The 55,107-nt window shown below is 65.4% G+C and carries 56 protein-coding genes and 3 tRNA genes (1 of these 59 only partly in view); 34 read left to right on the top strand and 25 right to left on the bottom strand.

Going from position 1 to position 55,107, the window contains the following annotated elements:
• Window positions 1–38 precede the first annotated feature (38 nt).
• From CHB77_RS18325 to CHB77_RS10940, 13 genes are all read right to left on the bottom strand, one after another.
• Window positions 39–197, bottom strand: a complete 159-nt coding sequence (locus CHB77_RS18325; RefSeq protein ID WP_165456275.1) for a hypothetical protein — start codon at window positions 195–197, stop codon at window positions 39–41.
• Between the two features lie 9 nt (window positions 198–206).
• On the bottom strand, window positions 207–1,526 hold the full coding sequence (locus tag CHB77_RS10885; RefSeq protein WP_089388251.1) for an ATP-dependent DNA helicase: 1,320 nt from the start codon (window positions 1,524–1,526) through the stop codon (window positions 207–209).
• Window positions 1,519–2,271, bottom strand: a complete 753-nt coding sequence (locus tag CHB77_RS10890; RefSeq protein ID WP_131023356.1) for a hypothetical protein — start codon at window positions 2,269–2,271, stop codon at window positions 1,519–1,521. The genes CHB77_RS10885 and CHB77_RS10890 overlap by 8 nt, the downstream gene beginning before the upstream one ends.
• Window positions 2,268–3,065 (bottom strand): hypothetical protein, encoded by a 798-nt coding sequence (locus tag CHB77_RS18655; protein WP_089388253.1) that lies wholly within the window; start codon window positions 3,063–3,065, stop codon window positions 2,268–2,270. The genes CHB77_RS10890 and CHB77_RS18655 overlap by 4 nt, the downstream gene beginning before the upstream one ends.
• On the bottom strand, window positions 3,062–3,277 hold the full coding sequence (locus tag CHB77_RS10900; RefSeq protein WP_089388254.1) for a hypothetical protein: 216 nt from the start codon (window positions 3,275–3,277) through the stop codon (window positions 3,062–3,064). Before CHB77_RS10900 ends, CHB77_RS18655 begins: the two co-directional genes overlap by 4 nt.
• A gap of 11 nt (window positions 3,278–3,288) precedes the next feature.
• Window positions 3,289–3,516: a DUF6511 domain-containing protein gene (locus CHB77_RS18330; RefSeq protein ID WP_176430336.1), complete on the bottom strand. Its 228-nt coding sequence runs from the start codon at window positions 3,514–3,516 to the stop codon at window positions 3,289–3,291.
• Window positions 3,517–3,656: 140 nt separating this feature from the next.
• Window positions 3,657–3,887, bottom strand: coding sequence for a hypothetical protein (locus tag CHB77_RS10910; RefSeq protein WP_089388256.1), 231 nt, complete (start codon window positions 3,885–3,887; stop codon window positions 3,657–3,659).
• Window positions 3,888–3,966: 79 nt separating this feature from the next.
• On the bottom strand, window positions 3,967–4,740 hold the full coding sequence (locus CHB77_RS10915; RefSeq protein WP_089388257.1) for a hypothetical protein: 774 nt from the start codon (window positions 4,738–4,740) through the stop codon (window positions 3,967–3,969).
• A 22-nt stretch (window positions 4,741–4,762) separates the two neighbouring features.
• Window positions 4,763–5,620 carry an ATP-binding protein gene (locus CHB77_RS10920; protein ID WP_089388258.1) on the bottom strand — a complete coding sequence of 286 codons (858 nt, stop codon included), beginning with the start codon at window positions 5,618–5,620 and terminating at the stop codon, window positions 4,763–4,765.
• 103 nt (window positions 5,621–5,723) lie between these two features.
• Window positions 5,724–6,206 carry a hypothetical protein gene (locus tag CHB77_RS10925; protein WP_089388379.1) on the bottom strand — a complete coding sequence of 161 codons (483 nt, stop codon included), beginning with the start codon at window positions 6,204–6,206 and terminating at the stop codon, window positions 5,724–5,726.
• Window positions 6,207–6,241: 35 nt separating this feature from the next.
• Window positions 6,242–6,589, bottom strand: a complete 348-nt coding sequence (locus CHB77_RS10930) for a hypothetical protein (RefSeq protein WP_242626640.1) — start codon at window positions 6,587–6,589, stop codon at window positions 6,242–6,244.
• On the bottom strand, window positions 6,589–6,885 hold the full coding sequence (locus tag CHB77_RS10935; RefSeq protein ID WP_068767861.1) for a helix-turn-helix transcriptional regulator: 297 nt from the start codon (window positions 6,883–6,885) through the stop codon (window positions 6,589–6,591). The genes CHB77_RS10930 and CHB77_RS10935 overlap by 1 nt, the downstream gene beginning before the upstream one ends.
• Window positions 6,886–7,083: 198 nt before the next feature.
• Complete coding sequence (locus CHB77_RS10940) at window positions 7,084–7,767, bottom strand: hypothetical protein (protein WP_089388260.1); 684 nt, start codon at window positions 7,765–7,767, stop codon at window positions 7,084–7,086.
• A gap of 116 nt (window positions 7,768–7,883) precedes the next feature.
• On the opposite strand from CHB77_RS10940, the gene CHB77_RS10945 reads away from it, so the two are divergent.
• From CHB77_RS10945 to CHB77_RS10990, 9 genes are all read left to right on the top strand, one after another.
• On the top strand, window positions 7,884–8,561 hold the full coding sequence (locus CHB77_RS10945) for a LexA family transcriptional regulator (RefSeq protein WP_089388261.1): 678 nt from the start codon (window positions 7,884–7,886) through the stop codon (window positions 8,559–8,561).
• 65 nt (window positions 8,562–8,626) lie between these two features.
• Window positions 8,627–9,910 carry an AbiJ-related protein gene (locus CHB77_RS10950; RefSeq protein WP_131023355.1) on the top strand — a complete coding sequence of 428 codons (1,284 nt, stop codon included), beginning with the start codon at window positions 8,627–8,629 and terminating at the stop codon, window positions 9,908–9,910.
• A 314-nt stretch (window positions 9,911–10,224) separates the two neighbouring features.
• A complete protein-coding gene (locus CHB77_RS10960) occupies window positions 10,225–10,680 on the top strand; it encodes a DUF2924 domain-containing protein (protein ID WP_089388264.1) in 456 nt (151 codons plus the stop codon).
• A complete protein-coding gene (locus CHB77_RS10965; RefSeq protein WP_089388265.1) occupies window positions 10,677–11,999 on the top strand; it encodes a recombinase family protein in 1,323 nt (440 codons plus the stop codon). The genes CHB77_RS10960 and CHB77_RS10965 overlap by 4 nt, the downstream gene beginning before the upstream one ends.
• On the top strand, window positions 11,996–12,424 hold the full coding sequence (locus CHB77_RS10970; RefSeq protein WP_089388266.1) for a hypothetical protein: 429 nt from the start codon (window positions 11,996–11,998) through the stop codon (window positions 12,422–12,424). Before CHB77_RS10965 ends, CHB77_RS10970 begins: the two co-directional genes overlap by 4 nt.
• Window positions 12,425–12,454: 30 nt before the next feature.
• Window positions 12,455–15,421, top strand: a complete 2,967-nt coding sequence (locus CHB77_RS10975) for a type I restriction endonuclease subunit R (protein ID WP_089388267.1) — start codon at window positions 12,455–12,457, stop codon at window positions 15,419–15,421.
• Complete coding sequence (locus CHB77_RS10980; protein ID WP_089388268.1) at window positions 15,408–16,622, top strand: restriction endonuclease subunit S; 1,215 nt, start codon at window positions 15,408–15,410, stop codon at window positions 16,620–16,622. Before CHB77_RS10975 ends, CHB77_RS10980 begins: the two co-directional genes overlap by 14 nt.
• A 3-nt stretch (window positions 16,623–16,625) precedes the next feature.
• On the top strand, window positions 16,626–17,753 hold the full coding sequence (locus CHB77_RS10985; RefSeq protein WP_089388269.1) for an ATP-binding protein: 1,128 nt from the start codon (window positions 16,626–16,628) through the stop codon (window positions 17,751–17,753).
• Window positions 17,750–19,384 (top strand): type I restriction-modification system subunit M, encoded by a 1,635-nt coding sequence (locus CHB77_RS10990; RefSeq protein WP_089388270.1) that lies wholly within the window; start codon window positions 17,750–17,752, stop codon window positions 19,382–19,384. The genes CHB77_RS10985 and CHB77_RS10990 overlap by 4 nt, the downstream gene beginning before the upstream one ends.
• A gap of 357 nt (window positions 19,385–19,741) precedes the next feature.
• Here CHB77_RS10990 and CHB77_RS10995 read toward each other — a convergent pair.
• Window positions 19,742–19,831, bottom strand: a tRNA-Ser gene (locus CHB77_RS10995).
• 46 nt (window positions 19,832–19,877) lie between these two features.
• The gene (edd, locus tag CHB77_RS11000; protein WP_089388271.1) at window positions 19,878–21,680 is read right to left on the bottom strand and encodes a phosphogluconate dehydratase; all 1,803 of its coding nucleotides are present in this window, start codon (window positions 21,678–21,680) and stop codon (window positions 19,878–19,880) included.
• 146 nt (window positions 21,681–21,826) lie between these two features.
• On the opposite strand from edd, the gene CHB77_RS11005 reads away from it, so the two are divergent.
• The 5 genes from CHB77_RS11005 to pgi are packed head-to-tail and all read left to right on the top strand — an operon-like array spanning window position 21,827 to window position 27,378.
• Entirely contained in the window at window positions 21,827–23,020 is a 1,194-nt protein-coding gene (locus CHB77_RS11005; RefSeq protein ID WP_089388272.1) for an RSP_2647 family RNA methyltransferase, read from the top strand.
• Entirely contained in the window at window positions 23,020–23,559 is a 540-nt protein-coding gene (locus tag CHB77_RS11010; protein ID WP_089388273.1) for an RSP_2648 family PIN domain-containing protein, read from the top strand. Before CHB77_RS11005 ends, CHB77_RS11010 begins: the two co-directional genes overlap by 1 nt.
• 60 nt (window positions 23,560–23,619) lie before the next feature.
• A complete protein-coding gene (gene zwf / locus CHB77_RS11015; protein ID WP_089388380.1) occupies window positions 23,620–25,071 on the top strand; it encodes a glucose-6-phosphate dehydrogenase in 1,452 nt (483 codons plus the stop codon).
• Between the two features lie 2 nt (window positions 25,072–25,073).
• The gene (gene pgl, locus CHB77_RS11020) at window positions 25,074–25,745 is read left to right on the top strand and encodes a 6-phosphogluconolactonase (RefSeq protein ID WP_089388274.1); all 672 of its coding nucleotides are present in this window, start codon (window positions 25,074–25,076) and stop codon (window positions 25,743–25,745) included.
• A 22-nt stretch (window positions 25,746–25,767) separates the two neighbouring features.
• A complete protein-coding gene (pgi, locus tag CHB77_RS11025; protein ID WP_089388275.1) occupies window positions 25,768–27,378 on the top strand; it encodes a glucose-6-phosphate isomerase in 1,611 nt (536 codons plus the stop codon).
• Window positions 27,379–27,433: 55 nt separating this feature from the next.
• Here pgi and CHB77_RS11030 read toward each other — a convergent pair whose 3' ends face one another.
• Window positions 27,434–27,652, bottom strand: a complete 219-nt coding sequence (locus CHB77_RS11030; protein ID WP_089388276.1) for a SlyX family protein — start codon at window positions 27,650–27,652, stop codon at window positions 27,434–27,436.
• Between the two features lie 51 nt (window positions 27,653–27,703).
• Between CHB77_RS11030 and hisS the strand changes: the two genes are divergently transcribed.
• From hisS to hisG, 3 genes are read left to right on the top strand one after another with little or no spacing between them, the layout of a single operon-like run.
• Window positions 27,704–29,221 (top strand): histidine--tRNA ligase, encoded by a 1,518-nt coding sequence (hisS, locus tag CHB77_RS11035; RefSeq protein ID WP_089388277.1) that lies wholly within the window; start codon window positions 27,704–27,706, stop codon window positions 29,219–29,221.
• A complete protein-coding gene (locus CHB77_RS11040) occupies window positions 29,221–30,282 on the top strand; it encodes an ATP phosphoribosyltransferase regulatory subunit (RefSeq protein ID WP_089388381.1) in 1,062 nt (353 codons plus the stop codon). The genes hisS and CHB77_RS11040 overlap by 1 nt, the downstream gene beginning before the upstream one ends.
• The gene (hisG, locus tag CHB77_RS11045) at window positions 30,279–30,956 is read left to right on the top strand and encodes an ATP phosphoribosyltransferase (RefSeq protein WP_089388278.1); all 678 of its coding nucleotides are present in this window, start codon (window positions 30,279–30,281) and stop codon (window positions 30,954–30,956) included. Before CHB77_RS11040 ends, hisG begins: the two co-directional genes overlap by 4 nt.
• 67 nt (window positions 30,957–31,023) lie before the next feature.
• On the opposite strand, the gene ftsY is transcribed toward hisG, so the two are convergent.
• Window positions 31,024–32,031: a signal recognition particle-docking protein FtsY gene (gene ftsY / locus CHB77_RS11050; protein WP_089388279.1), complete on the bottom strand. Its 1,008-nt coding sequence runs from the start codon at window positions 32,029–32,031 to the stop codon at window positions 31,024–31,026.
• Between the two features lie 161 nt (window positions 32,032–32,192).
• On the opposite strand from ftsY, the gene CHB77_RS11055 reads away from it, so the two are divergent.
• The 4 genes from CHB77_RS11055 to ispG all read left to right on the top strand — a co-directional run bounded on the left by CHB77_RS11055 (window position 32,193) and on the right by ispG (window position 35,630).
• The gene (locus CHB77_RS11055) at window positions 32,193–33,485 is read left to right on the top strand and encodes an adenylosuccinate synthase (RefSeq protein WP_089388280.1); all 1,293 of its coding nucleotides are present in this window, start codon (window positions 32,193–32,195) and stop codon (window positions 33,483–33,485) included.
• 62 nt (window positions 33,486–33,547) lie between these two features.
• Window positions 33,548–33,760, top strand: coding sequence for a DUF2842 domain-containing protein (locus tag CHB77_RS11060; RefSeq protein WP_089388281.1), 213 nt, complete (start codon window positions 33,548–33,550; stop codon window positions 33,758–33,760).
• Window positions 33,757–34,419, top strand: coding sequence for a thiamine diphosphokinase (locus CHB77_RS11065; protein WP_089388282.1), 663 nt, complete (start codon window positions 33,757–33,759; stop codon window positions 34,417–34,419). Before CHB77_RS11060 ends, CHB77_RS11065 begins: the two co-directional genes overlap by 4 nt.
• 80 nt (window positions 34,420–34,499) lie before the next feature.
• Window positions 34,500–35,630 (top strand): flavodoxin-dependent (E)-4-hydroxy-3-methylbut-2-enyl-diphosphate synthase, encoded by a 1,131-nt coding sequence (gene ispG / locus CHB77_RS11070; RefSeq protein WP_089388283.1) that lies wholly within the window; start codon window positions 34,500–34,502, stop codon window positions 35,628–35,630.
• 71 nt (window positions 35,631–35,701) lie between these two features.
• Here the strand turns inward: ispG and moaA are convergent, their stop codons facing one another.
• Complete coding sequence (moaA, locus tag CHB77_RS11075; RefSeq protein WP_089388284.1) at window positions 35,702–36,709, bottom strand: GTP 3',8-cyclase MoaA; 1,008 nt, start codon at window positions 36,707–36,709, stop codon at window positions 35,702–35,704.
• Between the two features lie 110 nt (window positions 36,710–36,819).
• Here moaA and CHB77_RS11080 point away from each other — a divergent pair, with 110 nt between their 5' ends.
• Window positions 36,820–37,329 carry a hypothetical protein gene (locus CHB77_RS11080; RefSeq protein WP_089388285.1) on the top strand — a complete coding sequence of 170 codons (510 nt, stop codon included), beginning with the start codon at window positions 36,820–36,822 and terminating at the stop codon, window positions 37,327–37,329.
• Here CHB77_RS11080 and CHB77_RS11085 read toward each other — a convergent pair.
• Window positions 37,317–37,991 (bottom strand): DNA alkylation repair protein, encoded by a 675-nt coding sequence (locus tag CHB77_RS11085; protein ID WP_089388286.1) that lies wholly within the window; start codon window positions 37,989–37,991, stop codon window positions 37,317–37,319. The two genes, CHB77_RS11080 and CHB77_RS11085, sit on opposite strands and share 13 nt — an antisense overlap.
• A gap of 83 nt (window positions 37,992–38,074) precedes the next feature.
• Between CHB77_RS11085 and aroA the strand changes: the two genes are divergently transcribed.
• On the top strand, window positions 38,075–39,406 hold the full coding sequence (aroA, locus tag CHB77_RS11090; protein WP_089388287.1) for a 3-phosphoshikimate 1-carboxyvinyltransferase: 1,332 nt from the start codon (window positions 38,075–38,077) through the stop codon (window positions 39,404–39,406).
• Here the strand turns inward: aroA and CHB77_RS11095 are convergent.
• The 3 genes from CHB77_RS11095 to CHB77_RS11105 all read right to left on the bottom strand — a co-directional run bounded on the left by CHB77_RS11095 (window position 39,403) and on the right by CHB77_RS11105 (window position 44,249).
• Window positions 39,403–39,786, bottom strand: coding sequence for a VOC family protein (locus CHB77_RS11095; protein ID WP_089388288.1), 384 nt, complete (start codon window positions 39,784–39,786; stop codon window positions 39,403–39,405). The two genes, aroA and CHB77_RS11095, sit on opposite strands and share 4 nt — an antisense overlap.
• Before the next feature lie 41 nt (window positions 39,787–39,827).
• A complete protein-coding gene (locus tag CHB77_RS11100; protein ID WP_089388289.1) occupies window positions 39,828–41,735 on the bottom strand; it encodes a propionyl-CoA synthetase in 1,908 nt (635 codons plus the stop codon).
• A 234-nt stretch (window positions 41,736–41,969) separates the two neighbouring features.
• Window positions 41,970–44,249, bottom strand: a complete 2,280-nt coding sequence (locus tag CHB77_RS11105) for an NADP-dependent malic enzyme (RefSeq protein WP_089388290.1) — start codon at window positions 44,247–44,249, stop codon at window positions 41,970–41,972.
• A 123-nt stretch (window positions 44,250–44,372) separates the two neighbouring features.
• Here CHB77_RS11105 and CHB77_RS11110 point away from each other — a divergent pair, with 123 nt between their 5' ends.
• From CHB77_RS11110 to CHB77_RS11135, 6 genes are all read left to right on the top strand, one after another.
• The gene (locus CHB77_RS11110; protein ID WP_089388291.1) at window positions 44,373–44,768 is read left to right on the top strand and encodes a cytidine deaminase; all 396 of its coding nucleotides are present in this window, start codon (window positions 44,373–44,375) and stop codon (window positions 44,766–44,768) included.
• Window positions 44,765–46,048, top strand: coding sequence for a thymidine phosphorylase (locus tag CHB77_RS11115; RefSeq protein WP_089388292.1), 1,284 nt, complete (start codon window positions 44,765–44,767; stop codon window positions 46,046–46,048). Before CHB77_RS11110 ends, CHB77_RS11115 begins: the two co-directional genes overlap by 4 nt.
• A complete protein-coding gene (locus CHB77_RS11120) occupies window positions 46,045–47,232 on the top strand; it encodes a phosphopentomutase (RefSeq protein ID WP_089388293.1) in 1,188 nt (395 codons plus the stop codon). Before CHB77_RS11115 ends, CHB77_RS11120 begins: the two co-directional genes overlap by 4 nt.
• Window positions 47,229–48,188 (top strand): adenosine deaminase, encoded by a 960-nt coding sequence (locus tag CHB77_RS11125; RefSeq protein WP_089388294.1) that lies wholly within the window; start codon window positions 47,229–47,231, stop codon window positions 48,186–48,188. The genes CHB77_RS11120 and CHB77_RS11125 overlap by 4 nt, the downstream gene beginning before the upstream one ends.
• A complete protein-coding gene (gene upp / locus CHB77_RS11130) occupies window positions 48,185–48,817 on the top strand; it encodes a uracil phosphoribosyltransferase (protein ID WP_089388295.1) in 633 nt (210 codons plus the stop codon). The genes CHB77_RS11125 and upp overlap by 4 nt, the downstream gene beginning before the upstream one ends.
• Window positions 48,818–48,885: 68 nt before the next feature.
• Window positions 48,886–49,866, top strand: a complete 981-nt coding sequence (locus CHB77_RS11135; protein ID WP_089388296.1) for an SPOR domain-containing protein — start codon at window positions 48,886–48,888, stop codon at window positions 49,864–49,866.
• Window positions 49,867–49,926: 60 nt separating this feature from the next.
• On the opposite strand, the gene CHB77_RS18335 is transcribed toward CHB77_RS11135, so the two are convergent.
• A complete protein-coding gene (locus CHB77_RS18335; protein ID WP_165456273.1) occupies window positions 49,927–50,067 on the bottom strand; it encodes a hypothetical protein in 141 nt (46 codons plus the stop codon).
• A 120-nt stretch (window positions 50,068–50,187) separates the two neighbouring features.
• Window positions 50,188–51,432, bottom strand: a complete 1,245-nt coding sequence (tyrS, locus tag CHB77_RS11140; RefSeq protein WP_089388297.1) for a tyrosine--tRNA ligase — start codon at window positions 51,430–51,432, stop codon at window positions 50,188–50,190.
• 59 nt (window positions 51,433–51,491) lie between these two features.
• On the opposite strand from tyrS, the gene CHB77_RS11145 reads away from it, so the two are divergent.
• The 4 genes from CHB77_RS11145 to CHB77_RS11160 all read left to right on the top strand — a co-directional run bounded on the left by CHB77_RS11145 (window position 51,492) and on the right by CHB77_RS11160 (window position 54,263).
• Window positions 51,492–52,613 carry an anhydro-N-acetylmuramic acid kinase gene (locus CHB77_RS11145; RefSeq protein ID WP_089388298.1) on the top strand — a complete coding sequence of 374 codons (1,122 nt, stop codon included), beginning with the start codon at window positions 51,492–51,494 and terminating at the stop codon, window positions 52,611–52,613.
• A 68-nt stretch (window positions 52,614–52,681) separates the two neighbouring features.
• A tRNA-Asp gene (locus CHB77_RS11150) sits at window positions 52,682–52,758 on the top strand.
• Window positions 52,759–52,781: 23 nt separating this feature from the next.
• Window positions 52,782–52,858: transfer RNA gene (locus CHB77_RS11155), tRNA-Asp, on the top strand.
• Between the two features lie 139 nt (window positions 52,859–52,997).
• Window positions 52,998–54,263 carry a glutamate-5-semialdehyde dehydrogenase gene (locus CHB77_RS11160; RefSeq protein ID WP_089388299.1) on the top strand — a complete coding sequence of 422 codons (1,266 nt, stop codon included), beginning with the start codon at window positions 52,998–53,000 and terminating at the stop codon, window positions 54,261–54,263.
• Window positions 54,264–54,270: 7 nt separating this feature from the next.
• Here CHB77_RS11160 and CHB77_RS11165 read toward each other — a convergent pair whose 3' ends face one another.
• Window positions 54,271–54,894: a histidine phosphotransferase family protein gene (locus CHB77_RS11165; RefSeq protein ID WP_089388300.1), complete on the bottom strand. Its 624-nt coding sequence runs from the start codon at window positions 54,892–54,894 to the stop codon at window positions 54,271–54,273.
• Between the two features lie 39 nt (window positions 54,895–54,933).
• Here CHB77_RS11165 and CHB77_RS11170 point away from each other — a divergent pair, with 39 nt between their 5' ends.
• Window positions 54,934–55,107, top strand: the 5' portion of a protein-coding gene (locus CHB77_RS11170) for a DUF3553 domain-containing protein (RefSeq protein ID WP_089388301.1). It continues 6 nt past the right edge of the window; the window shows 174 of its 180 coding nt (coding positions 1–174); it begins with the start codon at window positions 54,934–54,936; the stop codon falls past the right edge of the window.

The following is a 55,107-nucleotide window of genomic DNA, read 5'->3' on the forward strand; positions in this document are numbered from 1 at the left end:
ACAATCCCAATGTCAGGCTGCCCGCCGTGGCGTCCTGATCAGGCCCTGACCTTTCCGAGGGTCGGCGCTCCTACACCACGCCACGGGGCACTATCGATGCCGGGGAGCCAGTCGCCAGCGGTCGCCGCCAGCCGGTCCTTTACGGCCGCCAGATCGTGGCGTGCTTTCGGCGTGCCGACATCGTTGAGATCGATCATCGCGCCCCCTCAGGCCAGTAGGACAAGGCCGCGCTCGGCGCGGGTGATGGCGGTATAGAGCCAGCGGCGGCGGTCGATCTCGCTGCGGCCAAGCCCGTCGTCCCAGACGATCACATTCTCCCACTGTGATCCTTGCGCCTTGTGGGCGGTGATCGCCCAGCCGTAGGTCGCCTCGGTCAGCTTGCGCTTTTCCCGCCAATCGCGGTCATGGCGCTTGGCGTCATAGGAGACGTGATCCTCGAAATGCCCCTTGTAAATGCGCAACCGGCCCGGGCGGCCGTCGCTGTCGAAGGGCGAAACACGCCGTCCGTCCTCGTCATGCACCACGGCCGAGAAATAGAGGCTGCCCTCGTCGACGATATCCTCGAGGGTCAGGAACATGCCGTTGATAAGCCCGAGCGAATTGTCGTTCTTCAGGCAGATGATCTTTTCCGCCGCGCCAGTGGGCAGATACGTCCCGCCAAGGCCAGCCGCTGTGCGCATCGCATTGTTGATCTGCAACCGTGTCGCGTTCAGCCCGCAGATCAGCTGGCCGCCGCGCAGCGCTTGTTCCGGCGAAATGTCGCCCTTGCGCATCTTGGCGACATGGGTGTCGTAGGTGCCAAAACCGATGGGCTCGCCCATCCGCGCCATGGTGGCGAGACGGATGATCGCGCTCTCGGCCGCCTGGCGGTGGATCTCGGTCAGCATCACGTCAGGCGCATCGCGGGTGAAGGCTCCTTCGCCCTTAATGGGCGGCAACTGTCCAGGATCGCCCAGAACGAGGATCGGTTTGCCAAAACTCATCAGATCGCGCGCCATTTCCTCTCCCACCATCGACACCTCGTCGAGCACGATCAGCCTTGCATCGGCGGCGTCGCTCTGCGGGTTCAGCGCGAAACGCGGGTGTTTCATCGCCGAAAGCGCCTGGCGCATCGCTTCGATGGTGGCCTCGGCGGTTGTGTGCGCGAAGCCGGTCAGGCGCCGGGCGGCGATCTCGGCTTCCCGCACCTTCTCTGCGGCGGCCTCGATTTCTTCCTCGGTCGCCTCGATCACCGAATATATCAGGCTATGAATGGTGCGCGCGGGCGTGCCCTTGCGGGTCAGCACCAGCGCGGCCTTGCCGGTGAAGGTGGCGGTGACCACACCCGGCAGGCAATTGCCGTCTCTGGCGCTGCGATGGGGCGAAAGACCAAGCTCGTCGAGGGCGAATTTCAGCACGGTGGATTTTCCGCTGCCGGCGTAACCGAACAGTCGGAACACCTGCTGCTGTTCCCTGCGGGTGTCGAACCAGTCCCTGATCGCGGCGATGGCGGCGGCCTGCGCAGCCGAGGGGGTGAAATCACTCATGTCCTGGAATCTCCACGGTGTAATCCTTGACCACGCCGCCGCGGGTCGGATCGCCGACCTCGCATTGGCGCACGAAGACGCGCCGGCCATCGGCCAGTCGCCGCCAGTGGCCGCGACGCAGGTGCCAGCGCGGGCTGGCATGGCTGCCACCCTGCGGCGGGATGGCGGCGCGCAGCCGCGCCGGGTCGATGGCAACCTGATGCCAGACCCAGCCGCGCACGCCCTCGCGGGCCATGCGCGAGCGCTTCGCCAGCGACAGCTTCTGGTCGCGGATGCCCGGGGCCGAGCCGAGGATGGTCATCGCCCGCCAGACGATCCCGGCAGCGACCTCGCCATGGCCACGGATGGTCTGGTCCTCGCACTCGGTCGGATTGCCCTCGATCTCGGCCATGCCGTCGGGGTGCAGCCAGACCCGGACCAGACAATCGGTCCAGCCGCACGGCGCCCGCCTGCGCATCAGGAATGCCGCCTCGACAATATCACCCTTCTGGCGGGCGCAGACGATCAGGCCGGAAGGCGCGGAGCGCTGCTCGCGCAGCTCGAAGATCACTGCCGGATTCGGCAGCCGGATCGGCCCCGAGAACACGCGGGTCATCGCCTGATCGACGACATCGCTATCGAAGGCGGCCTGATCGTCGAAGAAGTAGATCGGCGCGAACTCGGCCGCCGCGAGCAGGTCCGAGGACCAGAAGCGCGCGCGCTGCGTGCGCAAGATGCGTTTCAACTCGTAAGCGTCGGGGATCATGGCCGCTCTCCCCAGCACCGACCCGCCCAAGCACAGGGCCCGTGCCATTTGCCCGCCGCCATGCCGCCACGACAGACGACGGCGGTGGGCTCGGCCGCGGCGCGCGGGAGCCATTCGCCGGCCTCGGAGGCCCGCACCACGGCGACGGCGCGATCCGACATCTCCTGCGCGAGATGCGCGTCGAAGGGCACGAGCTCGGCGTGCAGTTCCATCGTGTCGCGGTTCAGCGCGGTGAAGAGCGCCGGGGCCGGCAAGTCCATGTAGGCCTGATAGAGCGCGATCTGGGCGGCATAGACCGGCCGCGCGAGGCTGACGCCGCGCTTGACCACGTCCTTCCAGCTGGTCGCCCCGAGCGCCTTGTTCTCCCAGAGCGCGGGATAGTCCATCGCGACCGGGCCCGAGACGAGGCAGCCGTCGATATGCCCCTTGAAGCGCCCGCCGAGGGCTTCGAATCCGAACTGTCGGCCGTCCGGGCGCTCGGTGCGGAGGTCGAAACCCGCGATCCGGAACCAGCCCGCGACGATGTCCTCGGCCCGGTGGCCCGCCTCGAAGATGCGCAGCGTGCGCGGCGCGAACTCCTGGCCCTCGTCCTTCGGCGCCGCGAGGAAGTCGTACTGGATCTGGCGCAGGCAGTCGCGGCCGAGACCCGAGGAGCTGACATAGGTGCGCGGCCGCTCGGCGCGATGGCGCGCGGACAGCGCCGTGTCGATGGCCGCGGACACCGCTTCCGCGATGGGTGGGCGCGGCGCGCCGGCGCCGTAGAGGAAGCCCGAGCCGTGGTTGAGGTCGATCATCGCTCGCGCTCCCAGAACCCGCCGGCCTGCGCGATGCAGGTCAGCTTGTGGAACTGCGCGTCCGTCAGCCGGGCGTTCTCCCCGAACCGCGCCAGCTTCTCGCGGAGGCTGTCGCAGAACTCGATCTCGAAGTCGGTGACGGCGTTCTCGGTGGCCGCCTCGAGCAGAGGCTTCCAGCTGCAGGACGCGGTGTCGTCGTTCAGGTCGATCATCGCACGCCCCCTCAGAACGGAATGGGGTCGTCGAGGACCGTGCCGGTGCGCTCCTTGTGCGCTGCCTGGTCCTGCATGCTGTCGATGTAGCCGGTGACCGCCGCCTCGATCAGGCGGTCGATGTCTGCGGCGCTGCGGTGGAAGAAGGGCTCCATGAGCCCGAGATCGGTGAGCGCTTCGGCGAAGGGCGTCCGCGCATCGCGGATCGCACGGGCCTCGCGCGCGGTCTTGTCGATCATGCCGTTGTTCCTTTGGGCGATAGCGCTGCCCACGTCCTGACAGCGGCGCGAGCAGAAGCGGTGGTAGGGGTGGCGATCCCAGCGAAGGCCGTGGCAGTAGCCGAAGCCGCGCGCCTCGCGGGCGCAGACGGCGCAGAGCGCTACCTCAGCAAGAAGGTCGCGATCGGGTCCTCGGGCGGCCAACCCGCCCTCTGGAGCTTTTCGGACTGGAGCACGATCCAGCGGGAGATCGCGTTGCTGGCCATGGCTTCGAGGTCGCCGAGGCTGAGGCTTGCGATGGGGGCGTGCAGTCTTCCTCGGGCCTCGAGCCATCGTCCGATCTCCAGCGCCGCCTCGCGCGTTACATGCGCCTGCCATTCATCCGGGGTCATCGGCCCGGCAGGATCGCGCCGGGCCTCGGGCAGCGGCGAAGTCCGGCCAGACCTCCGCCGCCGTGCTGCCGACCGCGCCTCAGCCATTGAGCCAGGCGGGCATGCCGGTCGCCGGCGCTCCGCCCGGCGCGGACGGCGGAGATGCGGGCGATTGCTGGGCGGGCGACTGCTGCGTGGGCTGCGGCGCGGGCGCCTGTGCGCCCCAGGCCGGAGCCGCCGCCGGCGCTTGCGGCTGCGCACCCCATGCCGGCGTAGGCGCCTGCCAGCCCGGCGCCGGCGCGCTCGCGGCTTTCCGCGGCGGGGCGTTGACGGGCTCCGGAGGAACGGCTTCGCCGCGCATGATTGCTGCGTGCTGCGGCTCGTCGGGCAGAACGACGTTCGCGATCCGGTTCTGGTCCCGGTACTGAGGATTGGAGGCAGGCTCCACCATGATCCGCGCGGCGAAGACGATGCCATCGAGATGCTTGAGCCCGGGCAGCACCCGCTTGGCCTTGGCGTCGGGGCTCTCATCCCTGGGATCGAGCCCGAGAGCGCTGTCGACCATCGCTCGAAAGGTGGACTTGGAGATCTTCCAGCCGATCGACTGGCCCTTCTCGTCGACCTTGCCGCCCGCCACGGTGAAGCTCTGCCAGAACTTCCGCCGGGCGTGCGGCCCCTCAAGGATCGTGAACTCACAGTCCAGCATCTTCGCGTCGCTCGACTGCGAGGCCTTCAGGAGCTTGGCGTCCATCGGCGTGGCGCCGTCGACGCCGCCGGGGCGGACGGTCAGGCGCACCTTGGCGAAGGTGCCGTCGGGGATAAGCTCGCCGATGGGGGCCATCTGCGGCTGGGCGTCGTTGAGATCGTAGCTCATGGGTCTGTCCTTTGCGTCTGGATCAGGAAGGGGTGGCGGATTCAGCGGGTGCCAGGCCGTCGATCTTGGCGATCAGCGCGCCGAGATCGGGCGGCTCGGTGGTGTCGAGCCGGCCGGAGCGGTCCTTGGCGGGAAGGCCCCAGGGGTTGCCGGAGCGGCAGACGAGGCGGCGCTCGGCGGAGGATTCGTCGAGGGTCCAGTCGCCCTTGGCGTCGCGGCCGAAGAGCTGCATCGAGACGACCTGGTCGACGATGCCCGGCAGCTCGCGCCCGGCCTTCGTGCCCTCCATCTGCGGTTGCCACGTCGTCGCGCCGAACTCGTCGGCGACCTTCTCGAGCACGCCGACGAAGATCACCGTCTTGCCCCGGGCATGCTGGAGATGCTTCAGCGCCTGGATCACCTCGCGGCCGAGGAGCCCGTAGGCGCCGCGGACATCCGGCTTGCCGGTCCGCTCGGAGAAGGCCTCCGGCTGCTGGCGGGCATAGGCCATGGCCTGCCGCGTCAGATCGGTGATCGAATCGACGAATATGATCCGCTTCCGGGCGAGGAAGTCCTCGATGCCGGTGCCGAGATACTGCTGCTGCAGCCAGGCGTGATACTCGGCGCCGTACCAGGATTGCGGATGCTGGGCCGGATCGTGCCCGCCGATCAGCACGGCGAGGTCGCGGAAATCGGTGAAGCTGCGCACCGGGATCGAGTCCCCGCGCCAGTCCTGCACCGATTTCATGCCCGCTTCGAGATCGAGGCAGACGGTCTCCTCGGCGGGCAGGGATTTCAGGAGCGTCGTCTTGCCGACGCCGGGCGGGCCGAAGATGGCGAGCGAGGTCTTGTTCTCGGCGGCAGAGAGCCGTTCGTCGGCGGTGATGATGCGGAAGGCCATGGGGTTCTCCGGATGTGAATTCAGGGTGCGCGGCGGCGGGGGTGACCGGGTGCCGAAGGGGAACCTGCCCGGCGTTGCCGCTCGGGCGTCCCGCCGCCGCGCGTCACCGGTCTCGAGCCTCGAGCCGGAAGACGGGTTTGCCGGTGGTCTCGCTGCGTGCGTCCGCGAAGCCGTCGCGCATCGCCGCGGGCCAGGCGCTGTAGCGCCGCTCGGGCACGCGATAGGCGATCTCGAGATACTCGGTCGGGTCATCGCCGGCGGCGCGGATGCGCTCGGCCATGGCGGCGAGCCGGTCCTGATCCCAGGAAACCTTCTTCGGCAGGTCGGCGACGATCACGACGCCCTCGTCCTCGACCCGCACGGTGCCGCTGGTCTTCCCCTGAGCGGTCCGCTCGGCCGCGGCGGCGCTCTCGTAGCGCTGTGCGATCCCGGCCTCGAGCCGGTCCCGAAGCCGCTTCACGCGGGCGGTCTCGGCGAACGCCGTCGTCTGCAGGTCCAGCAGCATCTCGGGCGGCAGCGCCGCGATGTCGCCGAGAGCGAAGCGGTCAAGGTCGTCGAAGCGGGGGGCGTTGTCGGGGTGCGGCATGTCGGGGTCTCCGTTGGAAGGGAATGCCAGGGCCATCACGCGGCGCGCTCTTCGAGGAGCAGCGCCGAGAGCGAGGGAGCGGCGGCCTTCGGTCTGGGCCGGGCGACGGCGATGTAGGCGAAGCGGTCGGGGCCCACGCGCTCCTGCACGAGGTGGACAAGGCCCTTCTCGAAGGCGCCCAACGCGGCCTGACCGAGATCGGCAAGCTGACGGCGCTCGGGCTCGGGCAAGGTCGAAATCACCGGCGTGACATCGATCCCGAGAAAGCCGCAGTGGTACTCGATCCTGGCGCCAGCTTCGGCCTGTGCGATCCAGGCGTAGAGCTCGACATCAGTGAGCCGCGGCCTCGCAACGCGGGCGCCGATTGGAGTTGCGGCGACCATCAGCACAGCCGCGCAGTCCGCTGGTGCGTGGCACCATGACCGGTGTCCCGCGCCGGGTCCGCGGTCAGACGGCGGGGCGTGTGACCGACGCGCGCGACGGCCTCGCTGATCTTCAGCGCAAGCTGAAGCTGGCTCTGCTCGAAGGCCTCGATGTCGGCGAGCCGGTAGAGCACGCGCCCGCCGAGCTTGAGGAAGGCCGGTCCTTGGCCGCCGTAGCGCCAACGCTCGAGCGTGCGATGGGAGATTCCCCAGCGCCGGGCCAGCTCTTTCTGGTTCAGGCAATGCCTCTGCAGCATCGGTGTCTCCTCTCGTTGTCGAGGAGACCATGCGAAATTCTGCTGTGGGATGTCGTCAGGATCGGCGGGGGATGCGGAGGGGGATCAGTCGGCCCTTGCAGGACTGGCGTTTGGCGGCCGGCGGGGCGCCGTCATCCCCCACCATCCCTCACTCGTCCCCCTCCCGATCCCACAGGGGACCGGGCGGCAGGGGAGCGGTCAGTCGAGATTCAGACGATAGCCGCCCCGCCGGTCGGAGCGGATCAGATGCCGCCAGTCCTTCTGCGACTTGAAGACGTCGGCCATGCGCAGGCTCTTCGAGCCGGCGCGCGACAGGATCGCCTTGCCGTTCTGCCAGGGCTCTCCAGCCTGCGCGGCCTCGTGCAGCGCGCGCACGACTTCTGCCTGGATCGGGCCCAGCTTGAACCGGCATCCATTGCAGCGGACCTCGAAGTAGTCAGCCGAGTGGATGAAGGTGGCCTCCTCCATCGGCTGTCCGCCCGGCGAAAACCCGGTCTCGATCTCGAATCGGTCGCGTTCATCGCGTCTTAGGAGCAGATCACCGATCATGACGAGGACAGGCTGCGCATCGCCCCAGGTCGTCGCGTAGTCGGCCTTCGGCGCTCGAAAGCTCTCGAGATGGACCTCGCCGCATCGGAAGAGCTGGAAGACATCGCGGGCGTGGAGATCGAGCAGACCGCTGTAATGGCTCTGTTCGTGCGGCACTCGGTAGGGTTCACCGTCGGCGGCTTCTTCATAGTCGCCAAACTCGATCGGCACACCGAACACGCGCACCGACAGACGGAGCTTGTCGTTCTCAGCGAGGTAGATCAGGTCCGCTTCCGTGATCTGCCAGCGCTCGAGGATCTCGGGGAGCGTGAAGTACGATTTGTCGATGTGCATTCACTGCCCTCCGCGCCGATTCCCGTGTAAGATGTTTACCTTCTGTTCTTATTCGCTTGACGGGCTTCGATCAATCCGATTTTATCCTACTTCATCCACAGATGGGTGGGGATGACATGACCGAGCACCACACGCTTTCCGACCGCCTCAGGGCCCGGGCCAGTCAGCTCGGGATCAGTCCTGCCCACGTCGCCGAGATGGCCGGCGTGAACCGTTCCTTCGTCTACGACATCCTCCGTGGCCGTTCAGCCCGCCCCGGCATAGACCGGCTGGCAGAGGTCGCCCGCGTGCTGAAGGTCGATCGCGACTGGCTGATCCACGGCATTGGCGAGGTGGAGGGGAAGCCCCCCTTCTTGGACAATCCTGACGACGCCTTCGTGGCCATCGCCCACGCCACCCCGCGCCCAGCAATGGGCGGCGGCGCGGTCGTGACCGAGGACGGCGACACGCCCGGCCGCGTCTACCACTTCCGCCGCTCCTGGATCCGGAACAGCCTCAAGGCCAGCCCGTCGCAGCTACGCATCATGCATGTCGAGGGCGACAGCATGGCGCCGACGCTCCTGAGCGGCGACGCAGTGCTGGTCGACATGACCCGCCGCACGCCCAACCCGCCCGGCATCTTCGTGCTGGACGACGGGATGGGGCTGGTGGCCAAACGGCTCGAGCACATCCCCAACAGCGACCCGCCCGCAGTGCGCGTCATCTCCGACAACAAGCACTACCCCGAATACGAAAGAACCGCCGACGAGATTCATATCGTCGGCCGCATCCGTTGGTTCGCGCGGGAGTTATAGCTGTGGCAGGTGACGAAGAATTGGATGACCTTCTCGAGCTGGCCGGCTGCTGCTTTCGGGATGCTATGAGGGTCGTCGATATCGAGGCGTTCTTCTCCAGACGCGACGTCCCACTTGCAGAAGGGACCAGCAAGAAGACGGTCGCCCAGAATACGCTTGCGAGCCTTCCACGAGCAAAGGCGCTGGATCTGGCCCTCGAGTTTGCGCGAGAACGGCGGGATATTGGCCTGCAGGACAGGGTGTACCTCCTGCAAGACAAGGACCAGCCGGAAATCTCCGCGATCACTCGCGACCGAGTGGCCGATCGTCTTGGTGTGGGGATCCATGGACAAGGCATTCGTCCGGACGTGATCGAGGAGCTCTTTGATCTGAGTTCGCCAGCCGACTTCTTCGAGGGGCCCACCAAGACCGAGGAACTCAGACAATACGCGACTGGCGCGGCCCCGTTGTGGAATGCGAAGGAGGTCTTCGAATTCATCGGGGCAATAACATGTCCTTCGAGGAGGTTTGCGCAGCTGATTGAGACCGCTCTGGATCCCCGGTTTCGTGATGCCGACGGCCAGGCTGCGCTGGCAGCGGACTTGACCCGCATCCTGCAGCTCGATGGTTACGAGGTTGCTCAGACAGGAGAGGTCTCGGGCCGCGCAACATTCTCGGTACGCCCCGTTCGCCGCGGCGTCGACGGGCGGCCGAAGAACCTGATCTTCGCTTCCAACGGACCAAAGCCGAGGCTCGGGTTCTCGGATGCGATCGACAACGAAGTCGTCGTGCTCGAACATGTCGACAGCTGCCTCATTTACGAGCGCCCCATCGGCAATGGGTTGTCATGGCTCGACCTAGTCCGTTGGTGGATGGAGCAAAAGGGGCTCGCCGACCTCGCTGAGGCACACACCAGCCTCGGGCGTCGTCTACTTGCCTCGCTTGACGACGGTCCTGAGCAGGAATTCTTCAAGGCGTACTTTCGCAATTTCGCTGAGCGACTTGGAGACCAGCTGCCGGCGCTCATCCCGCAGGTCTACCTGCACTACGATCCGGAGATCGCCAGGCGTCTCGCGGACAAACGCGTTTTGTTCCGGCAGCGCATGGACTTTCTGATGCTCTTGCCTGGCCGACAGAGGGTCGTCCTCGAGATTGACGGCAAGCACCACTATGCGAAAGGTGAGCGTGCCGATCCCGGTCTGTACGCCGAAATGGTTGCGGCTGATCGAAACCTTCGCCTCCGCGGCTACGAGGTGTTTCGGTTCGGGGGCTCGGAATTCTCTCACCCGAAGGGATCGATGCAGGAATCTGTCGACGAGCTTGTGAAGTCGTTCTTCGAGGAGCTGTTCGTGGCCCATCGGGTAGGATAGCGCATCCCAAGAACACCGCAGAGTTACGCAGCACTCCTCTAAGCATCTGAAAGCAATTGTTTTCAGGGTGCGTGCGGGTAGCGTTTCCCCATGAGAAACGCGCCGACATATCCGCGGCTGGGCTCGAACCCACTGCCTCCAGACCAGATGACCCCCGCCGAGCGTCGCGCCGAGCTGTGCGGCCTGCTGGCGCTGGGGCTGATCCGGCTGCGGATGCGGGATGGTGGCGAAGTATCTGACGATACTGGAGAAAGTTGCCTACACTATCCGCCCGACCAATGCCGTCATGCAACTCCAACTCACCGGAGAAATGCATGAACAAGCCCGATCCGATCCCCGCGCGCCTGGCCGCGCTCAAGAACACGTCGACGCCCGACCTGAAGAAACAGTGGCGCGATCTGTTCGACAGCGAGCCGCCGCCGTTCAACCGCCGTTATCTCGAAAGCCGCATCGCCTATCGCATCCAAGAACTCGCCTATGGCGGGCTGAAACCCGAGACCGTCCGGCGGCTGGAACGGCTGGGCGAGGAACTGGACGGCGGCGACAAGAAGAAGCGCGGCATCCGCCTCGACCGCGACCGCCCCATCGCGGGCACGCGGCTTCTGCGCGAATGGCAGGGCGTCGAATACGTCGTGACTGTCACCGCCGACGGTTTCGAATGGCAGGGACGCCCCTACAAATCGCTGTCCGCCATCGCGCGCGCCATCACCGGCACCCGCTGGAATGGATGGGTGTTCTTCGGCCTCAAGAACCACAGGGGGCGGACATGATGAAGCCGCCTGAAAAATCGAAGGTCGTCCGAAAGCTGCGCTGCGCGGTCTACACCCGGAAATCCTCGGAGGAAGGGCTGGAGCAGGAGTTCAACAGCCTGCATGCCCAGCGCGAGGCCTGCGAATCCTACATCGCCAGCCAGCGGTCCGAGGGCTGGGTGCTGGTCCGCGATCAGTATGACGACGGCGGCATCTCCGGCGGCACGTTGGAACGCCCCGGCCTGAAGCGGCTGATGGCCGACATCGAGGACGGACTGGTCGATGTGGTGGTGGTCTACAAGATCGACCGCCTCAGCCGGTCACTCGCCGATTTCGCTAAGCTGGTCGAGGTGTTCGATCGGAATGGTGTGACCTTCGTCTCGGTGACCCAGTCCTTCAATACGACCACGTCGATGGGGCGGCTGACGCTGAACATCCTGCTGTCCTTCGCCCAGTTCGAGCGCGAGGTGACGGCTGAGCGCATCCGCGACAAGGTCGCCGCCAGTCGGAAGAAGGGGATGTGGATGGGTGGGGTGCCGCCCTTCGGCTACCGGGTGGAAAACAGGAAGCTGCTGGTTGACGAGCCCCCCGCTGCGCATGTGCGCTGGATCTTCGCCCGCTTCATCGAGATCGGATCCTGCACGCTGCTGGCCCGCGAGGGCGCGCGAGGCCTCGGAACTCCGCGCGGCAACCGGATCGACAAGAAGTACCTCTACCGGATGCTTTCGAACCGCGCCTACCTCGGCGAGGCGGTGCACAAGGGCGACAGCTACCCCGGCGAACACGAAGCCATCATCGACCGCGAGACATGGGACCGCGTCCACGCCATCCTGCAGGAAAGCCCGCGCAAGCGCGCCGCGCGCACCCGCGCCGAAACGCCCGCGCTGCTGAAAGGGCTGCTGTTTGGGCCCGATGGCGCAGCCTTCTCGCCGACCCACACCCGCAAGGGCGGGCGTTTGTATCGCTACTATGTCAGCCAGACGGTGCTGAAGCACGGAGCCGGGTCTTGCCCTGTCGGCCGCGTGCCCGCGGGTGAGATCGAGGCTGCCGTCATCGATCAGCTCCGCGCCGTGTTCCGGCAGCCCGAGATCGTGGCGGGGACATGGAAGGCAGCGCGTACGCAGGACGACGGGATCACCGAGGCCGACGCTCGCGCAGCCCTCCAGAAGCTCGATCCGTTGTGGGATGAACTGTTCCCGGCGGAACAGGCGCGCATTGTGGCCCTGTTGGTCGAACGGGTCGATATCGGCACAGATGGGCTGAACGTCAGACTGCGCGTCGATGGGCTCGGAAATCTGGCTCGCGAGATGCTGACCAGTGACGTTGAGGCCGCAGCATGACTCGCGGGGCTCCGATCTCCGACACGGTGACGCTCCACGTACCGTTCCGCGTCGTGAAGCGCGGCGGGCGCAAGGAAATGCATCTGCCCGATGGTGTCCGGCCAGACCGCAAGGCGGACAACACGCTGGTCAAGGCACTGGCCCGTGCGTTCCGATGGAAGCGGATGCTCGAATCCGGGGAGTTCGCCACCACCGCAGAATTGGCCGAAAGCGAGGGGATTGCGCCCTCATACATGACCCGCGTGCTGCGCCTGACACTGCTCGCACCCGACATCGTTGAAGCGATCCTGGACGGCAAGCAGGGGCCGGAGGTGACGTTGGGACGGTTGCTGGAGGGGTTTCCGGCGGATTGGGAGGGACAGCATCTCGACACAATCGTAGGCAGGGGCTACTTGTCGGATAACAAGCCTCTCGCGCAAGCATAGCGGTGCGGCCGAAAAAATCCGGCGGAATGAATGACAAAAGAAGCTGAAATCGAGCAAGAACTCATTACAAAGCTCGCGAGCCTCAAGTATTCGCAGCGCGATGACATTCGTGATCGCGATGAGCTTGAGCGAAATTTCCGCGACAAATTCGAAACTCTGAACCGGGTCAAATTGACGGACAGCGAGTTCGAGCGACTCCTCGAAGTGATCGTGACACCTGACGTGTTCACGAATGCGGAGCGCCTGCGGAACTGGAATACTTTCGAGCGCGAAGACGGAACACCGCTGCACTACCAACTGGTGAATCTGAAGGACTGGTGCAGGAACACCTTCGAGGTCGTCAGCCAGCTGCGGATGAATACACGGACCAGCCATCATCGCTATGATGTTCTCTTGCTCCTCAACGGTTTGCCGCTTGTACAGATCGAGCTTAAGTCGCTACAGGTGTCGCCCCGAAAAGCGATGCAGCAGATCATCGACTACAGAAACGACCCCGGAAACGGTTACGGCAACAGCCTGCTGTGCCTCACTCAGCTATTCGTCGTCAGCAACCGCAGCCAGACTTGGTATTTCGCGAATAACAACAACGAGCATTTCTCCTTTAATGTCGAGGAGAGATTCCTGCCGATATATCGCTGGGCAGCCCGCGATAACAGGAAAGTCGAGCATCTCTCGGAATTCGCCGAGCAGTTCCTAGCCAAATGCACGCTCGCCGAGATGATCAGCCGCTACATGGTGCTCATCCAGAACGAGCGGAAAGTAATGATGATGCGCCCCTACCAAGTCTATGCGGTCAAGGCGATCGTCGACTGTATCCACGAGAACCGGGGAAACGGCTACATCTGGCACACCACCGGGTCAGGCAAGACGCTGACCTCGTTCAAGGCCTCAACCCTGCTCAAGGACAATCCTGACATCGAAAAATGCCTATTTGTCGTCGACCGGAAGGATCTCGACAAACAGACGCGCGACGAGTTCAACCGCTTCCAGCCTGGTTGCGTCGAGGAGAACACAAACACAGAAACCCTCGTGCAGCGGCTATTGTCCGACGACTATAGGAACAAGGTGATCGTCACCACAATCCAGAAGCTGGGCCTAGCACTCGACGGCACGAACAAGCGGCAATATCGCGAGCGCCTCGATCCGCTGCGCGAAAAGCGCATCGTCTTCATCTTCGACGAATGCCACCGCTCGCAGTTCGGCGAGAACCACAAGGCGATTCGAGATTTCTTCCCCAACGCCCAGCTCTTCGGTTTCACCGGTACGCCAATCTTCCCGCGGAATGCCAGCTACAGCCGGGTCGAGGGAAGAGAGGCGAGCCTCGTCACCACAGAGGACATCTTCGAAAAGGAACTCCACGCCTACACGATCACCCATGCCATCGACGACGGTAACGTTCTGCGCTTCCATGTCGACTATTTCAAACCCGACGGCGCATCAATCAAGCCGGGAGAGACCGTGGCCAAGCGAGCCGTGGTCGAGGCGATCTTGACAAAGCACGACGCCGCCGCCAACCAGCGGAAATTCAACGCGCTCTTCGCCACAGCCTCGATCGACGACGCCATCGATTATGTCCGCCTTTTCCAAGAAATCCAGACCGAGCGCGCCGCGGCAGACGAAGATTTCCGGCCGCTCAACATCGCCAGTGTCTTCTCGCCCCCGGCCGAGGGCAACCGCGACGTGGCCCAGCTGCAGGAGGACCTGCCTCAGGAGTTGGAGGACAACAAGAAGGATCCCGGCCGCAAAAAGGCGGCGCTGGCCGAAATCATCGCCGATTACAACGCCCGCTACGGCACCAACCACGATCTGTCGAATTTCGACAGCTACTATCAGGACATCCAGCAACGGATAAAGGATCAGAAGTATCCCAATGTCGACCTGCCACACGCCAGGAAAATCGACATCATCATCGTGGTGGACATGCTGCTCACCGGCTTCGACTCGCAGTATCTGAACACTCTCTACGTCGACAAGAACCTGAAATATCACAACCTCATTCAGGCCTTTTCGCGCACCAACCGGGTGCTGAATGATTCCAAACCCTACGGCAATATCCTCGACTTCCGAGCCCAGCGCGACGCCGTGGACGAGGCCATTGCGCTCTTCTCGGGTGAAGCGCAAGACCGCGCCAAGGAGGTCTGGCTGGTCGATCCCGCGCCGAAGGTGATCGGGAAGCTCGAAGACGCCACCGAGAAGCTGATGGAATTCATGGCGGCCCGTGGGCTTCAGGCCCGCCCCGAGGAGGCGAGCAACCTCAAGGGCGACGAGGCGCGCGCGGGTTTCATCGAACGCTTCAAAGAGGTCAAGCGGCTCGCCACCCAGCTCGACCAGTATACAGACCTGACCAATGAGCAGAAAGCGCAGATCGAGGCGCTGATCCCTCGCGACGACTTGCGCGCCTTCTCGGCTCAGTATCTCGAGGTCGCCCGGCGCCTGCAAGAGGAAGCCCGTACCAAGGCCGACCCCGCCAGCCCCGCCGAACAGCTCGATTTCGAATTCGTACTCTTCGACTCGGCGCTTATCGATTACGACTATATCATGCGGCTCATCGCACGCTTTAGCCAGGCTGCGCCGCAGCGGCAGAAGATGACGCGCGAAGAACTGATGCGCCTTCTTGCCTCCTCCGCCCGGCTAATGGAGGAGCGCGACGATCTCGAGGCCTTTGTCGCCAGTCTGACCGAGGGCCAGGGACTGAGCGAGGAGGACATCCGCAAGGGCTATGAGCGCTTCAAGGCCGTGCGGCAGGCGGCCGAGTTGGCCCGCATCGCCGAGGCGCACGACCTGCCGGCCGAGGCGCTGCAGCGCTTCGTTGATCTGATCCTCGACCGCTACATCTTCGACCCCGACGCGCTAGCCGATCTGTTTCAGCCCAAGGGGCTGGGATGGAAGGCGCGCGCGCGGGCCGAGCTGGCGCTATTGGAAGACTTGATCCCGCTTCTTCGTCGCAAAGCCGAGGGACGCGAGATTTCGGGGCTGGAAGTCTATGAAGAAAACTGAAGCCCAAAAACACGGCCCCGTCCCCCGCTTGCGCTTTCCCGAATTCCTCGATGCCGGGCCGTGGGAGGTGAAGCGGTTGGGGGAGCTGATCACCACGATCACACCGCCCAAGAAAATCCAGACGACCGATTATCAGTCGTCCGGTCAAATCCCAATCATCGATCAGTCACCGGCTGACATTTGTGGTTGGACCGATGACGAAACCGCGCTGATCGAGGCAGATTTCCCGGTCGTGATCTTCGGCGATCACTCTTGCGTTGTGAAACTGGCGGAGTCTCCCTTTGCTCAGGGTGCGGATGGCATCAAGATCCTGTCGCCGTCTGAAGAGATCGGTGCGCTCTTTCTTTTTCGTTCGTTGCAGGCAAATCCTGTCGAGCAAAAGGGCTACAACCGCCACTTCTCAGCACTCAAGGAAAAGCTTGTTCCGTATCCTCGAAAGGAATCTGGCGAACAAGAGAAGATCGCAAATTTCCTGACCTCGCTCGACGATATGATCCGGGGGGAAGGCGCGCGGCTGACGGCGCTGAAGGACCACAAGCGCGGACTGATGCAACGCCTTTTCCCCCGCACCGACGAGACCGTGCCCCGCCTGCGCTTCCCAGAATTCCGCAACGCCGGCCCATGGGACGTGAAGCGGTTGGGGGAGATAGGAACGATCGTCAAAGGCAAGGGCATATCCAAGTCCGACATTGCGCCGGACGGTGCGTTGCCATGCGTCCGCTACGGCGAGCTCTACACAGTTTATGGCGAGATCATTCGTGAGGTAGCTTCGCGTACTGACGCCGATCCAGCAGATCTTGTCCTTAGCGAAGAAGGCGATGTGATCATTCCGGCATCTGGAGAGACGAAGGAGGATATCGCAACGGCATCGTGTGTAACATCGGCAGGCGTTGCTTTGGGGAGTGACCTAAACATTCTTCGCACGCCATTGCAGGGGTGCTTTTTGGCCTATTACATACGCGGCAATCTGCAATCGGAAATCAGCAAAGTCGCGCAAGGTGACTCCGTTGTTCATCTTTACCCTACGCAACTGGAAAGGCTTCAACTGGCAGTTCCCCCCTTACTAGCAGAACAACAAGAGATTGCCGATTGCCTGTCATCGCTCGACGAGCTGATCCGGGCGCAGGGCGAGCAGATCGAAACGCTGAAAAATTACAAGCACGGCCTGATGCAGCAGCTTTTGCCGCGGGAGGCCGGTTGAACCATGGCTGAAACGCAGACCTTCGCCACGCCCGAAGCGCTTGCCGCCCACCTGCGGCAGGAGATCGAGGCGAAGAACAAGAAATGCACGTTGCTCTTTGCCCACAACGGCACCGGCAAGACACGCCTGTCGATGGCGTTCAAGGAACTCGGTAAGGCGCGCGACGAGGGCGGTGCGGTTACGGCCCGTGACACGCTCTATTTCAACGCCTTCACCGAAGACCTCTTCAGCTGGGACAACGACCTGGAAAATGACCGTGACCGCGTGCTGCGGATGAACACGGCCTCCGCCTTCTTCAACGGGCTCGCCGAGCTCGAGATGGAAAACCGCATCCGCCCACTGTTGCGGCGCCATGCCGACTTCGACTTCCAGATCGACTATGGCGCGGGCACGGTCCTCTTCTGGCGCGAGACGGCGAAGAACGCCAGGGACGAAGATGTACCTGTGCCCATCAAGATCTCGCGCGGCGAGGAGAACCTGTTCATCTGGTGCTTTTTCCTGGCAGTGGCGCAACTGGCGATGGATGGGCAGGAAGCCTATGACTGGGTGAAATACCTGTTCATCGACGATCCCATCTCTTCGCTTGACGAAAATAACGCCATCGCCGTGGCGGCGCATCTGGCCCGGATGTTGAAGGACCAGGACAGACTGAAGGCCGTAGTCTCCTCCCACCACACGCTTTTCTTTAACGTGCTGTGCAACGAGTTGAGCAGGCCCTGGCAGTTCTTCCTGAGCCGTGAGGCGGTTGGCTGGCAGCTGCGCGATACGGGCCAGACACCGCGCTTCTACCATGTTACGATGCTGAAGGCGCTACACGAGGCTGAACAGTCGGGAAGTCTTTTCACCTATCACTTCACGATCCTGCGCAGCATAATCGAGAAGACCGCTACCTTTCATGGGTTCACCCATTTCGGCGACGTGATGAAGCGCGACCCGGATGACGAGGACGGCACGCTGCATTTCCGCTATGTGCAGCTCCTGAGCCACGGCGGTTACTCCCTGTTCGAGCCGGCCGAGATGCTGCCAGAGAACAAGGACATCTTCCGCAAGATACTCGAGAACTTCATGAACGACTATCGCTTCAACCCCGAACTTTTCCCTGTGGTTGAAGCAGAGGAGACAGCAGCATGACCGAACAGGACCAGATTAGGCTGGGCAGGACACTCTGGGCCATCGCCGACGAACTGCGCGGCGCGATGAACGCGGACGATTTCCGCGACTACATGCTTTCGTTCCTATTCCTGCGGTATTTGTCGCAAAATTACGAGGACGCAGCCAAGACTGAGCTTGGAGCCGACTGGCCCGAATTGCCGACAAACGACCGCCGTTCGCCGCTCGCCGTCTGGTATGACCGAAACCCGGAGGACACGGCGGAATTCGAGGCGGTGATGCGCCGCAAAGTACATTACGTCATCAAACCTGAATTCCTCTGGAGTTCCATCGCCGAGATGGCCCGTACCCAGAGCGACGCGCTTCTCAGGACACTGCAAGCCGGCTTCAGGTTCATCGAGACCGAGTCCTTCTCTTCGAACTTTCAGGGCCTCTTTTCCGAGATCAACCTCGATTCCGACAAGCTGGGCAGGACCTATCCGCAACGCAACGCGCGGCTTTGCACGATCATTCAGAAGATCGCCGAAGGGCTCGCCGGGTTCCCCAGCGAGCGCGACCTTCTGGGAGATGCCTACGAATACCTGATCGGCCAGTTTGCCGCGGGATCAGGTAAGAAGGCTGGCGAGTTCTACACCCCGCAACAGATCTCCAGCATACTGTCGGGCATCGTGACGCTCGACAGTCAGGACCCGGCATCGGGCAAGCGCGACAAGCTGAACCGCGTCTACGATTTCGCCTGCGGCTCGGGCTCACTGCTTCTCAACGTGCGAGGGCAAATGGGTAAACATGGTATCGGAAAGATCTACGGGCAGGAAAAGAACATCACCACCTACAACCTCGCCCGGATGAACATGCTGCTGCACGGGATGCGGGACAGCGAGTTCGACATCCACCATGGCGACAGCTTGGAAAACGACTGGGACATCCTGCGCGAGCCGAATCCAGCGAAAAAGGTCGAGTTCGATGCAGTAGTCGCTAACCCGCCCTTCAGCTACCGCTGGAATCCGACTGAGGAAATAGCGAAGGATTTCCGCTTCAAGGACCACGGCCTCGCGCCCAAGTCGGCAGCAGATTTCGCCTTTCTGCTGCACGGGTTCCACTTCCTGGCTAAGGACGGAACCATGGCGATAATCCTGCCTCATGGCGTTCTGTTCCGAGGCGGCGCCGAGAAATCGATCCGCACCAAGCTCCTGAAGGACGGCAATATCGACACCGTGATCGGCCTGCCGGCCAAGCTGTTCTACTCGACCGGAATCCCTGTGTGCATCCTGGTGCTGAAAAAGTGCAAACGGACCGATGACGTGCTGTTTATCAACGCGGCCGAGCATTTTCAGCCAGGCAAGCGGCAGAATGCGCTTCTGCCCGAGCACATCGATAAGATCGTCGAAACCTACAAGCACCGCAAGGAAGAAGACCTCTATTCGCGGGTGATCAGTCTCGAGGAGATCGAGAGAGAGCACGACTTCAATCTCAACATCTCTCGCTATGTGAGCACGGCCGGAACCGAGCAGGAAGTCGAGCTTGCCGTTGTGCACGGCCAGCTTGGCGCTATTCAGAAAAAAATCCAGTCAGCGGCGAAGACGCACAACGGGTATCTTGAGGAACTCGGTCTGCCACCTTTGCCTCTCGGTCTAGACGCTGGGACGGATTGATGGCTCGGCGTGCCACACAAATCGATGCGGCACTGTGGCAATCGCTTTGCTCAGAAGTCGAGCGTCGCGCTTTCACTTAACCAACTCCGGCGAAAGTTCGACCCCGGTCCCGTCCCACCGAGCGCCCCTGGCATCGAAGTCAATTTCTGGCGCTTGAAATTTTCATTGCACACCAATGCATTGCAAGAAATTCACCAAATCCGCGCAGTCATAAGGTCCAGAGAATATCGGCCCTGAGAGACCGCGTCCGGGCCACTTGGCGCCGAGGCCAGTGCTCAGCCCCACCCGCATAACCCGCGAAAACAACAGAAAAATCCGGCCGCAGCCGGATCGGGAGAACCTTTTCGCGAGGGCAAGTGGCGGAGCAGGTGGGATTCGAACCCACGGGACCATCACTGGCCCGGCGGTTTTCAAGACCGCTGCCTTAGACCGCTCGGCCACTGCTCCGGTGCTGTGCGTAAACCCTGGCAGGGGGATTGCCAAGGTCCAACCTTTAGACCACCACGCCCGCGCCTTCGGTTGCGGGTCCGGCCACGGCGCGGAAGGCGGCGAACAGTTCGCGGCCCATCCCTTCGCTGCTGGATTTGGGGTCATAGGGGACGGCCGGACGGGATTCGAAATCAGGGGCCAGGCAGTCGATCGTGCCCGTCACCGCGTCCAAGCGGATGATGTCACCGTCCCGGACGCGCGCCAAAGGCCCGCCGACCGAGGCTTCCGGCGCAATATGGATCGCGGCCGGAACCTTTCCCGAGGCACCCGACATGCGGCCATCGGTCAGCAGAGCGACCCTGAGACCGCGATCTTGCAGCACGGCAAGGAGCGGCGTCAGGGAATGCAGTTCGGGCATCCCGTTCGCACGCGGACCCTGGAAACGGACCACGACGATCGTATCCTCGGTGAATTGTCCGGCCTTGAAGGCGTCCTTGACCTGATCCTGGTCGGTGAACACGCGGGCCTTGGCCTCGATGACATGGCGTTCTTCGGCGACCGCGCTGACCTTGATAACTCCCCGGCCAAGGTTGCCGCCCAACTGCTTTAGCCCGCCCGTCATGGCGAAGGGATCGGCAGCCGGGCGCAGGATCCGGTCGTTCAGGCTGTCGCGCGACCCTTCCTCCCACCGGATCGCCTCTCCCTCCAGCTTGGGTTCGGCGGTATAGCCGTCGAGGCCGGTGCCGTTGATCGTCTTGACATCGGGATGCAGCATCCCGGCCTCCAGCAACTGGCCGATCATGTAGCCGATACCGCCCGCCGCGTGGAAATGGTTCACATCGGCGAGGCCGTTGGGATAGACGCGCGCCATCAGCGGCACGGTTTCGGAAATGTCGTGGAAATCCTCGATGTCGATCAGGATGCCCGCCGCCTTGGCCATTGCGGGGATGTGCATGACCAGGTTGGTCGATCCGCCCGTCGCCATCAGGCCGACGATGCCGTTGACAAAGGCCTTTTCGTCCAGAACCTCGCCCGCGGGCAGAAAATCGTTGCCAAGCCGGGTGATCGCGGCCGCGCGCTGGACGCCCGCCACGGTCAGGGCGTCGCGCAAGGGGGTGTTGGGGTTCACGAAGCTGGAGCCGGGCAGGTGCAGGCCCATGAACTCCATCAGCATCTGGTTCGAATTCGCGGTGCCGTAGAAGGTGCAGGTGCCTGCCGAATGATAGGACGCCATTTCCGCCGCCATCAGCGCGTCGCGGCCGACCTCGCCCGCGGCGAATTGCTGGCGGACCTTGGATTTTTCGTCGTTGGGAAGGCCGGACGGCATGGGTCCGGCGGGCAGAAAGACCGCCGGGATGTGGCCAAAGGTCGCGGCGGCCATGACCAGGCCCGGAACGATCTTGTCGCACACGCCCAGATACAGGGCCGCATCGAAACAGTCGTGCGACAGCCCGACCCCCGCGGCCAAGGCGATCACGTCGCGGGAAAACAGCGACAGTTCCATCCCCGCACGGCCCTGGGTCACGCCGTCGCACATGGCGGGCACGCCGCCCGCGACCTGGACGGTCGCGCCTGCGGCATGGCCCGCGCGGCGGATCAGGTCGGGGAACCGTTCATAGGGCTGATGCGCCGACAGCATGTCGTTATAGGCGGTGATGATGCCGATGTTGGGCTTGCGCGACAGGGCGAGGTCGTCCTTGTCCGGCATGGCCGCATAGGCATGGGCCTGATTGCCGCAGGACAGATGCGCGCGGCGCGGCCCATCCTCGGCCGCCTTGGCGATCTTGGCCAGATAGGCCTCGCGTCCGGTGCGGGACCGGGCGCGGATCCGGTCGGTGACGCGGTCGATGGTGGCGTGCAGGGTCATGGGCTGGCTCCTTCTGCGGTACAGGGAATATACTTTGTTAGCGATAACGGTTCAACCTTGCTTGTCGGTTGCCTGATCGCGGGGTCTGCGGCCTTGTGCCGGGCAGGGCGCCATGCCAGATCCGGGGCGCGAAAAGGATGAACCCGATGACCGACCTGTCCGTGCTGCGCCTGCGCCCGAAGTCCAAGCCCCAGGCGATCCGCCACGGATTTCCCTGGGTTTTTGCCGACGAGGCGGTTCTGGACCGCCGCACCCGCGCGATGCCCGCGGGCAGTTTCGCGGTGCTCGAGGATGCCGAGCGCAAGCCTTTGGCCCTGGTGACGGTCAACCCCAACTCCAAGATCGTGGGACGGGTGATGGATACCGACCCGCAGGCGGTGGTCGATAGCGGATGGCTGCGGGCCAGACTGATGCGCGCCCTGCACCTGCGCGAGCGGCTGTACGACGCGCCGTTCTATCGGCTGATCCATGCCGAGGCGGACGGGCTGCCGGGCCTGGTGATTGACCGTTTCGGCGATGCGGCGGTGATCCAGCCGAACGCCGCCTGGGCCGACCGGATGGCCGACGATCTGGCCGATGCCCTGGTGGACCTGACGGGCGTGTCCACCGTGATCCTGAACGGGCAGGGCCGCGCGCGCGGGCTGGAGGGGCTGGAGGAGCGGATGGAGGTTCTGCGCGGCCAGGCACCGACCGAACCCATGCCGGTGCCGATGAACGGCGCGACCTATCTGGCCGACCTGATGGGCGGACAGAAAACCGGGCTGTTCTATGACCAGCGGCCGAACCAAGCCTTTGCGCAACGGTTGGCCAAGGACGCGACCGTGCTGGATGTGTTCAGCCATGTCGGCGGCTTCGGTCTGGCGGCGCTGGCGGCGGGGGCGTCCCATGCGACCTGCGTGGATGGCAGCGCGGCGGCATTGGAACTGGCCAGGGGTGGGGCAGGGCGCATGAGTGCCGCCGATCGTCTGGACACCGTGCAATCCGATGCCTTCAAGGCCATGGAGAAACTGGCGGAAGACGGCAAACGCTTCGATCTGGTGGTCTGCGACCCGCCCGCCTTCGCCCCCGCCAAGTCCGCGTTGGAGGCCGGTCTGCGCGCCTATGAACGTGTGGCGAAACTGGCCGCGCCCTTGGTCGCGCCGGGGGGCTATCTGGTGCTGTGCAGTTGTTCCCATGCGGCGGACCTGACCGCGTTCCGCAACGCCAGCGCGCGCGGCATCGGTCGCGGGGGGCGGCGGGGCGTTCTGATCCATACGGGACAAGCGGGACCGGATCATCCGATGTTGCCGCAACTGGCCGAAACCGGCTATCTCAAGGCGCTGTTCTTCCGGTTGGACTGATGCGCGCGGTCCTTGACGCCAATGTCCTGTTTCCCACCATCCTGCGGGAAATCCTGACCGATCTGGCCGCCGCCGGGCTGTTCGCGCCGTTATGGTCGCCGCGCATCCTGGCCGAATGGCGCCATGCCGCGGCCCGGCTTGGCGCCGATCAGGATGCCGTCGCGGGCGCCGAGATCGCCCTGCTGCGCGCCCGCTTTCCAACCGCCGAAGTGCCCGATGACGGAATGCGGGCCATCGATCTGCATTTTCCCGACCCCGCCGATCGGCATGTCGTCGAGACCGCCCTGGCCGGCAAGGCCGATCTGATCGTCACCGCGAACCTGCGGGATTTCCCCCGGAATCTGATGGCGGGGCTGGGCCTGCGCGCCATGCACCCCGACGCCTTTCTGCTGAACCGCCTTTGCGATCATCCGCAGGCCGTCAACGCGGCCATCATGGCCGCCCGCGACAAGGCGAATGCGCTGGGCGGCGCGATGACTGCCGCAGAAATGCTCAAACGCTGCCGTCTGCCCCGGACCGCCAAAGCCGCAAAAGGTTGAACCGAGTTGCTGTTAACGCTAACAAGAGATATGGCGATCTCCAACCGCAAGGAGGACAGCATGGTCTCGCGCGTCATTCCCGTCGATGATTTCGACCTTGTGATCTTTGGTGCAACGGGTGATCTGGCCCATCGCAAGATCCTGCCCGGCCTGTTCCGGCGATTCGTCGCGGGCCAGATCCCCGAAACGTCCCGCATCATCGGCGCCGCCCGGACCGAACAGGACGACCACGCCTTTCGCGAACAGGCCGCGCAGGCCATCGTGGAATTCGGGGGTGCCCAGAAGAACGATCCCCGGCTGGCGCAATTCCTGGATCTGCTGGGCTATACCGCCATCGACGCCAAGGGCGAGGGCGGGTGGCAGGAACTCGGCGCCCGGATCCGCAAGGATGCGATCCATGCCTTCTATTTCTCGGTCGCGCCCGCCCTGTTCGGCGACATCGCGGAACGTCTGTCGTCCCATGGCATTGCCGACGGCAAAAGCCGGATCGTTGTTGAGAAACCGTTCGGCCGCGACCTGCAAACGGCGCGGGCGCTGAACGCCACGCTGGCCCGGCATTTCGAAGAAAAGCAGATTTATCGCATCGATCACTATCTGGGCAAGGAAACCGTTCAGAACCTGATGGCGGTGCGGTTCGCCAACGTCCTGTTCGAACCGCTGTGGAATTCGCAGTATGTCGATCACGTCCAGATCACGGTTGCCGAAACCGTGGGCGTGGCCGGGCGCGGCAGCTATTACGACAAGTCCGGCGCGATCCGCGACATGGTGCAGAACCACATGATGCAGCTTTTGTGCCTGATCGCGATGGAGCCGCCCTATCACTTTGACCCCAACGCCGTGCGCGACGAAAAGCTGAAGGTGATCCGCGCCTTGCAGCCCGTCGAACCCGGCGACATCGTTCGTGGCCAGTATCAGGCGGACGGCAAATCCACGGGCTATGTCGAGGATTCGGAAAACCCCGCCACCCGGACAGAAAGCTATGTCGCGATGAAGGTGTGCATTTCCAACTGGCGCTGGCAGGGCACGCCCTTTTACCTGCGCACCGGCAAGAAGCTGCGCGCCCGAACCAGCGAAATTGCCATCGTCTTTCGCGAACCGCCCCATTCGATCTTTGACGACAGCGGCGCGCCCAAGGCCAACGAGCTTGTCATCCGCCTGCAACCGAACGAGGGCATGAACCTCAAGGTGATGATAAAGGAACCGGGGCCGGGGGGGATGCGTCTGGTGCAGGTGCCGCTGGACATGTCCTTTGCCGAGGCGTTGGGCGCGGAGGGCAGCGACATGCCCGACGCCTATGAACGGCTTATCATGGACGTGATCCGGGGCAACCAGACCCTGTTCATGCGCGGGGACGAGGTCGAGGCCGCCTGGGCCTGGACCGATCCCGTCATCACCGCCTGGGAAGACAGCAAGCGTCGTCCCGAACCCTATGACGCAGGATCCTCTGGTCCCGAGGAAGCGTTGCGTCTTATGCATCGCGACAACAGGCGATGGAGGGAGATTCGCGGATGAGCATGGAACTGAAGGAATACCCGGACCGGGAAATGCTGGCGCTGTCGCTGGCCGATCAGATCGCCTCGCAATTGGCGCAGCAGCTTCGCGGCAACGACACGGCCAGCCTGTGCGTGCCGGGCGGAACCTCGCCCACGCTTGTCTTTGAAACGCTCAGCGGGGCCGACCTGGACTGGAGCCGGGTGACGGTCTTTTTGGGCGACGAACGCTGGGTGGACGGCGAACACAAGCGTTCGAACGGCCGCCTGCTGCGCCGCCATCTGCTGCGCGACCGTGCGGCGGCGGCGAATTACATCGATCTTTATACCGGGGCCGATATGCCGGACGAGGCTGCGGGACCGCTGGCGGATGCGATTCGTCCGCATCTGCCGATCACCGTGGTTCTGCTGGGCATGGGCAACGACATGCACACGGCCAGCCTGTTCCCCGGCGCCGACCGCCTGGCCGAGGGGTTGGCAGCCGATGCCCCGCTGGTCCTGCCGATCCGCGCCGAAGGGGCCGAGGAGCCGCGCATCACCCTGACCCGCACGGCCCTGGCGGATGCGATGAACGTCCATGTGCTTATCATGGGGCCCGAGAAGCGCAGGGCGTTGGAGCAGGCGCAGAAGCTGGACCCGATCGAGGCGCCGATCCGCGCCTTCCTGGACAACGCGATCGTTCACTGGGCCGAATAGGCCGCCCAAAGGAGCCTTCCGAATGACCGACATCTGGAGCCGCCTGAAATCCCATCGACAAGCGCAGGGCGACACCCGCATCACCGGCCTGTTCGACGCCGATCCCGCCCGCGCCCGCGCCTTTTGCACGGAAGCGGACGGCCTGGTCTTCGACTGGTCCAAGACCATGATCGACACGGGCGCCCGCGATTTGCTGGTCGAACTGGCCGAAGGCGCGGATCTGGCTGGCCGCCGCGAGGCGATGTTCACCGGCCAGCGGATCAACGAGACCGAGGACCGCGCCGTCCTGCACACCGCCCTGCGCAACCTGCGCGGCAGCGTGACGGTGGACGGCCAGGACGTGATGCCCGCCGTGCGCGAGACGCATGACCGGATGGCGGATTTCGCCCGCGACGTGCGGTCCGGGGCGTTCAAGGGGCAGGGCGGCAAGATCACCGACGTGGTCAACATCGGCATCGGCGGATCCGACCTCGGCCCCTATATGGCGGTGCTGGCGATGGCGCCCTATCACGATGGGCCGCGCTGTCATTTCGTCAGCAACGTGGACGGCGCCGACATCGCCGACACGCTGAAGGGACTGGACCCGGCGACGACGCTGGTGATCGTGGCATCCAAGACATTCACTACCATCGAGACGATGACCAACGCCCAGACCGCGCGCGACTGGATGGGAAAGGCCGTGGCCGATCCGGCGGCGCAATTCGTGGCGCTGTCCTCGGCCAGCGGCAGGACGGCGGATTTTGGCATCGACCCTGCGCGCGTCTTCGGATTCGAGGATTGGGTCGGTGGGCGCTATTCCGTCTGGGGACCGATCGGGCTGTCGCTGATGCTGGCCATCGGCGACGAACGGTTCGACGAATTCCTGGCGGGCGCCGCCGCGATGGACAGGCATTTCCGCAATGCGCCGTTGTCGGAAAACCTGCCCGTGCTGCTGGCCCTGGTGGGCATCTGGCATCATCAGGTCTGCGGCTATCCGACCCGCGCCGTGCTGCCCTATGACAACCGCCTGCTGCGTCTGCCCGCCTATCTGCAACAGCTGGAGATGGAATCGAACGGCAAGCGCGTGGCGATGGACGGCAGCGATCTGGCGGTGGTGTCCGGCCCGGTCGTCTGGGGCGAACCCGGCACCAACGGCCAGCACGCCTTTTATCAACTGATCCATCAGGGTACGACGCCGGTCCCCTGCGAATTCATCCTGGCCGCGCGCGGCCACGAGGATGATCTGGCCCATCACCACATCCTGCTGGCCGCCAACTGCCTGGCCCAGTCCGAGGCGCTGATGCGCGGCCGCACCCTGGACGAGGCGCGCGATCTGATGGCCTCCAAGGGGCTGGAAGGCGCCGAACTGGACCGTCAGGCCCGCCACCGCGTGTTCCCCGGCAACCGGCCATCGACCACGCTGCTGATCGAGAAGTTGACGCCCTTTGCCCTGGGCCAGATCGTCGCGCTGTATGAACACCGGGTATTCGTCGAGGGCGTGATCCTGGGCATCAACAGCTTTGACCAATGGGGGGTGGAACTGGGCAAGGAACTGGCCCTGAAAGTCGAGCCGTTGTTGCAGGGCGAGAACGCGCCGGGCCACGACCCCTCGACCGAACATTTGGCGGCGCTGTTCCGGCAGATGCGCGGATAAGCCGGGGGCGCTTCGCCCCCCGGACCCCCCGAGGATATTTTGGTGAAGAAGAATCCTACCAGTGCGGCGGGCGCTGATCGGCCAACGGGATCGTGCCTTCGGCATCGGCCTGATGTTCGGCGGCGAAACGCATCAGCATCTCGACCCGGCGCGTCAGGGTGGCGATCTCGGCATCCTGGCGGGCGATGACCTCGTGCAGGTCGTCGGTCACGCGGGTCAGGTGGGCTAGCGTTTCCTCGACTGCCCGGATTCGCGTCTCGGTATCCTTGTCCATGCCGGTCCCTTCGGTTAAGGCAGCCACGGATTTGGCCGGAAAGGCAGGACCATGGCGAAAGATCAGAAAAAACAGCTCCGTCCCAAGGCGGACACGCCCAAGGGCTTTCGCGACTATTTCGGCGCGGACGTGACCGAACGCAAGGCGATGCTGGATGCCATCGGTAAAGTTTACGAACTGCATGGCTTCGATCCCCTGGAAACCAGCGCCGTCGAGACGGTCGAGGCCCTGGGCAAGTTCCTGCCCGACGTGGACCGCCCCAATGCAGGCGTGTTTGCGTGGCAGGAGGAAGCCGTCCCCGGCGGCGGGTCGGGCGACTGGCTGGCGCTGCGATACGACCTGACGGCGCCGCTGGCCCGCGTGGCGGCGCAGTTCCGCAATGATCTGCCGATCCCCTATCGCCGCTATGCCATGGGGCCGGTTTGGCGCAACGAGAAGCCGGGGCCGGGGCGGTTCCGGCAGTTCTATCAGTGCGACGCGGATACGGTGGGGTCTGCGTCCGTGGCGGCGGATGCCGAGATCTGCGCGATGCTGGCCGATGCGCTGGAGGCTGTGGGGATTGCGCGCGGCGATTACATCGTGCGGATCAACAATCGCAAGGTGCTGAACGGTGTGCTGGAGGCGGCCGAGGTGCGCGCCGACCAGGCCGAGGATGTGCTGCGCCAGATCGACAAGTTCGACAAGGTGGGCCGCGAGGGCGTGCTGGCTCTGTTGACCACGGGACGTAAGGACGACAGCGGCGCGGTGATTAAGGGGGTAGGGCTGACCGAGGCGCAGGCGGCGCCGGTGCTGGCCTTCCTGACCTCGAAGGGTGATGACAACGCCGCGACGCTGGAGGCCCTACGCGTGGCGGTCGGCGGATCGGCCATTGGGGCCGAGGGGGTCGACGAATTGGCAGAGATTGCGAGACTTCTGGCCGCCATGGGCGTGACAGAGAATCAGGCGATCATCGACCCCTCCGTCGTGCGCGGCTTGGGTTATTATACCGGTCCAGTCTTTGAAGCAGAATTAATCAGCATCCCAGACAAAAATGGCCGCAAGCGGCAGTTCGGATCCGTTGCGGGCGGCGGACGGTATGACGGTCTGGTCGAACGCTTTACGGGCCAAAAAGTGCCCGCAACCGGCGTGTCCATCGGCGTGGACCGACTATATGCAGCAATTTCACTTAGCCGAGTACTGTTGAGAGAAGGACCGGTGATCGTCACCGTCATGGATCGCCAACGTATGGCAGAATATTTGAAAATAGCAAGTGAACTTCGTGCTGCTGGAATTCGTGCAGAAGTTTATTTGGGAAATCCAAAGAATTTCGGAAATCAATTAAAATATGCGGATCGTAGAGATTCTCCGATTGCAGTTATTCAAGGTGAAAATGAGGTCTCCAAGGGTTCAGTGCTGCTCAAAGACCTTTATTTAGGCGAAATGCTTGCTGATTCTATGAGCCGAGAGGAATGGAAAGCGCAACCAACGCAATTTGAGGTTCCGCGATGTGAGTTAGTGCCCGCAGTTAAAAAGCTGCGAGACGAGATAAACTTGCGTGTAGCTGACCTGCACAGGCAAGATTCGCTGTGATCCCCAAGCGCGACAAGCAGGCCGTCGGCCAACGCTTCCTGAACGCTTTCCGCGAAGCTGGCGCGGTCGAGGTCGCGCCCGACATCCTGCTGCCCGCCGATACGCTGCTCGATCTGTACGGCGAGGATATCCGCGCCCGCGCTTACACCTCCTCCGATCCCTTGCGGGGCGAGATGATGTTGCGGCCCGATTTCACCGTGCCGGTGGTGCAGATGCACATGGCGGGCGGCGCGGAACCGGCGCGTTATTGTTACCTGGGCGAGGTGTTCCGCAAGCAGGATCCGGGCGATGAACGTCCGGCCAATCCGCGCGACAACGAATACCTGCAAGCAGGGTTCGAACTGTTCGCCCATGATCCGCAGGCGGATGCCGAGGTTTTCGCGCTGTTCCACCGGCTGCTGGCCCCCTGGGGCTTGCGGGCGGTGACGGGGGACATGGGGCTGGTGATGGATGCGGTCCGCGCGCTGCCCCTGTCGGAGGCGCGGCGCGATGCGCTTTTGCATCACGTCTGGCGCCCAAAGCGGTTCGGGCGGCTGCTGGCGCGGTTTTCCCGGCCTGCGGCGCGACGCAACGTTGCGCAAAGCGCCGCCCCCTGGGCGGGGCTGCGGACAAGGGCCGAGATGGAGCGGCGCATGGCCCGTCTGGCGGCCGATCAGGATGCCGCGCCGCTGGACCCCGCCTGGATCGCGCGGCTTGACCGGCTGTTCGCCATCAGCGCGGCCATGCCAAAGGCCCTTGGGGAACTGACGGATCTGTCGCGGGAATGGCCTGATCTGGCCCCGGCCATCCGGCGGATCGACGATCGGGCCGGGATGCTGGCCGACCTGGGCGTCGCGCCTGAAACGGTCCTGTTCGATGCAAGCCACGGCCATCGCACCATGGAATATTACGACGGCTTCACCTTCAGTTTTCTGGCGGACGGCCGCACAGGCTGGCCCCCGATCGCGACGGGCGGACGCTATGACGCGCTGACCGCCGTGCTGGGCCGGGGCGGGCGCGCCATCCCGGCGGTCGGCGGCATCATCCGCCCCGGCCTTGTCGCCGAACTGGAGACCGCATGATCCGGCTAGGCGTGCCGTCCAAGGGGCGGCTGATGGAACAAAGCTTCGAGTGGTTCGCAGCGCGGGGCGTCACCCTGTCGCGCAGCGGATCGGACCGCGAATACGCGGGGCGGGTAGATGGCGTCGAGGGCATGTCGCTGATCCTGCTGTCGGCGGGCGAGATTCCGCGCGAACTGGCTGCCGGGCGGATCGATCTGGGCGTGACCGGCACCGATCTGGTGCGCGAAAAGCTGACCGGCTGGAAAAGCGATGTGGCCGAGGTGGCGCCGATGGGCTTTGGCCATGCCGATCTGATCCTGGCCGTTCCAGACTGTTGGCGCGATTGCGTCGATCTGGACGATTTCGCGGCCATTGCGCGCGATTTCCGCGCCGTGCACGGGTTCCGTCTGCGGATTGCCACCAAGTATCACCGTCTGGTCCGCGCCTGGCTGGCCGCGCACGAGGTGGCCGATTACCAACTGGTCGATTCGCAGGGCGCGACCGAAGGGACGGTGGCGAACCAGACCGCCGAGGCGATCGCCGACATCACCAGTTCCGGCGAAACGCTGCGGGCGAACAATTTGAAGGTTCTGGCGGAGGATCCGATCCTGCGGTCGCAGGCGACGCTGTTTGCGCACCGTGCCTCGCTGGCCGATTGCGGTCCGTTCCTGGCGCAGCTCGGGCTGGAAGCCTAGCAGGGGGCTGTCTGCCCCCAACGCGCCTTGCGCGTCCCCCCGAGGATATTGGGATGAAGAAGACGGCCTAGAGACCGACAAGCGCGCGCGCGAAGTCGTTCGCGTCGAAGGCGTCCAGGTCGTCGATCTGTTCGCCCACGCCGATGGCATGGATCGGCAGGCCGAAGCGGTCGGCAAGCGCCACGAGAACGCCCCCGCGCGCGGTGCCGTCCAGTTTGGTCATCACCAGGCCGGACACGTCGGCAAGCTGGCGGAACGTCTCGACCTGGTTCAACGCGTTCTGGCCGGTGGTCGCATCCAGCACCAGCAGGGTGTTGTGGGGCGCGGTCGGATCCTTCTTGCGGATCACGCGGACGATCTTGGCCAGTTCCTCCATCAAATCCGCGCGGTTCTGCAATCGCCCCGCCGTATCGATCATCAGCAGGTCGGCGCCCTCGGCCTCGGCCCGTGTCATGGCGTCAAAGGCCAGGCTGGCCGGATCGCTGCCCTGGGCCGCGACCATCACCGGGACGCCCGCCCGCTGGCCCCAGATCTGCAACTGTTCGACGGCGGCGGCACGAAAGGTGTCGCCCGCCGCGATCATCACCGACTTGCCCGCCGCGCGGAACTGGCTGGCCAGCTTGCCGATGGTGGTGGTCTTGCCCGCGCCGTTGACGCCCACCACCAGAACGACCTGGGGCTTTTTCGGATAGATGGGCAGGGGGCGGGCCACCGGGGCCATGATCCGCGCGATTTCGCCCGCCAGCAGCTGGCGCAGTTCGGTCGATGACACCCGCCGGCCCATGCGGCCTTCGGCGATGTTGGCGGTGACGCGCAGCGCGGTATCGACGCCCAGGTCGGCCTGGACCAGCATGTCCTCCAGTTCCTCCAGCATGGCGTCGTCCAAGGCGCGGCGGGGTTCCTCGGGGGGCGCGGCGGGGGCGGTGCCGAACAGGCGGCCGACCAGTCCGGGAGAGGGCGCGGGCGCGGGTTGGGGCACAACCTCGGGGGCGGCGTCCACGATGCCGTCCAGCCCTTCGCCGATCTTCGTGGAGGATCGCGTCAGCCGATCGCGCAGTTTCGACAAGAACGACATGGTTCGCACCTCTTCAGCCCGGCGGCACCCTAATGGCTGCCGTGGAAAAGGAAAAGGGCGCCTGCCGGCGGCCCGCGGCGGGCAAATCGCGGCTTTCCCCCCGGCCAGCCTTGGGCTAGACCCTGCAACGGACATTTTTCGGGCAGATGGAAGGACCGTTCATGGCCAATGTGGTGGTTGTCGGCGCGCAGTGGGGCGACGAGGGCAAGGGCAAGATCGTCGACTGGCTGAGCGAGCGGGCCGACGTGATCGCCCGTTTCCAGGGTGGTCACAACGCCGGGCACACGCTGGTCATCGGGGAAAAGGTCTTCAAGCTGTCGCTGCTGCCGTCGGGCATCGTGCGCGGAGGCAAGCTGGCGGTGATCGGCAATGGCGTGGTGCTGGATCCCTGGGCGCTGTTTTCGGAAATCGAGAAGCTGTCGGCGCAGGGTGTCGCGATCAGCACCGAAAACCTGATGATCGCCGAAAATACGCCGCTTATCCTGCCCTTGCACCAGGATCTGGACAAGCTGCGAGAGGACGCGGCGGGCAAGGCCAGGATCGGCACCACCGGCCGCGGCATCGGTCCGGCCTATGAGGACAAGGTTGGCCGCCGCACGATCCGCGTGGCCGACCTGGGCGACGAGGAAACGCTGGACGCGAGGCTGGACCGGCTGCTGGCCCATCACGACGCGCTGCGCAAGGGCCTGGGGGCCGACCCCATCGACCGGGCCGACCTGAAGGCCCGGCTGATGGCGGTGGCACCCAGGCTGCTGCCCTATGCCCAGCCGGTCTGGAAGATCATGGCCGACGCCCGCAAGGCCGGCAAGCGCATCCTGTTCGAAGGCGCGCAGGGATCGCTGCTGGACATCGACTTTGGCACCTATCCCTATGTCACCAGCTCGACCACTATGTCGGGGATGGCGGCGTCGGGGACCGGGATGGGGCCATCGGCCATCGGCTTCGTGCTGGGCATCGTCAAGGCCTATACCACCCGTGTGGGCGAGGGTCCGTTCCCGACCGAACTGCACGACGCCGATGGGCAGCGGCTTGGCGAACGCGGCCATGAATTCGGCACCGTCACGGGGCGCAAGCGGCGCTGCGGCTGGTTCGATGCGGTTCTGGTGCGCCAGACCTGCGCGATCAGCGGCGTGAACGGCATCGCGCTGACCAAGCTGGACGTTCTGGACGGGTTCGAGACGCTGAAGATCTGCGTGGGCTACGAAATCGACGGTGTGACCTACGATTACCTGCCGACCGCCGCCGCGTTGCAGGCCCAGGTCACGCCGGTCTACGAGGAAATGGACGGCTGGCAGGAATCGACCCAAGGCGCGCGCAGTTGGGCCGATCTTCCGGCGGCGGCGATCAAGTATGTCCGGCGGGTCGAGGAGCTGATCCAATGCCCGGTCGCGCTGCTCTCGACCAGCCCGGAACGGGACGATACGATCCTGGTCACGGATCCGTTCCAGGATTGAGGGGGGGCGGGGCTGGACCCTGAACCCCGGAAGGCCTGCGCCACGATGAAAGGGGACGCGCCATGAACCTGAAGACACGCAAGCGATTGTCGCTGCTGATCCTTGTCGTTGGGCTGCCCTTGTACATCGTCGCGGCGGTCACTCTGGTGAACTGGATGGATGCGCGTTTCGGACGCCAGCCGATCCTGGTCGAGATCGTCGTCTATGTCGGTCTGGGCGTGCTGTGGATACTGCCGCTGAAACGGATCTTTTCCGGTATCGGACGTGCGGAATGATCCCTCCGGTGGTCATCTCGGATCGGGGGGTGACCGTGATCGGGGGCGGGACGGCGACACCCTATGACCTGCACAGCGCCCTGGCGGTGGCGCCGACGCTGGTGGCGGCGGACGGCGGGGCCGACCGGGCGCTTGCCTTGGGCCAGCCGCCCGACTGGGTGATCGGCGATCTGGACAGCATCACGCCATCCGCGCGCCGCATGATCCCGACTGGCCGTATCTGCCATGTGGCGGAACAGGACAGCACCGATTTCGCCAAATGCCTGACCCGGATCGCCGCGCCCTTCGTGATGGCCGTGGGCTTTGCCGGGCTGCGGCTGGACCATACGCTGTCGGCGCTGACCACCATGGCCAGCATTCCCCGGCCCTTCGTGATCCTGCTGGCGTCCGACGACGTGGTGTTCATGGCCCCCCCGCGCCTGACCCTGCCGCTGATGCCGGGAACGCGGGTGTCCCTGTATCCCATGGGTCCGGCGCGCGGGATCAGCACCGGCCTGGAATGGCCGATCGAGGGGATCGAGTTCGCGCCGGGCGGTCGGGTCGGAACGTCGAACTGCGCGAACGGGGTCGTCACGCTGCGGATCGAGGGCCGGATGCTGCTGATGCTGCCGCGCAGCACGCTGGCCAGCGTCATGACGGCATTGCGCCTGCCCGCCTGACCGCCATCACAGCCCCGTGCGGCGGTTGCCGCCCCGCCCCGGATCGCTTATCTGCAAGGGGCGAACCCGCGGAGGCCTCCATGTCGCTGAACCCGATCCGTCCCTGGCGCAATATCGAGCGGCGGAAATCCCGACAGATCATGGTGGGCAACGTTCCGGTGGGCGGCGATGCGCCGATCAGCGTGCAGACCATGACCAACACCAACGGCCACGACGTGCGCGCCACGCTGGACCAGGTGATCCGCGCTGCCGATGCCGGGGCCGACATCGTGCGGATTTCGGCGCCCGACCAGGAAACCACGCGCGCGCTGCGCGAGATTTGCCGCGAAAGCCCGGTGCCGATCGTCGCCGACATCCATTTCCACTACAAGCGCGCCATCGAGGCGGCCGAGGCGGGCGCGGCCTGCCTGCGCATCAATCCCGGCAATATCGGCGACGCGGCGCGCGTGCGCGAAGTCATCAAGGCTGCCAAGGACCACGGCTGTTCGATCCGCATCGGCGTCAATGCCGGGTCGCTGGAACGGCACCTGCTGGAAAAATACGGCGAACCCTGTCCCGACGCGATGGTGGAAAGCGGGCTGGACCATATCAAAATCCTGCAAGACAACGACTTTCACGAATTCAAGATCAGCGTGAAGGCGTCCGACGTTTTCTTGGCCGCCGCCGCCTATCAGCAATTGGCCGAGGCGACGGACGCGCCGATCCATCTGGGCATCACCGAGGCGGGCGGTTTCGTGGGCGGCACGGTGAAATCGGCCGTCGGTCTGGGAACGCTGTTGTGGATGGGGATCGGCGACACGATCCGCGTCAGCCTGTCCGCCGATCCGGTCGAGGAGGTGAAGGTCGGATTCGAGATCCTCAAGTCGCTGGGCCTGCGGACCCGGGGAGTGCAGATCATCTCTTGCCCATCCTGCGCCCGGCAGGGGTTTGATGTGATAAAGACGGTCGAGGCCTTGGAAAAGCGGCTGGAACACATCAAGACGCCCATGTCCCTGTCGATCATCGGCTGCGTCGTGAACGGACCGGGCGAGGCGCTGATGACCGACATCGGCTTTACCGGCGGCGGCGCGGGCAGCGGCATGGTCTATATGGCCGGGCGGCAAAGCCACAAGATGACCAACGCGCAGATGATCGACCATATCGTGGGACTGGTCGAGGAGCGGGCCGAGAAGATCGAGGCCGAGGCCGGGGCGCAGACGGCGGCAGAGTGACGCGTCCCGCGGTGGCCGGGGGCGCTTCGCCCCCCGGACCCCCAGAGGATATTTGAATGAAGAAGAAGCGGTCAGCCGCCGGTATGGCTCATGTGCCGGGTCATCTGGCCCGTGACGGTCTGGCGCGAATAATCGAAATCATGGCCCTTGGGCTTATTCGCGATGGCGGCGCGGATGGCGTCTATCAACACCGCATCATCGCCGGATGCCCGCAGCGGCGCGCGCAGGTCGGCGTTGTCTTCCTGACCCAGGCACATGAACAATTCGCCCGTGCAGGTCAGGCGGACGCGGTTGCAGCTTTCGCAGAAATTATGCGTCAGCGGGGTGATGAAGCCGATCTTCTGGCCGGTTTCCCGCAAGCGGACATAGCGGGCGGGTCCGCCGGTCCGTTCCGCCAGGTCCATCAGCGTGAATCGTTCGGCCAGCCGGGCGCGCAGGTCGGACAGCGGCCAGTACTGGTCCAGCCGATCCTCGTTGCCCAAATCGCCCATCGGCATGACTTCGATGAAGGTCAGGTCATGGCCCTGATCGCCGCACCAGCGGACCAGGTCGAACAGTTCGCCATCGTTCACGCCCCTCAGCGCCACCACGTTGATCTTGACCCGCAGCCCTGCGGCGGCCGCGGCGCGGATGCCGTCCAGCACCTGCGGCAGGCGGCCCCAGCGCGTGATGGCGGCGAACTTGTCGGGATCCAGCGTGTCCAGCGACACGTTCACCCGGCGGACGCCGCAATCGGCCAGTTCGCCCGCAAAGCGACCAAGCTGGCTGCCGTTGGTCGTCAGGGTCAATTCCTCCAGCCCCGCGCCCAGATGGCGCGACATGGCGTGGAAAAAGCCCATGATGTTGCGGCGCACCAATGGCTCGCCCCCGGTGATGCGCAGTTTCTGCACCCCCAGGCCGACAAAGGCGCTGCACAGGCGGTCCAGCTCCTCCAGCGTCAGCAATTCGGCCTTGGGCAGGAACTGCATATGTTCGGCCATGCAGTATACGCAGCGGAAATCGCAGCGGTCCGTGACAGACACCCGCAGATAGGTGATCGGCCGCGCAAAAGGGTCGATAAGGGGCGCTGCGTGTTGCATCGTTGCAATCTAGGCCCACGGGCGGACGCATACAAGCCGCGGCGACCGGTGGACTGTTTCGCCGGGGGCGGGCTAATCTGTCCGGGACAAGGGATAAGGGGGGATAACCCATGCGCATGACCACCGCTGCACCGGCAATGATTCTGGCGGCGACCGTGCTGGCGGGCTGCACGCCGGGCGCGATGACGACCGGCCGGACGGACGCCCCGGCGGCGGCGCAGACGCGGATGACCGGCGAACAGGTCGCCGCCGCAGCGGCCATCACCCGCGCCCCGGCGCCCCGGCCGGCGGCGCGCGCCACCGCCGCGCAGCTTGACACGACCACGCCCGAACAGCGGGCCGCCGCCGCCCAGCCTGCCCCGGCGGCCGAGACGCGGCTGGGCACCACCATCGCGTCGCTGGGCAACCCGTCCGAGGGAGGGTTCTGGATCAAGACGCCCTTGGTCAGCGAACGCGGCATCGGGCGGATCGTCAATCCGGCAACCGGCAAATCGGCCAAGGTCGATCTCATTCCGCTGGACGGTCCGGCCAGCGGGGGTTCGCAGGTGTCGCTGTCGGCACTGCAATTGCTGGGCGTGTCGCTGACGGACTTGCCAACGATCGAAGTCTATCGGTCCTGAACCAGCCGCAGGGCTTCCTTGCGCGCAAAGGGTTTCATCCGCGCCCCGTGGTTGTCCAGAAAGGCCCGGACGCGGGGCAGGTCGCGTTTCGACAGGTCGCGCAGCCACCAGGCGATCGCCTTCTGGATGAACCAGTCGCGGTCATCGGCCAGTCTGGCCGCCCAGTTCAGCGCGCGTTCGCGATGGGCCAGGTCGTCGGGTTTGGGATTGTTCATCTTGGCCCAGGGCAGGGTGCCCACCAGGGCGGCGCGGCGCGCCCACATGTTCGGATGGTCAAGCCAGGCCTCCGCCTGATCCAGACGGCCCGGATCGGCCACCAGCCGCTTTTGCCCCGCGATCATTGTCTGATCCGCGATGGCCCAGCCGTCGAAGTCGACCACCCAACCGGCGATCCGCGTCCAGACGGCCTCGTCGGGGCGGATGCGGGCCTGGACCAGCAGCTTGGCGGCGGCGATGCGCGCCTCGTGGATGTCGCTGGCCCACAGATCGGCCGCAAGCCCAAGCCGTCCGTCCAGATCGCGCATGGCGCGCCAATGCGCGACCAGCCCGTCGATTTGCGGAGTAGGCACCCCTAGATAGATGCGCGGCGTCTTGTGATAGGCCAGCATCTGATCGGCCCTTTGGGGGTCGGCCAGCGCCCGCAACGCGTCCAGTTCGTCCATCGCATCCTCCGGTCCCTCTGTTCTAGGGGTGGCAGAGGCTGCCTGCCAGCGGTAAAAGAACCCCGCAATCAGCAGGTGTGCCCATGTCCCATTCGTCCGACCCCCGCCCGATGACCGCCCGCCGCAGTGGCCCGCTGACGGGGACGGCGACGGTGCCGGGCGACAAGTCGATCAGCCACCGGGCGCTGATCCTGGGCGCGCTGTCGGTGGGCGAGACGCGCATTACCGGCCTGCTGGAAGGCCAGGACGTGCTGGATACCGCCAAGGCGATGGCTGCGTTCGGGGCGCAGGTGGAACGGGTGGGCGACGGGGAATGGTCGGTTCACGGCGTCGGCGTCGGTGGATATTCCGAACCCGACGGGGTGATCGACTGCGGCAATTCCGGGACCGGAGTGCGGCTTATCATGGGGGCTATGGCCACCACGCCCATTGCCGCGACCTTCACGGGCGACGCCAGCCTGTCGCGCCGTCCCATGGCGCGCGTGACCGACCCGCTGGCCCTGTTCGGCGCCCAGATCACGGCGCGCGAAGGCGGGCGTCTGCCGATCACGATCCGGGGGGCGGCCAATCCGCTTCCGGTGCGCTATCACACTCCGGTCGCCAGCGCGCAGATCAAGTCCGCGATCCTGCTGGCCGGTTTGAACGCGCCGGGCGAAACCGTGGTGATCGAGACCGAGCCGACCCGCGATCATTCCGAACGGATGCTGGCCGGGTTCGGCGCCGACATCCGCACCGAACGAACGGACGAAGGCCACGTCATCACCCTGCAAGGCCGCCCTGAACTGCGGGCGCAGCCGGTGGCCGTACCGCGCGATCCGTCAAGCGCGGCCTTTCCCGTCGCCGCCGCGCTGATCGTGCCGGGATCCGAGATCCGCGTGCCGGGTGTCAGCCGCAACCCCACACGCGACGGCCTGTATGTCACGCTGTTGGAGATGGGCGCGGACATCATTGTCGAGAACGAACGCGAGGAAGGCGGAGAGCCGGTGGCCGATCTTGTGGTGCGGCATGGTTCCCTCAAGGGCGTGACCGTCCCTGCTGGACGCGCGGCCAGCATGATCGACGAATTCCCGATCCTGTCGGTCATCGCGGCCTTTGCCGAAGGCAGGACCGTGATGAACGGCGTGTCGGAACTGCGCGTCAAGGAAAGCGACCGGATCGACGCGATGGCGCGGGGACTGGAGGCGAACGGCGTCCGGGTCGAGGAAACGAAGGACAGCCTGACCGTTCATGGCATGGGCCGGGTGCCGGGCGGAGGAACGGCCGTCACGCATCTGGACCACCGCATCGCCATGTCGTTTTTGGTCCTGGGGCTGGCCACCGAGGAGCCGGTGTCCATCGACGACGGCGCGCCGATTGCCACATCCTTCCCCGATTTCCTGCCGCTGATGCGCCGGATCGGCGCCGATCTGGGCTAGGCTGGCTGTTCGTCGAACTTGGCTTCGATGTTGTTCCCGTCGGGATCCAGCACATAGGCCGCGTAATACCCCGGATGATAGTCACGCAGTCCCGGCCCGCCGTTGTCCGTCCCGCCGGCTGCGATGCCTGCGGCGTGAAAGGCCTGAACTTCGGCACGCGACCGGGCTAAAAAGCACAGGTGGATCCGGCTGGGCGGGATCTCGGCCTCGGCCTGATCCAGATAAAATTCATTCAGTTCCAGCCAGTCGCGCCCCCTGTGCACCTTGCCGCCATGGCCAAGGGCATCGAACAGCGCAAGGTAGAATGCGCTTGACCGGTCGAAGCTGGATGAATGAATATGGATATGATGGATAAGCCTAAAAGCAGTCTCGTTCTTCATGGTCGCCTCCGCCTGACGAACGCCACAGTGCCGGGTTGGTTTCAACCCTTTCCGTCACCGGCGCGTTGCGGATAACCCATCATGCGCAAAACTGCCGCAATCTCGGTGAGGACCGCGGGGTCGTCGATCGTGGCGGGCGTCTTGAAGGCTTCGCCATCGGCGATCTTGACCATTGTCGCGCGCAGGATCTTGCCTGACCGCGTCTTGGGCAACCGGTCCACCACGCAGGCGGTCTTGAAGGCCGCCACCGGGCCGATCCGGTCGCGGACCATGCCGACGACTTCCCGGACCACCTGGGCGTCGGGGGCGTTGGTGCCTTTTTTCAGGCACAGGAGGCCCAACGGCAACTGACCTTTCAGACGGTCGGCCACGCCGATCACGGCGCATTCGGCGACGGCGGGATGGGCGGACAGAACTTCCTCCATCGCGCCGGTGGACAGGCGGTGGCCCGCGACGTTGATGACGTCATCGGTGCGCGCCATGACATACAGGTATCCGTCTGCGTCGATGTATCCCGCATCGCCCGTTTCATAATAGCCGGGAAAATGCGACAGATAGGCCTTGTTGAAACGGTCTTCGGCGTTCCAGAGGGTCGGCAGGGTGCCTGGCGGCAGGGGCAGCTTGATCGCGACGGCGCCCAGGGTGCCCGGCGCGACCGGATGGCCCGCCTCGTCCAGGATCCAAACGTCATAGCCCGGCAGCACGACAGACGGACTGCCGTGCTTCACGGGCAAAAGCTCGATCCCCACGGGGTTCGACACGATGGGCCAGCCGGTTTCAGTCTGCCACCAGTGGTCGATGACTGGAACGCCCAGCTTCTCCTCGGCCCATCGGATCGTGTCCGGATCGGCGCGTTCGCCCGCAAGATACAACGTCTTGAACCGGCCGAGGTCGTGATCGCCTATCAGCTTGCCTTCGGGATCCTCGCGGCGGATCGCGCGGATCGCGGTCGGGGCGCTGAAGAAACTCTTGACGCGGTGGTTCTGGATCACCCGCCAATAGGCGGCGGCATCCGGCGTGCCCACCGGCTTGCCCTCGAACACGATGGTTGTCGCACCCACGGTCAGCGGGCCATAGCAGATGTAGCTGTGGCCCACGACCCAGCCCACGTCGGACGCGGCCCAGAACACGTCGCCCGCGTCGATGTCATAGACATGCTTCATCGACCAGGCCAGGGCGACCATATGCCCGCCGGTATGGCGCACCACGCCCTTGGGCTGGCCGGTGGTTCCCGAGGTATACAGCACATATGCCGGATGATTGCCCTCGACCGGCACGCAGTCGGCGGGTTCCGCGCCGTGCCGGAAATCATGCCAATCCAGATCCCGCCCCGGAATCATCGGGGCGGGATCCTGATCGCGCTGCAAGATCACACAGAAATCGGGCTTGTGGGCCGCTTCGTCGATGGCGCGGTCCAGCAGGGGCTTGTAGGACACGGTGCGCCCCGGTTCCACACCGCAGGATGCCGCGAGGACGGCCTTTGGGGTGGCGTCATCTATGCGCACGGCCAGTTCATGCGCCGCAAAGCCGCCGAAGACGACCGAATGGATCGCGCCCAGCCGCGCGCAGGCCAGCATCGCCTCCAACGCCTCGGGGACCATCGGCATGTAGATGATGACACGGTCGCCCTTTTCGATGCCCTGGGCGCGCAGGGCACCGGCAAGGCCGGCCACCCGGTCGCGCAGGTCGGCATAGGTGATGCGGCCCGTGGTCCCGGTGATCGGGCTGTCGTGGATGATCGCAACCTGATCGCCGCGACCGGATTCGACATGGCGGTCCACCGCGTTCCAGCAGGCGTTCAGCATACCGTCCGCGAACCATTCCCCCGCCGGTCCCTGGTCGAAGAAGGCCCGGCTTGGCGGGCGGTCCCAGTCGATCCTGCGGGCGGCATCCATCCAGAACCCTTCCGGGTCCGCCTGCCAGGCAGCATAGGTATCGCGATAGGACATGCTTCGGCTCTCCTCACTCCTGCGTGTTGTTATGCGTCAGGCGCAAGGTCATGCAACGATGTTAGCGAAAGCGGGCCTTGGCCGGGGGCATGAATTCTGCCGACGCCCTGGCAATCCTTTGCAAAACGGATCGGGCTGCAAAGCGGCCGGTGCACGACCGCGGTTTTTGCAAACATGCCCGCAAAAGGGGGAATGCGCCGGGCGGTCGTGGGCCGAATCGCCCGGCCTCTGGTGCTAGCTGTAATGCGCGACCGGGGTTCCGGCGATGACGCTCATGTTCAGCAGCCCGCGTGCGGTGATGGACGGCGTGACGATATGGGCGCGGTTCCCCATCCCCATCAGGATCGGCCCGACCTCCAGCCCGTTGGCGCGCATCTTCAACGCGTTGCGCACGCCCGATGCCGCGTCCGTGCCAGGAAAGACCAGGACATTCGCGATGCCTTCCAGACGCGATCCGGGAAAGATGCGCTCGCGCAGCGCCGGATCCAGGGCGGCATCCACATGCATTTCCCCGTCGTACATGAAGTCTGGTTTGCGCGCGTCCAGCAAGGCCAGGGCGTCGCGCATCTTGCGTCCGGTATAGGTGTCGAGGTTGCCGAACTGCGAATGGCAGCACAGCGCGATCTTGGGCGTCAGGCCGAACCGGCGGACATGGCGGGCGGCGCCCATGACCGTTTCCATGATCTGCCGGGGCGTCGGATCGTCGTTGCATTGCGTGTCGGCGATGAACAGCGGCCCGTCTTCCAGAATAATCATCGACAGCGCCCCCAAGGGGTCCAGGCCATCGCTGGCCAGAATCTCGCGGATATAGCGCAGGTGCCAGGAATACTGCCCGAACGTGCCGCAGATCAGGCTGTCGGCCTCGGCCCGGTGGACCATGACGGCGGCAATGGCGGTGGTGTTGGTGCGCATGATCGCGCGGGCAATGTCGGGGCTGACCCCCCGCCGCGCCATCAGTTGGTGATAGGTTTCCCAATAATCGCGATAGCGGGGATCGTTTTCGGGGTTCACGATCTCGAAGTCGCGTTCCGGGCGGATCGGCAGGCCGGCGCGTTCGGCGCGGGTGGCGATGACATCCGGGCGGCCGATCAGGATGGGCACATCGGTCGTTTCCTCCAGCATGGCGTTGGCGGCGCGCAGGACGCGCTCGTCCTCGCCCTCGGCAAAGGCAATGCGGCGGGTGGCGGTCGCGGCGGCCTCGAACACGGGGCGCATGATGAGGGCGGACCGGAAGACCGAACTGTCCAGCTTGCGCTTGTAGGCCTCCAGATCGGCGATGGGCCGCGTCGCCACGCCGGTCTGCATCGCCGCGCGGGCCACGGCGGAACTGACCACCCCGACAAGGCGGGGGTCAAAGGGCTTGGGGATCAGGTATTCGGCGCCGAAGGTCAGCGTCTCGCCCCGATAGGCGGCGGCGGCTTCGGCGGCGGTGGTGGCGCGGGCCAGGGCGGCGATGCCCTCGATGCAGGCCAGTTCCATGTCCGCGTTGATGGTGGTCGCGCCCACGTCAAGCGCGCCCCGGAAGATGAAGGGGAAGCACAGGACGTTGTTCACCTGGTTGGGAAAATCGCTGCGGCCCGTGGCGATGATCGCGTCGGGGGCGACGGCGCGGGCATCGTCGGGCAGGATTTCCGGGGTGGGGTTCGCCAGCGCGAAGATGATCGGACGGCGGGCCATTTTCGCCACCATCTCGGGCTTCAGCACGCCCGGACCGGACAGGCCCAGGAACAGGTCGGCGCCGTCCATCACCTCGGCCAGCGTGCGGGCCTCGGTGTCCTGGGCAAACGCGGCCTTCTGGATCGTCATGTCCTCGACCCGGTCCTTGTAGACCAGGCCATGGATGTCGCACAGCCAGACGTTTTCCTGTTTGACGCCCAGCTTCAGCAGCATGTTGAGGCAGGCGATCCCCGCCGCCCCGCCGCCGGTGGACACGACCTTGATGTCGGAAAACCGCTTGCCCGCGACATGCAGCGCGTTGGTCGCCGCCGCGCCGACGACGATGGCGGTGCCGTGCTGGTCGTCGTGAAAGACCGGAATGTTCATCCGTTCCCGGCACAGCTTTTCGACGATGAAGCAGTCGGGGGCCTTGATGTCTTCCAGATTGATCGCGCCAAACGTCGGCTCGAGCGCGCAGACGATGTCGGCCAGCTTTTCGGGATCGGATTCGTTCACCTCGATGTCGAAACAGTCGATGTTGGCGAATTTCTTGAACAGGACGGCCTTGCCCTCCATCACCGGCTTGGACGCGGCGGCGCCGATGTTGCCCAGGCCCAGGACCGCCGTGCCGTTCGACACCACCGCGACCAGGTTCCCGCGCGACGTGTAACGGCTGGCATTGGCGGGGTCGGCCTTGATTTCCAGGCAAGCCTCGGCCACGCCGGGGGAATAGGCGCGGGACAGGTCGCGGCCGTTAGCCAGCGGTTTGGTTGCGCGGATTTCCAGCTTACCCGGACGCGGGAATTCGTGATAATCCAGCGCCTCTTGCCGGGCATTGTCCTGTCTGCGTTCTTCCATCCTGGCCCCTCCGGTTCAAACTGGTTGAGCGTTAAACCATTTTCGCAACGGGGAACAGCAGCGTTCGCCTTGCGTTGGCGGGCGCCCTGCGCAAAGCTGTTGTGACGATTTGAGGAGAACCGGATGTCCCTGCTGGATGCCGCCCGAGAGGTGCGCGAGATGGCCTATGTGCCCTATTCCCGGTTCAAGGTCGGCGCCGCGATCCGTGGCGCGTCGGGCGCCGTCTATCGCGGCTGCAACGTGGAAAACGTCGCCTATCCCGAAGGCACCTGCGCCGAAGCGGGGGCAATCGCGGCAATGGTCGCGGCCGGGGAAACGGAACTGATCGAGGTTGCGGTGATCGCCGACAGCCCGTCGCCCGTGCCGCCCTGCGGCGGGTGCCGGCAAAAGCTGGCGGAATTCGGCCGCCACGACGCGCCCGTCCTGCTGGCCACGACCGATGGTGCGACGCTTGCCACGACGGTCGGCGAATTGCTGCCGGGACGTTTCGACGCCGGACATATGGCCAAGGCGGAATGACCGATCCGCGTCCCGTCATCGCGGCGATCCGCGACGGCCGCGGGCTGGACGGGCCGGGCGCGGCATTGATCGCGCAGGGGCTGGCGGACGGATCGGTCAGCGATGCGCAGGCGGGCGCCTTTGCCATGGCCGTTCTGACAAGGGGCATCGGCGTGCCGGGCCGCGTGGCATTGACCCGAGCGATGCGGGATTCGGGCCATGTGCTGCACTGGGATCTGCCGGGGCCGGTGGTGGACAAGCATTCGACCGGCGGAATCGGCGATACCGTCAGCCTGATCCTGGCGCCCCTGCTGGCGGCGCGGGGGATGTTCGTGCCGATGATCTCGGGGCGCGGGCTGGGCCATACCGGCGGCACCTTGGACAAGCTCGAGGCAATTCCCGGATACCGCTGCGACCAGCCCGAGGATGATTTCCGCCGCATCGTGCGCACCGTCGGCTGCGCCATCGTCGCGGCCAGCGGCGATTTCGCCCCCGCCGACCGCAGGCTGTATGCCATCCGGGACGAATCGGCGACCGTGGAATCGATCGACCTTATCACCGCGTCGATCCTGTCCAAGAAATTCGCGGCGGGGTTGCAGGCCTTGGTGCTGGACGTGAAGGCCGGATCGGGGGCCTTTCTGCGCAAGGCCGAATCGTCGCAGCGTTTGGCGCAGGCCTTGGTCGAGACGGCGAACGGCGCGGGTTGCGCGGCATCGGCGCTGATTACCGACATGGACCAGCCCCTGGCCCGCAGCGCCGGAAACGCACTCGAGGTGGCCGAGGCGATCCGCGTCCTGAAGGGCGAGGCGGGCGCCCTGCGCGACCTGACCCTAGCCCTGGGGGGCGAGATCCTGCGGCTGGTGGGACAGGGGCACGAGGATCTGTCCGATCTGCTGGATTCCGGTGCGGCGGCCGAGGCATTCGCCCGCATGGTCGCGGCGCAGGGCGGTCCCGCCGATCTGCTGGAACGCCCGGATGCCCATCTGGCCCAGGCGCCCGTCATTCGTCCGGTGCCCGCGCCCGAGGGACGGGTGACGGCCATCGATGTAACGGCGCTTGGCCACAGCGTGGTGGCCCTTGGCGGGGGGCGGGTTCGTGCAGGCGAAAGGATCGACCCCCGCGTCGGTCTGTCCATGCTGGCAAAGCTGGGCGAACAGGCCGGCCCCGGCCGGCCGCTGGCGTTGGTCCATGCCGCCGACGACGCCGCCGCCGAGGTTGCGGTGGCCGCCGTCGGCGCCGCCTATCGCTTGGGCCAGGGGGGCCTGCCCGGCCCCCTGGTTCGCGACAGGATCGGGCCGTGACGGACAGGCGGGCCTTTCTGATCGTGATGGACAGCGTCGGCATCGGCGGCGCGCCGGACGCCGACCAATTCTTCAACGACGGTCTGCCCGATTCCGGGGCCAATACCGTGGGCCACATCGCACAGGCGCAGGCGTTGAACATGCCGCATCTGGGACGGCTGGGGCTTGGTGCGGCGGTCAGGCTGGCATCAGGCCAGGATGCGCCGGGGCTGATGGTCAATCCGCAAGGGCTGTGGGGGGCGGCGACCGAGATGTCGCGCGGCAAGGACACGCCGACGGGGCATTGGGAAATTGCCGGCGTCCCGGTGCCCTGGGACTGGCATTATTTTCCTGACACGACCCCGGCCTTTCCGCCCGAGGTGTCGGCGCGCATCTGCGAATTGGCTGGAACCACGGGGATCCTTGCGAACTGCCACGCTTCGGGAACCCAGGTGATCGAGGATTTCGGCGCCGAACACCTCCGCACCGGGTGGCCGATCTGCTATACCTCGGTGGACAGCGTGGTGCAGATCGCCGCGCACGAGGATCGCTTTGGCCTGGACCGCCTGATCGCGCTGTGCCGATCGCTGGCGCCGATGCTGCACGCGATGCGCGTGGGGCGGGTCATCGCGCGGCCCTTCGTGGGCGGCGGCCCCGGCGATTTCCGCCGCACCGGAAACCGCCGCGATTTCGCCATCGCCCCGCCGGGCCGCACGATCCTGGACATCGCGCAGGGGGCGGGGCGCGTGACCCATGCCATCGGCAAGATCGGCGACATCTTCAGCCATCGCGGCATCGCCCATCTGCACAAGGGCAAATCCGATGCGGATCTGGCCGAACATCTGGTCCGTCTTGGCGCCGACGCCGAACCGGGCAGCCTGACCATGGCGAACTTTGTCGAATTCGACACGAATTTCGGCCACCGCCGCGACGTTCCCGGCTATGCGGCGCAGCTGGAATGGTTCGACGGTGTGGCAGGACGGTTCCTTGATGCGCTGCGGCCCGGCGATCTGGCGATCTTCACCGCCGATCATGGCAACGACCCGTCCTGGCACGGCACCGACCACACCCGCGAACGGGTTCCCGTCGTGGGCCACGGGGTCGGTCCGCAGGAAGTCGGGCTGGTGGGGTTCAGCGACATCGGCGCCTCGGTTCTGGCGCATCTGGATCTGCCCGCGCCCGATCATGGAAGGTCTTTCCTGTGAAAAAGATCGAATTGCACCTGCATCTGGAAGGCGCGGCCCCGCCCGGATTCATTCAGGGACTGGCGGCGGACAAGGGCGCGGACCTGACCGGGGTTTTCGACGAACGGGGCAACTATGCCTATGACGGCTTTGACGGCTTCCTGCGCTGCTACGAGGCCGCGACAAGCGTGCTGCAAACGCCGCGGGACTATGCCCGCCTGTTGGCCGAGGTTCTGGAACGGTCCGCCGAACAGGGCGTGATCTATACCGAACTGTTCGTTTCGCCCGAATTCTGCGGCGGCGGCGACCTGTCGGCCTGGCGCGACTATCTGGCCGCGATGACCGAGGCTGCCGACATGGCGCGCGGCCACGGCATCGAGAGCCGCGCGATCCTGACCGCCATCCGCCATTTCGGCCCCGACCGCGCGCGAAAGACCGCGATCTGCGCCGCCGAGACCGCTGGGCCTTGGGTCACGGGCTTTGGCATGGGCGGGGCCGAGTCGGTGGGACGGGCGACCGATTACGCCTGGTCCTTCGACTGCGCGCATGAGGCGGGGCTGGGCCTGACCTGTCACGCCGGCGAATGGGGCGGACCGGACAGCATCCGCGACGCCTTGGCTCTGGGTTGCACGCGCATCGGCCATGGGGTGCGGGCGGTCGACGACCCGGCCTTGGTCCGCGATCTGGCGCGAACCGGCGTGACACTGGAGGTCTGCCCCGGATCGAACGTCGCGCTTGGCGTCTATCCATCCTGGCCTGCCCATCCCATCGCAAGGCTGGCCGATGCGGGGGTGCGCGTGACCGTGTCCACCGACGACCCGCCGTTCTTTCACACGACGATGCGTCACGAATACGACCGTCTTGCCGATGCCTTCGGTTGGGGCGATACGGAATTCACACAGATCAACCGCTGGGCCGCCGAGGCCGCCTTTTGCGATCCGGCGACCCGCGACCGGCTTTTGAAGGAGTTTCCGTGACCCAGCACCTGACCGTCATCGACCACCCGCTTGTCCAGCACAAGCTGACGATCATGCGGAAAAAGAACGTCTCGACGGCCGGCTTTCGCCGCCTGCTTCGGGAAATCAGCCTGCTGCTGGCCTATGAGGTGACGCGCGAGCTGGAACTGACCAGCACTCGGATCGAGACGCCGCTGTGCGCGATGGACGCCCCCACGCTGGAAGGGAAAAAGCTTGCCCTGATTTCCATTCTGCGGGCGGGGAACGGGCTTCTGGATGGCATTCTGGAGATGATTCCGTCGGCCCGAGTCGGGTTCGTGGGCCTGTATCGCAATCCCGAAACGCTGCGGCCGGTCGAATATTACTGCAAGGTGCCCAAGGAACTGGACGCCCGGCTGACCATTGTCGTCGATCCGATGCTGGCCACCGGCAACTCGTCGGTCGCGGCCATCGACATGCTGAAGGCGCGGGGGGCGACAAACCTGCGTTTCCTGTGCCTTCTGGCCGCGCCTGAAGGTGTGGGACGGATGCGGCAGGCCCATCCCGACGTGCCGATCTTCACGGCGGCGCTGGATGAGCGGCTGGACGATCACGGCTATATCGTGCCGGGCCTGGGGGATGCAGGCGACCGGATGTTCGGCACGAAGTGACGGGTATTAACCCGGACTTCAGGCTTTCGGCCTAGGTGTGATTCGTGGAATCGAATTGCAGGTGGCCGATGCGGATCTTGGGTGGGATGGTGCTGGTGCTTCTGCTGCCGGGGGGGCTGATGGCCGCGCCGGAACCGCCCCCGCCCGGCGATTATCCGGGGGCGCAATACATCGACCGCACCGGCTGCGTCTTCGTCCGGCAGGAAAGCGGCTGGGTGCCGCGCGTTGACGGGCAGGACGCGCCCATTTGCGGCTTCCCGCCCAGCCAGTCCGCCCAGCCGGCGCCACAGGATGCCCCGGCGCCATCGCCTGAATCCATTCTGGCCGATGTGCTGTCCCAAGGCTTGCGGTCGGGCGATCTGCTCACGGATCCCCCCGCCGAGCCTTTGGCGCAGGTTGCTCCGGATCCTGCGCAGGCCGATCTGGATGCTGCCCTTGCAAAACAGATCGAACTGGATGCCCGATTGCGCAACGCGATGACCGGCGGCGCGCCGGACGGGCTTTGCGCCAGGTTAGGCTATCGCAATGGGGGCGGCAGCGCGCCCATTGTGGGCGGCGATGTTACGCAGGGCTTGTGCCCCGGCATGACGGCGACCGATCCGGCGCCCCGCATTGTCGCGGCCGCGTCCCCGACGCCGGTTATCGCGCTTCCGGCGCCAGAGGGAGAGGCGGTGGCCGAAACCCGTACCGCGAGGCCTCGTCCCCAGGCCACCATGCCCACGCGGCGCAGCCTGGCTGTTTCCGAAAAGCCCGCCCCGGTCGCCGCACGCCGGCCGGCGGCTCCGCAGGCCGAGCGGCAATCCCTGGTCGAGATGATCCCGGCCAATGCCCGCTATGTGCAGATTGGCACCTATGGGGACGACGGAAATGCCCTGGCGGCCCTGCGGCGCTTGTCGCAACTGGGCTATCGCACCGCCCAGAGCCGGGAATCGAGGGATGGCGGAACACGCAAGGCGATCCTGGCCGGGCCTTTCGGGGATCGGCAGGCGCTTGTGTCGGCGCTGACACGGTTGCGGGCAAGCGGCTATCCTCGGGCCGTGGCGCGATAGACCATCACGGATATGCAAAAGGGGCGCGAACGCCCCCGGAATTCCTGCTGGTGATCCGTGTCAGGCGGCGCGGCGTGTCTCGATCGCGTGCACCACCTCGTCGCGGGTGAAATACGCGAACATCTGATCCAGCACGGCATCGGCATCGGCCTGCGGCTTGCGGGCGCTGATGGAAACAGGTTGTGCGGCAGTCTGGGTCATGTTTCTGTCTTTCGGGTCAGTGTGTTCCCCCGTCCAGTCAGATAGGCGCCGTGCCGCGCCCCGTCCACCACCGCAACGCTGCGTCATGGCCCACCGCAAGGCAGCCATGCAGCGGACGCATCAGCCGATCATCACCATGCGGTGCTTTTTCCGGCCGACCGAAACCTTGAGACCATCGCCGATCAGCGCCGCGTCCACCGCCATCTGCGGATCCGACACCGCCTGATTGTTCAGCCGCAGACCGCCCTCGGCGACCAGGCGCTTGGCCTCCTTGCCCGATGCGGTGATGCCGGTCTGCACCAGCAGCTGCGCCACGGTCAGGCCGCCCGACAACGCATCCGCACCGATGGTCGCCACCTCCAGATCGCCGCCGGCGCCGCCCTGCTCGAACACCTCGCGCGCCGTGGCCTCGGCGCTTGCGGCGGCATCGGCGCCATGCAGCAGGGCCGTGACCTCGTTGGCCAAGCGCACCTTGGCCTCGTTAATTTCGGATCCTTGCAGGGCGCCCAGGCGGTCGCATTCGTCCACCGGCAATTCGGTGTACAGCTTAAGGAACCGGCCCACGTCGGCATCCGTCGTGTTGCGCCAGAACTGCCAGAAGTCATAGGGCGACAGCATCGCCCCGTTCAGCCAGACCGCGCCGCCCGCCGACTTGCCCATCTTGCGCCCGTCGCTGGTCGTCAGCAGCGGCGAGGTCAGCCCCCAGACCACCGCGTCATCGACCCGCCGGGTCAGGTCGATGCCGTTGACGATATTGCCCCACTGGTCCGACCCGCCCATCTGCAACCGGCAGCCGTAACGGCGGTGCAGTTCCAGGAAATCATAGGCTTGCAGAATCATATAGTTGAATTCCAGAAAGGACAGCGACTGTTCGCGGTCCAGCCGGGATTTCACCGATTCGAAGGACAGCATCCGGTTGACGCTGAAATGCCGGCCGATGTCGCGCAGGAATTCGAGATAGTTCAGCCCGTCCAGCCATTCGGCATTGTTCAGCATGGTGGCCGCACCGTCGCCATAGGTCAGGTAGCGGGCAAAGACCTGCTGCATGCCGTCGATGTTCGACTGGATCGCCGCATCGTCCAGCAAGGGCCGTTCCTCGGACCGGAAGGACGGATCGCCCACCTTGGTCGTGCCGCCGCCCATCAGCGTGATCGGGCGGTTGCCGGTCTTCTGGAACCAGCGCAGCATCATGATGTTCAGCAGATGGCCCACATGCAGCGACGCCGCCGTCGCGTCATAGCCGATATAGGCCGTGACCGGCCCCTCCAGCAGCGCCCCATCCAGTCCCGCATAGTCCGTGCAGTCGGCGACATAGCCGCGCTCGAACATCACGCGCAGGAAATCGGACTTGGGCTGAAAGGTCATGGGCTTCTTCCTTCTGGTCGGCGCGGATATACCGGCTGGGGCAGGCAAGGGAAAGCGCGATGATCCGGGTTCTGGGAATGATGTCGGGCACCTCGATGGACGGGGTGGACGCGGCGGTGATCGAAACGGACGGGGTGCGGATCGGCGGATTTGGGCGCCATGCGTATCGGGCCTATTCCGACAATGAATCGGCCACGCTGCACGCGGCCCTGGGCCGCTGGCCCGACGAGCCGGGGGTGATGGACGCTGCCGAGATCTCGGTCGCGAGCCATGCGGCGCTGGCCGCCGATTTCCCCGAGGCCGATCTGATCGGCTATCACGGCCAGACGCTGGCCCACGATCCGCACGGCCGGGGAACGCATCAGGCGGGCGACGGCGCCCTGCTGGCGCGGTTGGCGGTCCGCCCGGTGGTATGGGATTTCCGCAGCGAGGATGTCCGCCAAGGCGGCGAAGGCGCGCCGCTGGCGCCGTTCTTTCACTGGGCCTGCGCGGATTGGGCCGTGGGGCAGGGGCATCTGCCCGCGCAGCCTGTCGCCTTTCTGAACCTGGGCGGGGTCGGCAACATCACCTGGGTCGATCCCGCCGCCCCCGCGCCTGAATCGCCGGGCGCCTGCCTGGCCTTCGACACCGGACCTGCGAATGCACCGATCAACGACCTGGTGCGGCGCAGGCATCGCCGCAGCCATGACAAGGACGGGGAACTGGCCAAGGCAGGCAGGGCGGATGATGCGCTTGTGGCCGATTTCCTGCGCCATCCGTATTTCAACCGTCAGCCGCCCAAATCGCTGGACCGCGACCAGTTCGCCGATCTCGACCCTGCCGTTGCGCCGCTGAGCGATGCGGACGCCGCAGCCACGCTGGTTGCCGTCCTGGCTGGCGCGGTGGCTTCGGGCTTTCGCTGGTTGCCGTCGATGCCGTCCGTTTTGCTGGTCTGCGGCGGCGGGCGGCGCAACCCCGTCATCATGGCGCGGCTGGCCGAGGCCGTGCCCTGCGAGGTCCGCCCGGTCGAGGCCGCCGGTCTGGACGGCGACATGCTGGAGGCGCAGGCCTTTGGCTGGCTGGCCGCGCGGGTGATGCGGGGCCTGCCAACGTCGGGTCCGACCACGACCGGGGTTTCCGCCCCCTGCTGCGGCGGACGCATCAGCCAGCCGCGCGGCCGATTTTTTCCGACGCGCCCTTGACGGGGGCGCACGGTCTGCGTAAACCGCCCCTCACCCCGGCGGGCGATACGGCCGGGGAAGGTGAGTGTGCGGTTGTAGCTCAGTTGGTTAGAGTACCGGCCTGTCACGCCGGGGGTCGCGGGTTCGAGCCCCGTCAACCGCGCCACCACCCTTCGCCCATGATATAGCGCGGTTGTAGCTCAGTTGGTTAGAGTACCGGCCTGTCACGCCGGGGGTCGCGGGTTCGAGCCCCGTCAACCGCGCCATTTCCTCGTATGATCGGTGTCCGCAGGCCTTGCCTGGGTTGTCCGGACGTTCCCGGAATTGGCGCCAGCGTGAACGCGCGGGTTGAAGCATGGGCCGGGATGGGTCATGTCGTCGGGGACAAACCGCAGGGTGACTGTTATGACCGATCATGACGATGCAACGGCGCTGATCGCGCAGATGGGCGAAGACGCGCGCGCGGCGGCGATCGAACTGGCTCAGGCGTCGTCCGAACAAAAGCGGCTGGCCCTGAACGGCGCGGCGGATGCGATCAGCCGCCGGCGTGCCGACATTCTTGCCGCAAACGACAAGGACATGCGGTTCGGTCGCGACAAGGGGCTGGCCGATTCGATGCTTGACAGGCTGCGTCTGGATGCCGACCGCCTGCGCGGGATCGACGAAGGCCTGCGCGCCGTGGCGGGCCAACCCGATCCGGTGGGCGAGATCGTGGCCGAATGGGATCGGCCGAACGGGCTGCATATCCAGCGTGTGCGGACCCCCATCGGCGTGATCGGCGTGATTTACGAAAGCCGTCCGAACGTCACGGCCGACGCGGGCGCGCTGGCGCTGAAATCGGGCAATGCGGTGATCCTGCGCGGCGGATCGGAAAGCCTGCATTCCAGCGGCGCGATCCATGCCTGCATGGTCGACGGCCTGCGCCAGGCGGGCTTGCCCGAGACCGCGATCCAGCTTGTGCCGACACGCGACCGCGCGGCTGTCACCGCCATGCTGCAAGCCCAGGGGCTGATCGACGTGATCGTTCCCCGCGGCGGCAAGGGCCTGGTGGGGCTTGTCCGGGACCAGGCGCGCGTGCCGGTCTTTGCGCATCTGGAAGGCATCTGCCACATCTATGTGGACCGCGACGCCGACCCGGCCAAGGCGCCGCGGGTCGTGCTGAATGCCAAGACCCGGCGCACCGGCGTCTGCGGCGCGGCGGAATGCCTGCTGATCGACCGGTCCTATCCCGAAGCGCAGCGTCAGGCCCTGATGCAGGCGCTCATCGAGGCCGGGGTCGAGGTCCGGGCCGACGGCGATCTGGCCCGCATCCCCGGCACCGTCATGGCCGAGCCGGACGATTTCGGACGCGAGTTCCTGGACATGATTATCGCGGCCAGGCTGGTCGATGGCGTGGACGAGGCGATCGCCCATATCCGCCGCCATGGCAGCCAGCACACCGAATCGATCCTGACCGAAAACGACGCGACCGCGCAGCGGTTTTTCAGCGGCCTGGACAGCGCCATCCTGATGCGCAACGCCTCGACCCAGTTCGCGGATGGGGGGGAATTCGGCATGGGCGCGGAAATCGGCATCGCCACGGGCAAGCTGCACGCGCGCGGGCCGGTCGGGGCCGAACAGCTGACCAGTTTCAAGTATCTGGTGACGGGCGACGGGACGATCCGGGCGTAAGGCCGGATCAAAAGGCGATCTCGGCGCCCTTGTCATCCAGTTCCCATGCGGCGCGGCGGCCGCCATCGGCCAAGGCCTCGGCAAGCAGGGGGAAATGAACCTCGGACGGCAGGGGGCTGCGGCGGCCGTCTCCTCCCAGCCAGGCCCACAGGGACGGGTCGGCCTTGGTGCGGTCCGCCTGGGCCACCAGACGCCAGCCCGCAGCGCCGTGCAGGATCGTGACCTTTCCCCCCCAAGGCATCGCGGTTTCCAGGCACATCATGGCCAGCAGGATCATGCGCAGTTCGGCGCGCGAAAAATCGCCCTGCGCATCCAGATCGACCTGCATCCGTCCCTGGGCCGAGAACCCGTCGAGCAGTTGCGCCAGCCCCGTATGCGACATCCGCTGGTCGCCCTGGACCTGACCAAAGGCCACGCGGAAAATCTGGATGCGCGCACGGGCCGACGATACGCTTTCCGCGATCAGCTTCAATTCCGGGCTGGCGTCGATTCCGGGAAAATCGGGCGACATTTCCAGCAGTTCGACACCGTTGCCGATGGCCCCCAGGGGCGATACGAGGTCATGGCACAGCCGCGACCCCAGCAGTTGCGACAGTTCGCCCGATGCGATGCGCGTTGTATCCTGGATCATGCGACGTTACCTTTCCAGTGACAGGCAGGGGATGCCGCCGTGAACGAGATCCTGGAGCCCGGAATGATCGTCCGCCATCCCGGCGCCCCCGAATGGGGCACCGGCCAGGTGCAGTCGCGTATCGGCGACCGCATCACGGTCAACTTTGCCGAGGCGGGAAAGCAGGTCATCGATGGAAAACGGGTTTCGCTGGACATCGTGTGGTCGCATGGC

Source organism: Paracoccus sediminis (genome assembly GCF_900188295.1).
Lineage (GTDB): Bacteria > Pseudomonadota > Alphaproteobacteria > Rhodobacterales > Rhodobacteraceae > Paracoccus > Paracoccus sediminis.

Coding starts and splice junctions, on each gene's coding strand:
- CHB77_RS18325 (WP_165456275.1), bottom strand. CDS start 197: ATGATCGATCTCAACGATGTCGGCACGCCGAAAGCACGCCACGATCTG.
- CHB77_RS10885 (WP_089388251.1), bottom strand. CDS start 1,526: ATGAGTGATTTCACCCCCTCGGCTGCGCAGGCCGCCGCCATCGCCGCG.
- CHB77_RS10890 (WP_131023356.1), bottom strand. CDS start 2,271: ATGATCCCCGACGCTTACGAGTTGAAACGCATCTTGCGCACGCAGCGC.
- CHB77_RS18655 (WP_089388253.1), bottom strand. CDS start 3,065: ATGATCGACCTCAACCACGGCTCGGGCTTCCTCTACGGCGCCGGCGCG.
- CHB77_RS10900 (WP_089388254.1), bottom strand. CDS start 3,277: ATGATCGACCTGAACGACGACACCGCGTCCTGCAGCTGGAAGCCTCTG.
- CHB77_RS18330 (WP_176430336.1), bottom strand. CDS start 3,516: ATGATCGACAAGACCGCGCGCGAGGCCCGTGCGATCCGCGATGCGCGG.
- CHB77_RS10910 (WP_089388256.1), bottom strand. CDS start 3,887: ATGACCCCGGATGAATGGCAGGCGCATGTAACGCGCGAGGCGGCGCTG.
- CHB77_RS10915 (WP_089388257.1), bottom strand. CDS start 4,740: ATGAGCTACGATCTCAACGACGCCCAGCCGCAGATGGCCCCCATCGGC.
- CHB77_RS10920 (WP_089388258.1), bottom strand. CDS start 5,620: ATGGCCTTCCGCATCATCACCGCCGACGAACGGCTCTCTGCCGCCGAG.
- CHB77_RS10925 (WP_089388379.1), bottom strand. CDS start 6,206: ATGCCGCACCCCGACAACGCCCCCCGCTTCGACGACCTTGACCGCTTC.
- CHB77_RS10930 (WP_242626640.1), bottom strand. CDS start 6,589: ATGGTCGCCGCAACTCCAATCGGCGCCCGCGTTGCGAGGCCGCGGCTC.
- CHB77_RS10935 (WP_068767861.1), bottom strand. CDS start 6,885: ATGCTGCAGAGGCATTGCCTGAACCAGAAAGAGCTGGCCCGGCGCTGG.
- CHB77_RS10940 (WP_089388260.1), bottom strand. CDS start 7,767: ATGCACATCGACAAATCGTACTTCACGCTCCCCGAGATCCTCGAGCGC.
- CHB77_RS10945 (WP_089388261.1), top strand. CDS start 7,884: ATGACCGAGCACCACACGCTTTCCGACCGCCTCAGGGCCCGGGCCAGT.
- CHB77_RS10950 (WP_131023355.1), top strand. CDS start 8,627: ATGAGGGTCGTCGATATCGAGGCGTTCTTCTCCAGACGCGACGTCCCA.
- CHB77_RS10960 (WP_089388264.1), top strand. CDS start 10,225: ATGAACAAGCCCGATCCGATCCCCGCGCGCCTGGCCGCGCTCAAGAAC.
- CHB77_RS10965 (WP_089388265.1), top strand. CDS start 10,677: ATGATGAAGCCGCCTGAAAAATCGAAGGTCGTCCGAAAGCTGCGCTGC.
- CHB77_RS10970 (WP_089388266.1), top strand. CDS start 11,996: ATGACTCGCGGGGCTCCGATCTCCGACACGGTGACGCTCCACGTACCG.
- CHB77_RS10975 (WP_089388267.1), top strand. CDS start 12,455: ATGACAAAAGAAGCTGAAATCGAGCAAGAACTCATTACAAAGCTCGCG.
- CHB77_RS10980 (WP_089388268.1), top strand. CDS start 15,408: ATGAAGAAAACTGAAGCCCAAAAACACGGCCCCGTCCCCCGCTTGCGC.
- CHB77_RS10985 (WP_089388269.1), top strand. CDS start 16,626: ATGGCTGAAACGCAGACCTTCGCCACGCCCGAAGCGCTTGCCGCCCAC.
- CHB77_RS10990 (WP_089388270.1), top strand. CDS start 17,750: ATGACCGAACAGGACCAGATTAGGCTGGGCAGGACACTCTGGGCCATC.
- edd (WP_089388271.1), bottom strand. CDS start 21,680: ATGACCCTGCACGCCACCATCGACCGCGTCACCGACCGGATCCGCGCC.
- CHB77_RS11005 (WP_089388272.1), top strand. CDS start 21,827: ATGACCGACCTGTCCGTGCTGCGCCTGCGCCCGAAGTCCAAGCCCCAG.
- CHB77_RS11010 (WP_089388273.1), top strand. CDS start 23,020: ATGCGCGCGGTCCTTGACGCCAATGTCCTGTTTCCCACCATCCTGCGG.
- zwf (WP_089388380.1), top strand. CDS start 23,620: ATGGTCTCGCGCGTCATTCCCGTCGATGATTTCGACCTTGTGATCTTT.
- pgl (WP_089388274.1), top strand. CDS start 25,074: ATGGAACTGAAGGAATACCCGGACCGGGAAATGCTGGCGCTGTCGCTG.
- pgi (WP_089388275.1), top strand. CDS start 25,768: ATGACCGACATCTGGAGCCGCCTGAAATCCCATCGACAAGCGCAGGGC.
- CHB77_RS11030 (WP_089388276.1), bottom strand. CDS start 27,652: ATGGACAAGGATACCGAGACGCGAATCCGGGCAGTCGAGGAAACGCTA.
- hisS (WP_089388277.1), top strand. CDS start 27,704: ATGGCGAAAGATCAGAAAAAACAGCTCCGTCCCAAGGCGGACACGCCC.
- hisG (WP_089388278.1), top strand. CDS start 30,279: ATGATCCGGCTAGGCGTGCCGTCCAAGGGGCGGCTGATGGAACAAAGC.
- ftsY (WP_089388279.1), bottom strand. CDS start 32,031: ATGTCGTTCTTGTCGAAACTGCGCGATCGGCTGACGCGATCCTCCACG.
- CHB77_RS11055 (WP_089388280.1), top strand. CDS start 32,193: ATGGCCAATGTGGTGGTTGTCGGCGCGCAGTGGGGCGACGAGGGCAAG.
- CHB77_RS11060 (WP_089388281.1), top strand. CDS start 33,548: ATGAACCTGAAGACACGCAAGCGATTGTCGCTGCTGATCCTTGTCGTT.
- CHB77_RS11065 (WP_089388282.1), top strand. CDS start 33,757: ATGATCCCTCCGGTGGTCATCTCGGATCGGGGGGTGACCGTGATCGGG.
- ispG (WP_089388283.1), top strand. CDS start 34,500: ATGTCGCTGAACCCGATCCGTCCCTGGCGCAATATCGAGCGGCGGAAA.
- moaA (WP_089388284.1), bottom strand. CDS start 36,709: ATGCAACACGCAGCGCCCCTTATCGACCCTTTTGCGCGGCCGATCACC.
- CHB77_RS11080 (WP_089388285.1), top strand. CDS start 36,820: ATGCGCATGACCACCGCTGCACCGGCAATGATTCTGGCGGCGACCGTG.
- CHB77_RS11085 (WP_089388286.1), bottom strand. CDS start 37,991: ATGGACGAACTGGACGCGTTGCGGGCGCTGGCCGACCCCCAAAGGGCC.
- aroA (WP_089388287.1), top strand. CDS start 38,075: ATGTCCCATTCGTCCGACCCCCGCCCGATGACCGCCCGCCGCAGTGGC.
- CHB77_RS11095 (WP_089388288.1), bottom strand. CDS start 39,786: ATGAAGAACGAGACTGCTTTTAGGCTTATCCATCATATCCATATTCAT.
- CHB77_RS11100 (WP_089388289.1), bottom strand. CDS start 41,735: ATGTCCTATCGCGATACCTATGCTGCCTGGCAGGCGGACCCGGAAGGG.
- CHB77_RS11105 (WP_089388290.1), bottom strand. CDS start 44,249: ATGGAAGAACGCAGACAGGACAATGCCCGGCAAGAGGCGCTGGATTAT.
- CHB77_RS11110 (WP_089388291.1), top strand. CDS start 44,373: ATGTCCCTGCTGGATGCCGCCCGAGAGGTGCGCGAGATGGCCTATGTG.
- CHB77_RS11115 (WP_089388292.1), top strand. CDS start 44,765: ATGACCGATCCGCGTCCCGTCATCGCGGCGATCCGCGACGGCCGCGGG.
- CHB77_RS11135 (WP_089388296.1), top strand. CDS start 48,886: ATGCGGATCTTGGGTGGGATGGTGCTGGTGCTTCTGCTGCCGGGGGGG.
- CHB77_RS18335 (WP_165456273.1), bottom strand. CDS start 50,067: ATGACCCAGACTGCCGCACAACCTGTTTCCATCAGCGCCCGCAAGCCG.
- tyrS (WP_089388297.1), bottom strand. CDS start 51,432: ATGACCTTTCAGCCCAAGTCCGATTTCCTGCGCGTGATGTTCGAGCGC.
- CHB77_RS11145 (WP_089388298.1), top strand. CDS start 51,492: ATGATCCGGGTTCTGGGAATGATGTCGGGCACCTCGATGGACGGGGTG.
- CHB77_RS11160 (WP_089388299.1), top strand. CDS start 52,998: ATGACCGATCATGACGATGCAACGGCGCTGATCGCGCAGATGGGCGAA.
- CHB77_RS11165 (WP_089388300.1), bottom strand. CDS start 54,894: ATGATCCAGGATACAACGCGCATCGCATCGGGCGAACTGTCGCAACTG.